The 57,671-nt window shown below is 60.0% G+C and carries 43 protein-coding genes (1 of these 43 running past the window's edge); 24 read left to right on the plus strand and 19 right to left on the minus strand.

Features of this window, described 5'->3' with window-relative positions; genetic code table 11:
* Nucleotides 1-149 precede the first annotated feature (149 nt).
* From LB565_RS16895 to LB565_RS16910, 4 genes are all read left to right on the plus strand, one after another.
* Nucleotides 150-1,622 (plus strand): PLP-dependent aminotransferase family protein, encoded by a 1,473-nt coding sequence (locus tag LB565_RS16895; protein WP_224585898.1) that lies wholly within the window; start codon nucleotides 150-152, stop codon nucleotides 1,620-1,622.
* 235 nt (nucleotides 1,623-1,857) lie between these two features.
* Nucleotides 1,858-6,231 (plus strand): hypothetical protein, encoded by a 4,374-nt coding sequence (locus LB565_RS16900; RefSeq protein ID WP_224585900.1) that lies wholly within the window; start codon nucleotides 1,858-1,860, stop codon nucleotides 6,229-6,231.
* A 458-nt stretch (nucleotides 6,232-6,689) separates the two neighbouring features.
* Nucleotides 6,690-8,045, plus strand: a complete 1,356-nt coding sequence (locus LB565_RS16905) for an RWP-RK domain-containing protein (RefSeq protein WP_224585902.1) — start codon at nucleotides 6,690-6,692, stop codon at nucleotides 8,043-8,045.
* A 285-nt stretch (nucleotides 8,046-8,330) separates the two neighbouring features.
* Nucleotides 8,331-8,528, plus strand: a complete 198-nt coding sequence (locus LB565_RS16910; RefSeq protein ID WP_224585904.1) for a hypothetical protein — start codon at nucleotides 8,331-8,333, stop codon at nucleotides 8,526-8,528.
* Between the two features lie 28 nt (nucleotides 8,529-8,556).
* Here the strand turns inward: LB565_RS16910 and LB565_RS16915 are convergent, their stop codons facing one another.
* The 7 genes from LB565_RS16915 to LB565_RS16945 all read right to left on the minus strand — a co-directional run bounded on the left by LB565_RS16915 (nucleotide 8,557) and on the right by LB565_RS16945 (nucleotide 24,873).
* The gene (locus LB565_RS16915; RefSeq protein WP_224585905.1) at nucleotides 8,557-8,985 is read right to left on the minus strand and encodes a type II toxin-antitoxin system VapC family toxin; all 429 of its coding nucleotides are present in this window, start codon (nucleotides 8,983-8,985) and stop codon (nucleotides 8,557-8,559) included.
* A complete protein-coding gene (locus LB565_RS16920; protein ID WP_224585907.1) occupies nucleotides 8,969-9,601 on the minus strand; it encodes a DUF433 domain-containing protein in 633 nt (210 codons plus the stop codon). The genes LB565_RS16915 and LB565_RS16920 overlap by 17 nt, the downstream gene beginning before the upstream one ends.
* A 202-nt stretch (nucleotides 9,602-9,803) precedes the next feature.
* On the minus strand, nucleotides 9,804-10,559 hold the full coding sequence (locus LB565_RS16925) for an HNH endonuclease (protein ID WP_224585915.1): 756 nt from the start codon (nucleotides 10,557-10,559) through the stop codon (nucleotides 9,804-9,806).
* Nucleotides 10,560-10,566: 7 nt separating this feature from the next.
* Complete coding sequence (locus tag LB565_RS16930; RefSeq protein WP_224585918.1) at nucleotides 10,567-12,546, minus strand: chromosome segregation protein SMC; 1,980 nt, start codon at nucleotides 12,544-12,546, stop codon at nucleotides 10,567-10,569.
* Nucleotides 12,530-16,927, minus strand: a complete 4,398-nt coding sequence (locus LB565_RS16935; RefSeq protein WP_224585919.1) for an Eco57I restriction-modification methylase domain-containing protein — start codon at nucleotides 16,925-16,927, stop codon at nucleotides 12,530-12,532. Before LB565_RS16935 ends, LB565_RS16930 begins: the two co-directional genes overlap by 17 nt.
* A 3-nt stretch (nucleotides 16,928-16,930) precedes the next feature.
* Entirely contained in the window at nucleotides 16,931-19,696 is a 2,766-nt protein-coding gene (locus LB565_RS16940; protein ID WP_224585921.1) for a DEAD/DEAH box helicase, read from the minus strand.
* Entirely contained in the window at nucleotides 19,693-24,873 is a 5,181-nt protein-coding gene (locus LB565_RS16945) for a DEAD/DEAH box helicase (protein WP_224585923.1), read from the minus strand. The genes LB565_RS16940 and LB565_RS16945 overlap by 4 nt, the downstream gene beginning before the upstream one ends.
* A 471-nt stretch (nucleotides 24,874-25,344) precedes the next feature.
* Here LB565_RS16945 and LB565_RS16950 point away from each other — a divergent pair, with 471 nt between their 5' ends.
* The 6 genes from LB565_RS16950 to LB565_RS16975 all read left to right on the plus strand — a co-directional run bounded on the left by LB565_RS16950 (nucleotide 25,345) and on the right by LB565_RS16975 (nucleotide 31,636).
* Nucleotides 25,345-25,722 (plus strand): transposase, encoded by a 378-nt coding sequence (locus LB565_RS16950; protein WP_224585925.1) that lies wholly within the window; start codon nucleotides 25,345-25,347, stop codon nucleotides 25,720-25,722.
* A 1,146-nt stretch (nucleotides 25,723-26,868) separates the two neighbouring features.
* A complete protein-coding gene (locus tag LB565_RS16955; protein WP_224585927.1) occupies nucleotides 26,869-27,546 on the plus strand; it encodes a dTMP kinase in 678 nt (225 codons plus the stop codon).
* A 74-nt stretch (nucleotides 27,547-27,620) separates the two neighbouring features.
* Complete coding sequence (locus LB565_RS16960) at nucleotides 27,621-28,661, plus strand: DNA glycosylase AlkZ-like family protein (protein WP_224586094.1); 1,041 nt, start codon at nucleotides 27,621-27,623, stop codon at nucleotides 28,659-28,661.
* Between the two features lie 37 nt (nucleotides 28,662-28,698).
* On the plus strand, nucleotides 28,699-30,111 hold the full coding sequence (locus LB565_RS16965; RefSeq protein WP_224585929.1) for a B12-binding domain-containing radical SAM protein: 1,413 nt from the start codon (nucleotides 28,699-28,701) through the stop codon (nucleotides 30,109-30,111).
* Between the two features lie 45 nt (nucleotides 30,112-30,156).
* Nucleotides 30,157-30,546 carry a hypothetical protein gene (locus LB565_RS16970; RefSeq protein ID WP_224585931.1) on the plus strand — a complete coding sequence of 130 codons (390 nt, stop codon included), beginning with the start codon at nucleotides 30,157-30,159 and terminating at the stop codon, nucleotides 30,544-30,546.
* 4 nt (nucleotides 30,547-30,550) lie between these two features.
* Nucleotides 30,551-31,636: a nucleotidyltransferase family protein gene (locus tag LB565_RS16975; protein ID WP_224585933.1), complete on the plus strand. Its 1,086-nt coding sequence runs from the start codon at nucleotides 30,551-30,553 to the stop codon at nucleotides 31,634-31,636.
* A 290-nt stretch (nucleotides 31,637-31,926) separates the two neighbouring features.
* Here the strand turns inward: LB565_RS16975 and LB565_RS16980 are convergent, their stop codons facing one another.
* Nucleotides 31,927-32,139 (minus strand): helix-turn-helix domain-containing protein, encoded by a 213-nt coding sequence (locus tag LB565_RS16980; RefSeq protein ID WP_224585935.1) that lies wholly within the window; start codon nucleotides 32,137-32,139, stop codon nucleotides 31,927-31,929.
* Between the two features lie 246 nt (nucleotides 32,140-32,385).
* On the opposite strand from LB565_RS16980, the gene LB565_RS16985 reads away from it, so the two are divergent.
* The 3 genes from LB565_RS16985 (at nucleotide 32,386) to LB565_RS16995 (ending at nucleotide 36,412) form a co-directional block, all read left to right on the plus strand.
* Entirely contained in the window at nucleotides 32,386-32,841 is a 456-nt protein-coding gene (locus LB565_RS16985) for a hypothetical protein (RefSeq protein WP_224585937.1), read from the plus strand.
* Between the two features lie 366 nt (nucleotides 32,842-33,207).
* Nucleotides 33,208-34,878 (plus strand): recombinase family protein, encoded by a 1,671-nt coding sequence (locus LB565_RS16990; protein ID WP_224585940.1) that lies wholly within the window; start codon nucleotides 33,208-33,210, stop codon nucleotides 34,876-34,878.
* A gap of 199 nt (nucleotides 34,879-35,077) precedes the next feature.
* On the plus strand, nucleotides 35,078-36,412 hold the full coding sequence (locus LB565_RS16995; protein WP_224525824.1) for a tyrosine-type recombinase/integrase: 1,335 nt from the start codon (nucleotides 35,078-35,080) through the stop codon (nucleotides 36,410-36,412).
* 441 nt (nucleotides 36,413-36,853) lie between these two features.
* Here the strand turns inward: LB565_RS16995 and LB565_RS17000 are convergent, their stop codons facing one another.
* Nucleotides 36,854-38,248 carry a Do family serine endopeptidase gene (locus tag LB565_RS17000; RefSeq protein ID WP_224525820.1) on the minus strand — a complete coding sequence of 465 codons (1,395 nt, stop codon included), beginning with the start codon at nucleotides 38,246-38,248 and terminating at the stop codon, nucleotides 36,854-36,856.
* 238 nt (nucleotides 38,249-38,486) lie between these two features.
* Between LB565_RS17000 and LB565_RS17005 the strand changes: the two genes are divergently transcribed.
* The 6 genes from LB565_RS17005 to LB565_RS17030 all read left to right on the plus strand — a co-directional run bounded on the left by LB565_RS17005 (nucleotide 38,487) and on the right by LB565_RS17030 (nucleotide 41,658).
* Nucleotides 38,487-38,849, plus strand: a complete 363-nt coding sequence (locus LB565_RS17005) for a hypothetical protein (RefSeq protein WP_224585942.1) — start codon at nucleotides 38,487-38,489, stop codon at nucleotides 38,847-38,849.
* A gap of 228 nt (nucleotides 38,850-39,077) precedes the next feature.
* Nucleotides 39,078-39,548, plus strand: coding sequence for an Hsp20 family protein (locus LB565_RS17010; RefSeq protein ID WP_224585944.1), 471 nt, complete (start codon nucleotides 39,078-39,080; stop codon nucleotides 39,546-39,548).
* Nucleotides 39,549-39,623: 75 nt separating this feature from the next.
* Nucleotides 39,624-40,121, plus strand: coding sequence for an Hsp20/alpha crystallin family protein (locus LB565_RS17015; RefSeq protein WP_140715330.1), 498 nt, complete (start codon nucleotides 39,624-39,626; stop codon nucleotides 40,119-40,121).
* A gap of 73 nt (nucleotides 40,122-40,194) precedes the next feature.
* On the plus strand, nucleotides 40,195-40,941 hold the full coding sequence (locus LB565_RS17020; protein ID WP_224585946.1) for an NADH dehydrogenase ubiquinone Fe-S protein 4: 747 nt from the start codon (nucleotides 40,195-40,197) through the stop codon (nucleotides 40,939-40,941).
* 8 nt (nucleotides 40,942-40,949) lie between these two features.
* Nucleotides 40,950-41,315, plus strand: coding sequence for a DNA-directed RNA polymerase subunit omega (locus tag LB565_RS17025; RefSeq protein WP_224585948.1), 366 nt, complete (start codon nucleotides 40,950-40,952; stop codon nucleotides 41,313-41,315).
* Nucleotides 41,293-41,658: an SPW repeat protein gene (locus LB565_RS17030; RefSeq protein ID WP_140715336.1), complete on the plus strand. Its 366-nt coding sequence runs from the start codon at nucleotides 41,293-41,295 to the stop codon at nucleotides 41,656-41,658. The genes LB565_RS17025 and LB565_RS17030 overlap by 23 nt, the downstream gene beginning before the upstream one ends.
* 119 nt (nucleotides 41,659-41,777) lie before the next feature.
* On the opposite strand, the gene LB565_RS17035 is transcribed toward LB565_RS17030, so the two are convergent.
* From LB565_RS17035 to LB565_RS17045, 3 genes are read right to left on the minus strand one after another with little or no spacing between them, the layout of a single operon-like run.
* A complete protein-coding gene (locus LB565_RS17035) occupies nucleotides 41,778-42,920 on the minus strand; it encodes a two-component system sensor histidine kinase NtrB (RefSeq protein ID WP_224585950.1) in 1,143 nt (380 codons plus the stop codon).
* 1 nt (nucleotide 42,921) lies between these two features.
* Entirely contained in the window at nucleotides 42,922-44,418 is a 1,497-nt protein-coding gene (gene kaiC, locus LB565_RS17040; RefSeq protein WP_224585952.1) for a circadian clock protein KaiC, read from the minus strand.
* Nucleotides 44,405-44,725, minus strand: a complete 321-nt coding sequence (locus LB565_RS17045; RefSeq protein ID WP_140715509.1) for a circadian clock KaiB family protein — start codon at nucleotides 44,723-44,725, stop codon at nucleotides 44,405-44,407. Before LB565_RS17045 ends, kaiC begins: the two co-directional genes overlap by 14 nt.
* 253 nt (nucleotides 44,726-44,978) lie before the next feature.
* Between LB565_RS17045 and LB565_RS17050 the strand changes: the two genes are divergently transcribed.
* Together LB565_RS17050 and ftsH are read left to right on the plus strand one after the other, a co-directional pair.
* Nucleotides 44,979-45,761 carry a Crp/Fnr family transcriptional regulator gene (locus LB565_RS17050; RefSeq protein WP_140715342.1) on the plus strand — a complete coding sequence of 261 codons (783 nt, stop codon included), beginning with the start codon at nucleotides 44,979-44,981 and terminating at the stop codon, nucleotides 45,759-45,761.
* A 114-nt stretch (nucleotides 45,762-45,875) separates the two neighbouring features.
* Entirely contained in the window at nucleotides 45,876-47,807 is a 1,932-nt protein-coding gene (ftsH, locus tag LB565_RS17055) for an ATP-dependent zinc metalloprotease FtsH (protein WP_224546551.1), read from the plus strand.
* A 401-nt stretch (nucleotides 47,808-48,208) separates the two neighbouring features.
* Here ftsH and LB565_RS17060 read toward each other — a convergent pair whose 3' ends face one another.
* The 3 genes from LB565_RS17060 to LB565_RS17070 all read right to left on the minus strand — a co-directional run bounded on the left by LB565_RS17060 (nucleotide 48,209) and on the right by LB565_RS17070 (nucleotide 49,628).
* The gene (locus LB565_RS17060) at nucleotides 48,209-48,484 is read right to left on the minus strand and encodes an rRNA adenine N-6-methyltransferase family protein (protein WP_224546553.1); all 276 of its coding nucleotides are present in this window, start codon (nucleotides 48,482-48,484) and stop codon (nucleotides 48,209-48,211) included.
* Between the two features lie 597 nt (nucleotides 48,485-49,081).
* Nucleotides 49,082-49,300, minus strand: coding sequence for a conjugal transfer protein TraD (locus LB565_RS17065; protein WP_224546555.1), 219 nt, complete (start codon nucleotides 49,298-49,300; stop codon nucleotides 49,082-49,084).
* Between the two features lies 1 nt (nucleotide 49,301).
* Nucleotides 49,302-49,628, minus strand: a complete 327-nt coding sequence (locus tag LB565_RS17070) for a conjugal transfer protein TraD (protein WP_224546657.1) — start codon at nucleotides 49,626-49,628, stop codon at nucleotides 49,302-49,304.
* A 172-nt stretch (nucleotides 49,629-49,800) separates the two neighbouring features.
* Between LB565_RS17070 and traA the strand changes: the two genes are divergently transcribed.
* Entirely contained in the window at nucleotides 49,801-52,848 is a 3,048-nt protein-coding gene (traA, locus tag LB565_RS17075; RefSeq protein WP_224585954.1) for a Ti-type conjugative transfer relaxase TraA, read from the plus strand.
* A 127-nt stretch (nucleotides 52,849-52,975) separates the two neighbouring features.
* Nucleotides 52,976-53,176: a helix-turn-helix transcriptional regulator gene (locus tag LB565_RS17080; protein ID WP_224525796.1), complete on the plus strand. Its 201-nt coding sequence runs from the start codon at nucleotides 52,976-52,978 to the stop codon at nucleotides 53,174-53,176.
* On the opposite strand, the gene LB565_RS17085 is transcribed toward LB565_RS17080, so the two are convergent.
* Nucleotides 53,170-53,406 carry a helix-turn-helix domain-containing protein gene (locus tag LB565_RS17085; RefSeq protein ID WP_224525795.1) on the minus strand — a complete coding sequence of 79 codons (237 nt, stop codon included), beginning with the start codon at nucleotides 53,404-53,406 and terminating at the stop codon, nucleotides 53,170-53,172. The genes LB565_RS17080 and LB565_RS17085 overlap by 7 nt on opposite strands.
* Before the next feature lie 119 nt (nucleotides 53,407-53,525).
* Here LB565_RS17085 and LB565_RS17090 point away from each other — a divergent pair, with 119 nt between their 5' ends.
* A complete protein-coding gene (locus tag LB565_RS17090) occupies nucleotides 53,526-54,155 on the plus strand; it encodes a hypothetical protein (RefSeq protein WP_224546559.1) in 630 nt (209 codons plus the stop codon).
* Here the strand turns inward: LB565_RS17090 and LB565_RS17095 are convergent.
* The 3 genes from LB565_RS17095 to LB565_RS17105 all read right to left on the minus strand — a co-directional run.
* A complete protein-coding gene (locus LB565_RS17095; RefSeq protein ID WP_224585957.1) occupies nucleotides 54,121-56,223 on the minus strand; it encodes a nuclease-related domain-containing protein in 2,103 nt (700 codons plus the stop codon). The genes LB565_RS17090 and LB565_RS17095 overlap by 35 nt on opposite strands.
* A 53-nt stretch (nucleotides 56,224-56,276) precedes the next feature.
* Nucleotides 56,277-57,410 carry a hypothetical protein gene (locus LB565_RS17100; RefSeq protein WP_224546574.1) on the minus strand — a complete coding sequence of 378 codons (1,134 nt, stop codon included), beginning with the start codon at nucleotides 57,408-57,410 and terminating at the stop codon, nucleotides 56,277-56,279.
* 90 nt (nucleotides 57,411-57,500) lie between these two features.
* Nucleotides 57,501-57,671, minus strand: partial view of a Fic family protein gene (locus LB565_RS17105; RefSeq protein WP_224546577.1) — the end only. It continues 945 nt past the right edge of the window; the window shows 171 of its 1,116 coding nt (coding positions 946-1,116); its start codon lies beyond the right edge, outside the window — the gene reads right to left on this strand; it ends in the stop codon at nucleotides 57,501-57,503.

Genomic DNA, 57,671 nt, shown 5'->3' on the forward strand with positions numbered 1-57,671 from the left:
AGTTTGGGTTCCTCGCCCCCACAAAGTGGGGGAGAGGTGGCTCGGCGAAGCCGAGACGGAGAGGGGGAGCGCCCTACGCGATTATTCCCTGCCACGAGTCAAAAGCGCATCGTCACCCGCACCTCCCCTCCAACGCGAGGGCGTAACCCATGCGTCCCCACCCCAAACCCCAGGCCTTCCCGCTCGACATGCTGGCCGTCAACCGCTCGAGCCCCGAGCATCTCTCGCGCCAGCTCTATCACGGCCTTGTCGCCATCATCCGCAGCCGCGCGCTTCCCCCCGGCTCGGAGCTTCCTTCCACCCGCGCCTTGGCCGCCGAGCTCGGCCTTGGCCGCAACACCATCGTGGCCGCCTATGACCAGCTGATCACCGAAGGCTATCTCGCCAATCGCCAGGGCGCGCGCCCGGTCATCGTCGACCTGCCCGAAGGCCCGCGCGAAACACCGGCCGAGGCGCCGGCCGTGCCGCTGCGCGCACCCTCGCTGCGCGGCCAGCAATTGCTCAGCCAGCCCTATCACCACGGCCGGCCGGGGCACGTCGCCTTCCACCCCGGAATGCCCGATGCGCAGAGCTTTCCCTTCGGCGTCTGGGGCCGGCTGGTCGCGCGCCGCGCCAGCCATGGCGGCGAGACGCTGTTCGGCACCTATGACGTCACCGGCCACCCGGCGCTGAAGGAGGCGATCGCCGGCTATCTCTATTCCGCGCGCGGCGTGCGCTGCCGGCCCGAGCAGATCGTCATCACCACCGGCGCGCAGGCCGCCTTCGACCTTCTGGCGCGCCTGCTGCTAGACCCCGACGACACGGTGTGGATGGAGGAGCCCGGCTATTACGGCGCCAAGGCCGCTTTCACCGTGGCGGGCGCAAGGATCCTGCCGATTGCGGTCGACCAGGAGCGCGGCTGGCGGCTCGACCCGCCGGACCCGTTGCCCCGCCTCATCTATGTGACGCCGGCCTGCCAGCATCCGCTCGGCATCACCATGCGCATGGAGGAGCGGCTGCGCCTGCTCGACATCGCCGAGACCGCCAATGCCTGGGTGATCGAGGACGATTTCGACGGCGAATACCGCTTTCAAGGCCGCCCCGTGCCGGCGATCCAGAGCATGGACCGCTCCGGCCGCGTCATCTATGTCGGCACCTTCGCCAAGCTCCTGTTTCCGGCGCTGCGCCTCGGCTTCATGGTGCTGCCGCAAGAGCTCGCCAGCCGCATCGTCAACGCGCTCTCGACCACCGGCCAGTTCGCGCCGCTGCTGCTGCAGGCAGCGCTCGCCGATTTCATCACCGAAGGCCATATGAGCCGGCATCTCAAACGCATGCGCCGCATCTACGCCCAGCGCCGCCAGCTCTTCCGCGACATCGTCACCGAGCGCCTGCGCGACGAGATCACGCTCTCCCCCGCCGAGGCCGGCATCCAGGTGGTGGGCTATCTGAGGGCGGGCATCGACGACATCAAGGTCAGCCAGGCGGCGGCGAAGCGGGCCATCAACGTCTCGCCGCTGTCGAAATATTTCCAGAACACGGCGCCGACGCAAGGGCTGGTGCTGGGCTATGTGGCGTGCGATGCGGCGCAGATGAGGGACGGGGTGGAGCGGCTGGCGGCGGCGATAGGCGAGGTGCTGGGGTGAGTGATCCAGTCGCTGATGTGGTTGGGAAATGGCGCACCAGAAGACATTCGAACTACTGCTCCCTCAGCATTGCTAGGCAATCCTCACTCTATCGGGTCATTTTCATTTGCTGAACATTTGCGATTGTAGGCATCGGCAACTAACGCCTCCGTTCTTCGGATTCGCAGACTCAACCGGCGGAATGCTAAAGTAGGATGATGCTGCACCGATTCCTTTTGAAGCTTGAGCGTTAGCAATGAACGCTCTTCCACCCAATCAACTGCAAGATGGCTATGTCGATCTTGATAGGCATTTTTCGCCGCTCCCGGAGTCTGTGGAGTTGGGAGATGACTACGAGAACCGCATTGCTTATGGTCTGTCCCCGCCGTCACGCTGGGCGGATCTCTTAAAAGAATACCGCGTGATTATCCTTGCCGAAGCTGGCGCCGGGAAAACGGAGGAAATCCGCCATACAGCGATAAAGCTCCGCGACGAGGGTAAGGACGCTTTCTTTATCCGCCTTGAGTACCTACCCGACGGAATCGAAGATGCGTTTGAAGGCGGGCAGACTGGAAACTTCGATGAATTCCAGCAATGGAAATCGTCCCAGGGCGAGGGCTGGATATTTCTCGATTCCGTCGATGAGGCCCGATTGGTCAGCCCGCAACGCTTCGAACTCGCCATTCGTGTCCTCTCGAAGGCTTTGGGAGACGCCGTCTTTCGTGCGCGTTTCTACATCACGAGTCGGGTATCGGAATGGCGGCCCAAAGCTGACCTGACGCTGGTAAACGCCAAGCTGCCTTTCGTGCCGGCTCCAAAGAAGACCGCGACCGCCGAGGTCGATAATATCGAGGAAGCCGCCGTCGACCAGATAGTAGCTGGGAGCGCGGCGAGGATATCAAGCACAAAAAAGGAACCGCAATCCGCGAAGATCTTTTCGCTGGCCCGGCTTACAGAAAAGCAAGTCAGGATATTCGCCGCAGCGCGCGGCCTGACGGATCTCAACGCATTTATCGATGCCATTAATCGGAATGCCGTCGATCTTTTCGCTTCGCGGCCTCGCGACCTCGAAGACCTGATCGATTTCTGGCAGAAGCACGGCCGCATTGGCTCACGGCTGGAGTTGATCAAGGCCAGCGTCGAAGAGAAGCTAAAGGAAGCCGACCGCAATCGCGCCGCATCGCAACCGCTTTCTTTCGATATGGCTTTGGAAGGAGCGATGCTACTCGCGGCCGCTGTTACCTTCCAGAAGGAACAGCGGATATCCGTTCCCGACAGCTATCACCGAAACGATGGCATCGTGGTTTCGGACGCTCTACGCGGATGGACGGATGCACAATGCAGGGCGCTTCTCGCCCGGCCGATCTTCGACGAGGCGATATACGGATCTGTGCGATTTCATCATCGCTCGGTGCGCGAGTACCTGACTGCGGCATGGCTTAGTCGGCTGCTTATGGAAGGCAACTCGCGCCGCCGCATTGAAAATTTGTTTTTCAGACGGCAATACGGGATGGATGTCATCATTCCGTCGATGCGCGGTATCCTGCCGTGGCTGGCGCTTCTCGATGAGCGGGTTCGCGAGCGTGCTTATTCTGTCGCCCCCGAACTCCTAATCGAGGGCGGCGACCCGTCGCAATTTCCGCCGGAGTTTCGAAACCGGATCGTGAAGGTGATTTGCGAGCGGCAGGCAGGCAAGGAGGCTGCCGACTATTCGTTTGATATTGGGGCCCTGCAACGCTTTGCCAATGCCGATATAGGCGGGACGGTAAAGGCATTACTCGCCACTTACGCCGACCATTCCGAAAACCGGAATTTGCTTATGCGGATGGTCTGGCAAGGCCAGATCAAGGAATGTTTCGACGAAGTCTATGCCGCGACTGTAGATGAAAGTGCCGGCATTTACACCCGCCTGGCCGCGATGCGGGCCATGGCTGTGATCGCCGACCCGGCGAATATTCGGCGCATGATTGATCAGATGTTGCCGTCGCTGAAAACGGCTGATCACCGGATTATTGGCGGGTTGATCGAAGAGTTCGGAAACAGCGTCGTCACCGTTGACGATGTTCTGAAGATTCTGAAGCAGGTTGATGCGCCGGAGCGCTTTTCCCATCCCGGTTTTGTTGGCGCGCTCGCTGCCTTCATCGATAGAAACTCAGTCGAGCAAAACGCTGCCCTTATTCACGGAGTTGGCGAATTGCTGCGGCAACCGCCCTACGAACCGGGACGGCACTTCAAAATTTCCGCTCGGTACGCATGGCTTGTGGAACATGCAGGGCATGCCTGCGAGAAACTGATCGTTGAGCGCAGCGATCACTGTCTGAGCGAAGAAGCCCTCACTGTTCTGCGTCTCTATGCGTTTGAAAGCACCTACCATGGCAGCTTTACCTTTGGGAAAGACCTAGGCGCCATCGTTCCGAGATGGGCCGCGCTGAATGACGCGCTTTTCTGGCACGAAATTGCAGTAGGCCGTCGCGACGCCGAAGCCAAAGGCGAGCGTTTGATTGATTGGTGGCGCGCGGCAATGCTTCGAGAGTTCGTCGCTTTTCGCGCAGAAGATTTCACACGCATTGTCGGCTACATCAACGAACGGCCTCTCTGCGATGATAAACTCGTCGCGTTGTCGCTGGCATTCACCCTTTATCGGGACAACAAGCGGCCGAGACCCTGGCTCGGAAAGTTGAAGAAAACGATACAAGGGAACGCTGAGCTCGAAGCTCGCCTGCACACGTTCCTGCATCCGCACCCGGATCCGGATGGAAGCCGATGGAAGAAGCAGGATCGGGAATTTAAGCAGCGGCGCAAAAGGCGTGAGGCTACCGAAGCCAAGCGGCATGCAGGCTGGAAGCAATGGCTAAATGATCATCTTGTCACTCTGCGCGACGTCTCCGTTGCCAAGAATGGCACTATCTGGCAGGCGCAAGCCTATCTTCTCGACCGCCTGCGTCATTCGGGAAAGGAAAATCTAAGCCGCTGGGCTTACAGCAACTGGCGCGATCTGATTCCATCTTACGGCGATCACGTCGCCAAGGCTTTCCGCGACGGCCTATTAGCGTATTGGCGCGAATTCACGCCCAAGCTGCGCTCGGAAGGGATCGAGAATCCTGCCAGCGTCCCGTATGCCGTAGTTCTGGGACTATGCGGTATCGAAATCGAGGCAGAGGAAGTTCCGGATTGGCCCGCCAACCTCACGGCGGATGACGCGCTTCGCGCCGCACGCTACGGGGTTTGGGAACTCAATGGCTTTCCGACTTGGATGGAAAAACTCTTTCGCGCGTTCGAGCCGCAGGTTCGGTCGGTGCTCGCCAGCGAAATCGCCTGGGAGTTGGATCAGCCGGTGACGGAACAACGGAACAGCTATGTGCTTTCCGATGTCGTCTGGCACGGCACCTGGGCCAAGGCGGCCTTGGGCAGAACGGTCTATGATCTGTTGAAGCAGAAATGCCCCGCGAGTGTGGACGTCCTGCGCGAATGCCTGCAAATCATCTCGGAGAGCACAGATATCCCCAACATTGAAATTGCCATGCTGGCAGAGCATTGGACATCCGATTTGGGTGATATCGAACTGCGCGCAACCTGGTTCGCTGCGTGGGTCTCAGTTTCCGGAGTTGACGGGCTTACGGCCTTCACCAAAGCGATCGACGGTATGGAGAATCAGAATGAGGCCCTGGCATTCTGCATGCGGTTCGCGGTGACGCTCACTGGAAACCGGCGCTATAATATGGGCGCCCGTCAGAGCTATATGAATCCGTCGGTGCTGAAGGATCTCTACCTAGTTCTGCATCGCTACATCCGGGTCGACGAGGACATTGAGCGCGCAGGGAAAGGCGTTTATTCGCCCACGATCCGCGACGAAGCACAGAATGTGCGCAACCATGTCTTTTCGCTCTTGCAAGAGATGCCCGGCAAGCTTTCCTTTCTCGCGCTCAAAGAAGTCGCCGAGAGCCACCCGCTCGGGGAGTCGCGGCCGTGGATGTGGCGACATGTGCGAAAGCGCGCCGAACTGGATGCCGACAGCCCCGCATGGACATCGACCGATGTGGTGTCATTCGCACACACGATCGAGCGCCGGCCGCAGAACCATCGCGAATTGTTCGAGCTCGCGACGCTGCGCCTTCTCGACCTTAAGGACGAGATAGAGGAAGCAGACGACAGCATCGCGTCAGTTTTGCTTAAAGTCGAGAAAGAGACCGAGCATAGGAACTTCGTAGGTAAATGGCTTAGGGACAAAGCTGATGGAAAGTATTCTGTCCCACAAGAAGAAGAGTTAGCGGATACGAAGAAGCCTGATATCCGCGTTCATGGTGTAGGATTTGATGCGCCGCTGCCGATTGAGGCGAAGATTGTGGATAATGACTGGACCGGCCCACAGCTTTTCGAGCGCTTGGAGAACCAACTCTGCAACGACTATCTTCGTGATGTTAGGTCTAATTCTGGCATTTTTCTGTTGATCTATCGCGGAACCAAAACCACCTGGGAACATCCAACAAGCAAGCAAAAGCTTTCCTTTGCGGAGCTTGTCCCGGCCCTTCAGGGCTTCGCGGATGGCCTTATAGCCAGTCGAGCCGACATTGAGGCTATAACTGTGATCGGCATTGACCTCACTAGGCGAGCCGCGCCGAAGCGATTTTGATGATTACGAAATCTCTGAGTTTGGCTCCGCCTTTGCACAGCGGCAACCGCATTCTGGCGCGCCGCGCCGGGTGATGATGAGAACTACGTCTACGCTATAGCCCTCCTTTAAGCCGGTTCGAATACCGCGTTCAAATCCTGTCCCCGCAACCAATTTTATCATAAATCAATTACCGTCCCGGTCTAACCGGGGCGGTTTTTGCGTTTTGAGAGGAATGCGGACTTCTCATCCCCCGGCCGTCGCATTCCGGCAGTCACATGCTGGGAAGGCAGTAATCTTCGGTCGTGTGGAGAGCAGCTAGCCAGGGGCCGCAATGAAAGCACTAGGGTCCTCTGTCGAACTCTCTCGTGTCTCGCCCCATCGATCCTCCTGCACGCTCAATGGCGCGGTCGCGCCATCGCTTTTTTGAAAGCGATCCCCATGAGTGACATATGGGAGGACCGGCAAGAGGCACATGTATGACACGACGAGAATTCTCCCGCGAAGAACTCTTCGCGATGGTCTGGGAAAGGCCGACCAGCGAGATCGCAAAGGAACTCGGCATCTCCGATGTGGCACTCGCCAAGCTTTGCAGGCGCCTGCAGGTCCCTAAGCCACCCAGAGGCTATTGGGCGAAGGTTCAGGCAGGAGGTGGTTCCCGGCGCCCACCCTTGGGTGCCTTCCGCGAAGAAATCGATCGGCGCCGGCGTGAAACCGCGCGCATCCAAGCAGCCGGAGCGCTCTCTGATCTTCAACGGCAATTCTACAACGCCGCGATAGCTGACCTGAAGGCGCAAGGCGTCGACGCTGCTGCGGTTACCGGAAACAGGCTCCCGAACCTCGCTCCGGACCTCGCGGCACAGCTTCTGCTGCTGATCCAGAACCGCGCTCACGAGTGGATCAAGCAGGCAAAGATCGATGCCCGCTGGAGTCACTCGCTGCAGGGAAGCGCTGCCAGTCTCGTCGGAAAGCTGCTTCCATTCGCCCGGCCCCAGCTTCTCATGTTTGAGAGCGAGCAAAGAAACCGGTGGTCGAGCGGGAATGGTCCCGCCGTTCTTGTCCGCCTCACCGCTCCCTTACAGGAACGGATTGCCTCCCTGGTACGCATGGTCCGAGAACACCAGCTCCACCATGTGGTGATGCCGCTGACGTCAGCTGACCATTCCTGGTCTGCCCGCTACATCCACACTCCGGATTCGCGCACGTTTCTGGATAGCACCCTCTGCATCTCCGCCTCAGAGATTTGGGTGCAAAGCACGCGACGTGCCTGGAGAGAGGAAGATCGGCCTGAGCGCATCGGTACCGCAAGATTGGCGCTGCGCGAAATCATGCCGATCGACTACATGCCCACTCGTGAAGTACCCCTGCCTCCTTCCATCACGAGAGCGACCGTTGCGCCGTACCGGGGGCGGCTCCAAGCACTGATGGACGCGGAGCAGGTTTGCGAAATGCTTTCTGGAGCGGCGCGCGCGATGGAGCGAAACGTGCCCAACGATACCCTCGCGCTAGCCGACAGGATCTGGTTCGGCGCCCACCGTCCGTTTCGGTCGGCCCGCGATGCCTGGTCGCGAATCGAAGAAGAGCTGGATCAATGGGAGACGGAGCTCGAGGTCGAACGCTCGGCAGTGGCAAAATCAATCCTAGGGATCGATATCGGTGATATCGTAACCGGGCAGGTTCAAGGCCGCATTGTCCGCATTTGTGTAACGAGCACGGCGGTCTACTCTAGTGAGAAAGGCATCGTCTTTGCGGTCGACGGAACTCGCTTCCGGAAGGACGGCACGCTCGGCAAGCAACAGGACGCGATCAGGCTGTACTTTGCAAACGACGTGTAGACCAGCCTTGCATATCCGGGACGGCAACCCGCTGTCGTGCTGCGCCAGCTGCTGTTATGATTAAGCCTTGATGCTTCTTCGTAGTTGAAGCTACGTCTCCGATGCCTGTTGACTGGTCGGACGAACAGAATGACGCAATCGTCGCGGACTATTTCGGTTCTACAGCGATCTCAACGGGTGAAGCCCTGGCACTGACGGGTGCGATGCTGGGGCATTCAAAACTCACACTCGACAGCTATCTATGCTCACGTGCAAAACGATCCCTCGAGGCGTGCCGCTAATCGAGTGGCCAAGAAAATCGCCGCTGCATTGGCGGGTAAGGCAGACCCTAGCAGTCGCCGGAGCGTCAAGTCGAATGCGCGGCTGACCGAGCTCGGTGGGTTTGTTGCAAGCCTTGCCGATCGGCTGAAGGCCGAAGGCATCGACAGCGCGCGGGCGCGGCCCATTATGGCCGACGCGATGGCCGGCATAAGTGAAGGCTGAGCACCCCGCATGACTTCCCTATTAAGGCTTACGCGCCCGACCGGCGTAACGCCTTGAAGGGATCGAGTAATGTCACACCACGCCCGTCAAAATCCTTGACGTTGCGGGTGACTACCACAAGGCCATGTTCTCGCGCGGTCGCAGCGAGCCCCGCGTCGTCAATATGCTTTTCGCTTACAGCCAGCATCTCGCCCCAGGCTGTGGCTACAGGCCGGTCAATCGGCAGAATTCGACCCTCGAACGCATCGAAGATCAACGAGATAGCGGCTTCAAGCTCATCCGCCGCCTTGGGCTTCGTCTTCCGCAGGTTGGCGACACCTTTGACGATCTCACGCACTGTCAGGGCGCTAATCGCCAAATCGGCGTCATCGACGCTTTTCAGCCACGTAGCCACATTCTTGTGCGGGACGGTCTTGCCGAGTTCGCGCAGGACATTGGTATCAAGAAGATATTTCATTAAATACGCCGTTATCAGGCATATCGAGCGCCTCCAACCCAGCTCCCCGCAAGGCTCGTTTGACGCTGGTGCGCGGAAAAGGCCGCCCGACCTTGGGATAGGCTTCCGCGTACGCTTTGGCTGTTTCGACATCTTCGCGCGCGAGTGATGGATACTCCTCGAGTACCTGTTCGACCGATGCCCCTCCATCAAGTAGTGCGGAAATCCTATAGACTTCGACCTGTTTGCCTTTCAGTAACGGCTCGCCATCGGCCCGGAAGTCAACCGCTCCGGCCAATGCAGCGAGATCGGAAGTACGCTGCTTAACCTCTCGAACTAGGTCGCGAACGGACACGCGGAATCTGCCAAATCGCACTTCGTCGCGCAGTTCGAACGGTGTTTGCTGGAGCGCCTCATAAAACTCGCCGCGTGCCTTGGGCGTGAGTTCATCACGTAAAGCGCGCACGGCATAAAGATAAAAGAGATCGCGCCATTCGATTGTACGCACAGAACCGCTGGCGCCTGGCACCAGTATTGGGCGAACGGGCCCAACATCAAGAGATTTCTTTATCGAACGCACTGGTTCGCGCAGGATAAACGCTGCTTCGGCGGCGGTGAACTGCGAGATTTGAGCCATCTTGATCCCCTAACATGACCCCAAAGATAGGGTCACATTGGTAAGCCGTCAAGGATGACCTGCCGACGCGCTGATCGTCGAAGCGTATTGCCGGTTTTCAGTAGCGGATCCTCCGGCCGCCACACATCTCCAATGTTAGGCTGGTGAGAAATTGCTCCCCTAAGACCCAGCTATAGGTCGCCGTGCCCAATCGGGACGCACGTTATGGCAAGGCCCTCGCCCGCTCACGATGACGGGCAAGCCGCCGGCGATGCTCGTCAGTCAGCGAAATCGGTGAATTCCAGCGGAGCTCGCCCCGCGCCTGCTCGCTGAGACTCGGCGAGAACTCGGGCCTGCCCTGGTCGTCGAAGGATACCAGCGCGCGGTCGAATGCGGCGTCCCACAAGGCCGAGAGGAGGAGCCCGTTATGCACGTCGAGCCTTTCCGCGTCGGTCCCGCATTCCGCCCAGGGGATGATGTGAGAGGCACGAAGTAGGGCTACGTCGGCGATGCCGGTAAGCGGACAGCGGCCCTGCCAGTAGTCCATCAGACGGGCCCGGAAAATGTCCTGGCCGATCCGCTGTACGACAAGACGCTCAGTCTCGGTAGTCCGCGGCAGATTGGCGACGCGGGTTTCAAATTCGCGTAGCGGCGCGTCAGGGAGGCTGATGCCAAGCGCGTAGACTCGATCGAGCGCAGTGTAGAGTTCGCGCAAAGTCGCGAAAGCGTAACGGGCTTTGCCGGGGCCTTGCACATCAGCCGAGGTCAGTTCGAGCTCAGCGACTACGCCAGCATGGTCTACAGCGAGAAACCATCGCCCGTTGGCGCTCTCCGCGGCCAGATAGATGACGCCGTGGGCCGTAGTGGACGCAAATGCTCGCCATCCTGCTTCCTCGCCCAGAACACGACGAAAGCCGTTCTGCGAGGCGGCCTTCTCGCATTCCTCGCGGACCACAAAGGACTGGGGCGTCTCAATCATCGCCCACCTACAGATCGCGCGCCATCAGACGTTCCGGCCCAGGCGCTCCCTTCAGGGTCAGTCTCAGGCAAGGATCGCAGCGGAGGTCATCGGGGGGACGAGTGGTGGTCGTCACGATGTACTGAAAAGCCGTTGTTCCTGTCATCTCCTCAAGTTCGCGCATCAGGCGGAACAGCTCGTCATAGATGCTCAGGCCGAGATCGGCCTCACGGGGGCTGTCGTGGACGAGGAATGCGGGCAGGCGCGTCGCGCCCTCAATGCTCAAACAGAGGCAGGCGAGGTCGAAAGCCAATACCTTCAGGGACTCGATGGCGGCTGTACGGCGATCACCATCGATATCGACGGTCAATTGCAGCCTATCGCCGCTCAGCGTCACGGCTCCCTTCGCATTCTCGTTGACCAGGCGACGAATGATAGCTGAGAATTTCTCCGTTATTCGACCGAAGGTCAGGCCCTGCTTATCGCGAAAGGCCGCAAGCCGCTCCCGTTCCTTAGTCAATCTGTCCTCAAGGTTGCGCAACCGCTTTTGCACCTCATCTCGCTCGGTCGATAGCTCGGAAAAGCGCTCGACCCCTTCCCTGAGTCGTGTCGCGGCCTGCCAGGCCGACGCACGCGTGTCGCGCGCGCTTTCGATTGCTTTAACGCGCTTCTCGGCCTGCTCGACCCGCTGGCGCGCGATAGCGGCGGCAGGCTGAAGGGCCTTCAGCCTGGCTTCCAAACCATCGATCTTTTGGTTCTGATCGCCAATCTCCTGACGCTTCGCGGCGAGCCTGGCTCTGCATTCCGTCTCATTGTGCAGCTTGTGGGACAAACCGCATTCCTCCGCGAGCGCCTTGTCAATCGGCACCTCACAGATCGGGCACACCTGACTGGCCGCATTCTCCGCCGCCGCTGACAGACTCGGAATTTCGCTGGAGAGCAGAGTCAGGACGTGCTTCTCCGCCGGTATCTGCGCCTCCAGGCGGATGCGCTCTTCGTCGGTGCGCCACAGTTCTTCGCGGGCTTCCTGCGATCCCTTTCGGGCTTGCCCAAGTTCCGCGGTGTCGCCTATCGGAAGCTGAGCGGCCGCTGCGAGCCGCTCATCGGCTGCCTTGCGAAACAGCTCCAGCAGCAAGGGCATCTCCGGCACGGTTTGTCCGGCAAAGCCAAGTTGATCAATCAATCGATCGTGACGTCTGCCGCGATCCCAATCGAGGTACGACGCTTCCCGCTCCGTCGTGGCGACTTCGGTTCGCAGCGCTTCCTCCTGCCGCCGCGTTTGCTGCTCCTCTTCGGTGATCGCCAGAAGGAATGCCCGAAGCGCTTCACGCCGAGGCCCGGTTTCACGCCCGCTTGCCGGGAGCGGTGCATCGGAGCCGGATGCCGGCGAACGCCAGTCGAGAACGTCGTCGAAGCGGCATTCCTGATCGCGGGTAAGCCAGGCGAGAGCGATCGGCCATGCCTTTTGGTCCGGCTGGAGGCGAGCCAGCGCCGCAACGCCAGGCGTCACGATGGCCTCCTCGATGGCCTCGACCAGCGGGTCGATGCTTGTCGTCGCGCCATCGCCAGCGGCGATCTCATCAAGGTTGCCGTCGGCGATCGCCACATGCCGGCGCCGGATGCCCAGTGGCCGCACGACAGCCCAGCACACGTTGTCAAGCACCACCTCCGCGCCGACGATGCCATTGGGAAAGGCGAGCGCGATGCGTTCCCGTTGGGTTTCGTCGGCGAAACGCTGCTCGCCGAGGCAGTAGCGCAGCAGGCGGCAAAAAAGGGTTTTGCCGCTTCCGTGACCTATGGCGCGCACGCCGCCAGCGCTGATGTCATCGAAGCCGTCTGGAGACCAGACGATGTTGAGTCCCTGGCGAAGCTCGACGTCGCGGATCTTCTGCCCCCCTGGCGCTTCCCAAATCGCCAGACGGCGCACCCAGAGGCGTGGCCCATTCAGGCCTGCCGGGACGGTTAGGCTGAGCTTCGGGGGAGCGAAGATCTCATGCTGCTGAGGCATGCGCGATCCAATCCCGAACCTCGTCCGGCATTGATGTGACGGTCGCATTCAGGTCGAGCGCAGCCAGTGCTTCCAGTACGAATCCTGCCCGGCCGTCCGGCCAACCGGCGGTGTCGAAGGCATCAAGGCCAGGCCCTGGCACCCATGTTCCCGCCGATAGGTTTTCAATCAGGCGCCCATTGCCGCGATGGTTGGAGACGGCGGCACCCCAGCCTTGATTGGTGCGCGCTGCGAAGCCGACCACATTGCCGGTGCGTGGATGTGACTCCTGCCCGACCAGGCGCCGCCACTCCCTTGCCCGTGCTTCCGGGAGCAATGGCGTCAGAAGGTGCGGTTCCAGCATCATTGCAGCGGCGAGACGGATGGTCCGGCTCGATGTCGGCCCGTCGATCGCCTTCAGGATCGCAGTCAGGGCAGCGCCGGCATCATTCGGCTGCTGCGCTGCGCGCATCCAGGCTTCGTCGGGGAAAGTAACGAGAGCCGGCTGTTGGACGGTTGGCACTGCAGCCGCGATCTGGCCCGCACCCAGTCCCAGATTAACGAATGTCCCGTCGGCCTCCATCCGGTCCCAAGCTTCGAGCACAAGGCGGCGGGTGCGGTATTCGCCGAAATGGCGCACTTCCTTCTCCTTGAGCACACGGAAAGTCTCGGACGGGTAGTCCGGCCCTTTCACATCAGCGGGATCAAGGATGTAGCGCAGTTCGTCGCGATCGAGCCGATAGGCGCGGGCGTAGAAGGCGTCGAGTTCCGCGCGAAGGCCCGCGCGGCGATCTTCTTCCCAGACGAAAGGTCGGCCTTCATAGCCCAAATCCCGGGCGAAGGGAGCCAGTGCGTCGGAAGTGAAGGTGAGCTCAAGCACACGCGGCGTGATAAAATCACTTGTATCTGAATCGAAGAAGCTTGGTGCAAGAAATGGGAATTGATCAACCATAAATGTGTTAACATTCATGGCAGGTACCTTTTGACGAACCGCATAGTCGAAAACAAGAGAGTTGGCGTTCGATATCATGCAAGCAATCTTATCTATCGCATGATCTCCAATCGTCAGAACTGTTGCGCTATTTCCAACGCCAGATCGAGGGATGATGGAAGAAACATACGTTCTCTCGTTGCGCGAGTCCGAAACGTTTCGGTAAACGTATAGCCAATCACGATTCCAGTTCCGGTTTTTCAGCCGCTCGCTAACCTCTTGTCTGTCTACGTAGAAGCGCGGAGACGGCTCGAACAAATTGTTCTTTTTCGAATGATCAGTCGAATCCTCATTCGATTCAGCAGCGCTTGCCCAGCGATGGTCAAAATGCCAAATCATCTTCGCCTCGTACAATGGAAGCGCTTCTTTGCAGGGTTCGGAAGAGAAAAGCCCACTGTCTAACGTCATATCGAACATTCTCAGATAGCTTGCCTCCCATGGGTTTTCGCTCGTCGACCTAATCACAAGCGGGCGGCCAACTTCATAAATTTTCCGCAGCAACACCAGATCATGACGCGCCCTGAGCACTGGTAGAGTCTTGGTGTTTGGATTAAATATCTCGATATCCGAGGCGCTCAACACCAACTCCTTCTCAGGATTATGGATGTCATCTACTGAGAGCGCGAAAAAGCACAGCGAAATTTCATCCGTCGGCTGACGTGATACACAGAGTATTGCAAATTTATGCTTTGTGTGTAGGCCTCGAAAGAATCCGCCCCTATTTTCGAAATCGAAGAACGCCTTTACCAAGCCATTCTCGCTCAAATCGCCGAAAAATTCAGACGTGGCACTCTCTGTGGCGATCCCGCTTGGAACAATCATGCCTAAAAGGCCGCGCCGACTCAGAGCTCGGAAAGCGAATTCTGTGAAGAGGGCGTATGTATTCAAATCTCCCCGCCCAGAGAGCGGATATCTATCCGCCTCTCTGAAAAACATAATAGATGCCTCCGAGGTTCTCTTTGCAAAAATATAGTCATTGTACAAACTGCGCTCTGGTGAACCCACCGGCGCCTGCACAAGGGCGGCAATTAAAGCTTTGCGCTTAGCGGCGGTCGGAGCACCTGCTATTTCTGTGCTTCGGCTGGCGAAGAATTCAATGTCTTGCAGCTTTGCGCGTTCCCAGGGCGGGTTCCCCAGCACCGCATCGAACCCTCCCCTTAGAACGACGTTCGGGAACTCCAGTGGCCAGTGGAAGGCACGCGCTTCGCGAGCAGTATCAGCCGCTGCACCAGCCAGTGGTCCGAAGGGTTGCGTGCCTCGCAACCATTCCCAAAGAGTGCCCGATGTCGGGACCATCTCCGCCCCTCGGCGCGGCATTCCGTCTGGTCCTGCATGGGGGCCGCCTCTCTGCTTTGGAAGGAGAAAGGCCGAAACGTAGAGGTCGCAGGCAGCCTCGAGTTCCCACGCCGCCGCCCCTTTTGCGGTTAGTGACTGCAGTCGGCTGGCTTTGGCCTCAATTCCTTCGACGGTGTCCTCTGGCATCGCGCGCAGCGCTTCGAAATCGTTCAGCAGGTCGCGGGCACGGTTGAAGCCGAAGCCCTCTGCAACTCGGGCTTTTTCCGCTTGTTCACGCTTGTTCTTTTGCCCGTAGTGTTTCGCTACTTCCTTGTCGTCGCCGGTAAGCGGCTTGTAGGCAGCGTCCGGAATACCCGCATCCAGCACCTTCAGGTCGAACACGCCAAGCAGCGCGTCACCGCAACGAATCTGCGCGTCAAAGAAGCCGAGTGGCAAGCCGGGGTCCACCGTCTCGATCCACAGCGCGACCTTGGTCAGTTCCACTGCCATCGGGTTACGATCAACGCCGTGGATGCAGTTGCGCGCTACATCGCGCAGGGCGTGCCGGAAGTCCGCGAGAGATGGGGTGCCCTCCGCGCGGATACGCGCGACACGCGTTGCGATACGGCGCGCCGCCGCCAGGAGGAAGTGACCCGAGCCGCACGCTGGATCGATGACGGAAAGCTTCAGCAGCGCGGCGGCCGGATCCGCAGCCTCCGTCTCGGTCTTGTCCAGCACGGGATCAAGCGCAGTGTCCAGCAGCGCCTGAACCAGACTGTCCGGCGTGTAGTAGGAGCCGGTTGTCTTGCGCTGATTTCCCTTCTGCTCAGCGGCTTCCGAGGCAAAGTGCAGCGTCTTCCCGTCTTCGCCGAGTTGCGGTTGCAGCTCCAGCAGCGATTCATAGACCGAGCCCAGTTCCTCGGTTTCCATCGCCCGCCAATTTACCGGCACTACGCCGGACTTGTCTGAAAGCCAGGAAAGCCGGTAGAGCGCCTCCATGAAAGCGCGGTTGCGCAGCCGCACCGTTTCCAGATGTGGCAGCATATCGGCAGCGAACAAGCCGCCCAGCGCCGGCAATCCCAGCGCTGGCTGGCCGTGAGCCAGGGCGCGGAAAACGATCTTGATGGCCTCGAAACGGTCGTGGTGCTTGTCCCACGAGGCCGCTCGGATGCATTGCGCGCGCAACGCCGCGAGGCTGTAGCCTTCGACGTAGAGCTTACGCGCTTCCGGTTTGGCGATGTCCGGGTGGAGCAGATTCCGGTCTTCGGCCACCATGAGGAAGATAAGGCGATAGACGAGGCGCAGAAGCTCGTTGAACCATTCGGTCAGGTTGACCTCACCGGAACGCAGCCGGGCCGCGAGATCAGGGTTGGCTTCCAGGAAACCTGAACCGAGAACTTTCAGCGCCACTTCGACCTGGCTGGCCAGCCGGTCGCGCGCCGCCTCGCCCTCACGCGCTCCGGCGTCGCGCCAGCGCTCCAGCACACAATCCGTCGCTGGCGTGCCAGCGGCGCCGAAACGGGTCCGATGGATCAGCGACCAAAGGACCGCGAAGGAGGCCGCGTCCTCGTTGGTGAAGATCGCTGCAAGGTCAGCTTCGATATAGGCGGGGCGCGTCAATGACGCGTTGTCCCGCATCAGGCGGATGACCGCGCCGTTTGTCACCAAGCCCCAAAGTGCGGCGTCACTGTCGTTGAGATAATCCTGAAGCGCAAAGGCTGGCGACCGCGAACGATCCGTCGAGAGCGTCGGGCTGCGCCGGTCGAGCTTCTCTTCGGCCGGCGGCACCACAACGACGGGCACGCGCCCGCCGGCCAGGAATGCGACAGCGCCATCGGCCGGGGCGAGATCGTCGAAGCCGAAGGTTTCGGCCAGGAAGGCGCGCGCGAACCGCCGCGTCGCCTCGGCCGAAGGGTTGTGTAGCTTCGCGAAAGCATCGAAGTGGGACTGGCCAACACGGAAGGCAGTCGAAATTTCCTCGCGGATCGTCAGCCCCTTGCGGATACGGTAGTCCGCTTCGGTCTGCTCGGGGGCCTGCCGGCGATCGATGCCGGCGATCATGGCTGGCGCGATCAGGTTTCCCTCGAGCGTGAGCGACGGCCAGGCCGACATATCGGTGACGGGCTTGCGCGCCATAGCTCAGGCCTCCCCTGGCATCAGCGCAAACAATCCGATCACGTCCGGCGGCTGCACAGCCTCCACGCTGACGCGGGATGCAGAGCCGGAAGCAGCGCGGAGGCGGGCGTGATCCGCCATCAGTTCTTGCGCGCGCGAGCGGACGAAGCTGGCGATCGGTCCTGCGAGCAAGACGGGTAAGTCCTCTTTCGCCTTGGCGATAAACCTGTCGCGCGCGACGGGCGCGAGATCGGCTGTCGCCGGGGCGTTGAGCAGGTCTCGAGCGGCCTCGCCGGCTGCCACAATACGATCGCCCTGGATCGCCATGAGGGCAGCTTCTTCGGCCAGCAGCAATCGCTCCTTGCGAGCGTGAACGGTCAGCTTGAAGCGCACGCGCAGTAGAGCGACGCGCGTCAGTTGCTGAACGGCCGCGCTCGGCCATGCGCCCACCCGGCCGATCCCGAGACCGGACAATGATTCAGGATCAAGCGACGCCTCGACAAGCGCCTCGGCGAGCGTGGCGGTCAGCGGATGCGTCCTTGTCAGGAGTGCCGTACCGGACGGCGCGGGTTCGGCGGTCGCCAGGCGCACGGATCCGGCTAGGTCCAGCCCAGCCAGACGGTCTCGCAAACCAGCATCCAGTGCCCCGAGATGGGCAAGAAGGACCGTCTTGCGTACTTCGAGCGGAACGCCGAAGCGCGCCATCGCGCGTTCGACGAACATCCGCGCGTCCGCCGGAGAGCCAAGAAGCGCCCGTACCTTCTCCCATTCCGGCGCGACTTCCTGCGGCTTCATCGCATTCTGCGCGAACCGGGCACGGGATCGCTTCTCATTTTCCTCAGCGTCGCGCCAACGCGCCTCCATCGCGCTCGTGCCGTTATCGAGGCGCAGATCGAGTGTCATCTGGCGGGGCACGCCCCGGCGCAGCATCATCGACGCCATCAAAGCGTCGGTCACCGGGCCACGTTCATCGGGTAGTGGAACGGTCACGCCCGTCGCTTTGCGGATCTCCTCCGCCTTGCGGAGGATCACATCCAGGACGGCGCCGTCGATCGCGCTGTCGGGCGAGAACATCATGATCGACCTCACCACTTCCGCCGGTTGGCCGAAGCGATCGACGCGTCCTTCGCGCTGCTGATGTCGGGTCGGGTTCCACGACAGATCGTAGTGGACGACGGCGTCGAAAAGCTGCTGCAGATTAATCCCTTCGGACAGGCAGTCCGTGGCGACGAGAAGGCGCTGCACTTGCTTGCTGTCGTCGGCCATCGCCATGTCGGCCACTCGGTCACGCCGCTCGTCCGGCGTCAGCACTCCCGTCACGGAATCGATGGTCAGCTTCGGGAACACCTTTCGCAGGCCATCGCGGACATGCTCGGCCGTCGCGAGGTATCGGCAGAAGACGACGGGATTGGCCCCGTTCTTGATCAGAGGCGTCAGCGCATCCACCAAAGCGGCGAGTTTCGGATCGGGCTCCGCCGCCAAGGCCTCGGCGCGGCGCACTAAGGCGAGCAGTTCCGGATCGGCGTCGAAGGCAGTGGCGGGCTCAAGATCGACGGCGTCCTCGTCGTCGCCGTCTTCGTCATAGATCTGCGGTTCGAGGCGATCGGTCTCGCTGGCGATACGGTTCCGTAGGGCGCTAAGACCGGCGGCCGGCGAAGAGCCGACACAACGCATCAGCGCCAGTGTTCCCCAGAATGCCAGGCGCCGTTCCCGTTGCCCACCTGCCGCGCGCGATACGATGCCGAGGCAGTAATCCAGGACTGCTTCCTGGAATTCGAGATGCGCCCTCGACAGCCGGTACGGAAACTCGGTCGTCTCATGCTTCGGGAACGCGCGACTTTCGTGCCATTCCCCGGAGACGAGGTCGATACGGCGACGCTGCACGAAATGCCGCGCTAGGCGCTCGCGATACCGGGCATCCTCGAAACTCATGGACGCAAACGAGGGCTCGATCAGCGAAAGCAGCCGGGCGAACGCTTCTTCGTCACCCGAATGCGGTGTCGCTGTCAGAAGAACCATCCGCCGATCCGGATCACGCGCCAGTCCGGACAGAAGCTCAAACCGCTGTTGCCGGCCCTGATGCGTGCCGACGCAAGCGTGCGCCTCGTCGACAATGACGAAATCCGGACATGCGCGCGCAAAGCCTTCTCGACGCTTTTCCGCCTTGATGTAATCGAGGCTGACGACAGTGTATGGGTAGGCGTTGAAGAGAGTCTGGGCGAGTGGCAGACCTCTTTCCAACCTGCTTGCGGTGCCGGACGTGACTGCAACGGCATTGATCCCGAACCGGGACTTCAGCTCCCCCACCCATTGCTCGACAAGATGCGGCGGGCAGAGCACGGAGAAGGCATCGACCTCGCCTCGATCCATCAGCTCGCGCAGGATCAGGCCGGCCTCGATCGTCTTGCCGATGCCGACGTCGTCCGCGATGAGCAGGCGCGGGACCGACAGGCGAAGAGCCATCAGCAAGGGTACGAGTTGATAGGTGCGGGGTTCGAAGGCGAGTTGCGCGGCGGACCGGAAGGGGCCCGCACCGCGGCGCAATGTCAGACGCATCGCATCCGCGAGTAGTGACGCTTTCGCCTGAACTGTTGTGGTGGCGTCGGTCGGCAGATCGAAACGGGCAGGCTCGACCGGGAGAATTTCAAGCGTCGGGTCGAGGATCACCGTATCGCTCTCGCTGCCCGAGAGCGGGCGGAGCGCCAGAATGCCGTCCTGAGGCGACGGCAATGCGACCCATTCGCGCCCACGGGCGCGGACCAGATCTCCGGGGGTAAAGTTCACCGTCATCGGGACGTCCCCCCGAAGATCGAGAGCATTGCGTCGGGCACGCCTGCCGCAGCCGTTCCCGGCAACTCGAACAGCGTCCAGCCCTTTGATTCAGCTTCCTGTCGCGTTGCCTCGGTTAGTGGAGAGACGCAGGCGGCGATGAAGTGACTGCGCCAGGCGAAGCTCATCTCCTGCTGGGAAAAGCAGACAGGCGAGCTATCAGGGGGCGGAAGCCCGGCGTCCTTGAAGGCATTCGCCCATCCTCCGCGCTCGGCCGAATCACCCGGCGCTGCCGCAGGTACCACCTGTCCGCGCGCCAGATCGACGAGCATCTGTTTCGCTTCTTCGCTCGTCCGGTCGATCAGCTCATGATCCGGCTGGTTGAAGTAGGAGAGCAAGCACCGATAGCACCCGCGCACACAGGCCTCTCCGTCGTGGCTGGTAAGCAGTTTGGCGTCGCCTGCCGCGATCGCTTCATCGACCTTCTCGAAATGCATCAGGCTCAGCGCTTCACGGGCCACCTTACCGAGCGCCTGCGGATCCTCGATCAGGCGACTCAAAACGCCGGCGCCGCCCTCCGTAGCTTCATAGGCCAGGACGGCGCGCCGGTTGTCGCGGGCGGGCAGCGGCTCGCCGAGGACCTCGCCCTCCTCGAGCTGGAAGACGACCTCAATGCCTCTCATCAAGGCGTGCTGAACGGTGACGATCGTCTCGGGCGCATAAGCCGTCGGCTCGTTGAACCGGAAGAGCAGTGCGTTCTTGTGATCCCGAACGATGGGAACGATCCGAACCGGCCTCACGACGTCCGGCGGCACATCGACATCGGGATCTTCGTCGTCCGATTTCGCCCAATAACCACTGCGCGGATCGATATAAAAGCCGAAGACTGTCTGGTTGGCCCGTCGCTTTAGCCCCTTGTTGATCCGGCTGATCTCGGCGCTATTGGCGTATTGCAGATTGAGGATCGACGCGTCCTCGCAGCGGAAATCGGCTTCGGTGATCTGCACTCGGCCGTCGCGCTTCGGCCACGAAAACACGGTCTGAATATCGAAGCCTTGCCGGACGCGCTCTTCGTCATTCGCCGTGATCCGCTCGGCCGGTGCGGCCTCGACGTTGTCGATCCTGAGCGTCCGTTGCACGGGCGTCTCACCGGCCATCGGGCCGTTGCAGGCGTGGCAGCGCTCGACCTCGCCGTCGTGGCACCCGCCACAGTTCGAGCAGATGAAAATATCCCTGGTGGCGAGTTCCGACCCGTCACCGGTTCGCACTTCCGGCGGCAGCTTCGCTTTCATGACCCGGTAAGCGCGGCCTTCGTGATAGATCAGGCTACGCGGGCCGAATTCCGAAATTGCCAGGAAACGCGCGCGCTGGAGGAAGGAGCCGGTTTTCCCCTCGCCGGGAATGAAGGCGTAGAGCGGCAACCGGGGAAAATTGTAGCCCGGCAGGAAGCCTTCGGTCGCGAGATAGCGGTAGGAGTAGAAATCCGAGCCGTTCGAGGCCTTGCCCTGTTCGAGAATGGCGATCTGGTCGCTCGCCTGCATCTGCGAGGCCTTGATGCGACGACGGTCCGCAGCCGAGAGGCCTGTGATCTCGGAGCGGGCATTGGCCTCGATCAGCTGTGTTCGGGCGGAGTTGTAAAGCTCCCGCCATCGATCGAAGGCGCGATCGAAATCCTGCGGCGCACGCTGGGCGACCGAGGAAACAAAGTCATCCGGGTCACTCATCCAGGCAGGCTTGCGGCGATCCACCGAAGCAAGGATCTGATCGAGAACGCGCTTCATCGGCGCGCGCGTCGCAGCCGCCAGTTCAGGCCGGTCGATCACCTCATGGATCGCCGCCTTCAGCGGGTATCCCGTCTCAGTCAGGTCGAGGACTTCCGGGATGTCCGGAGACAACGCGAGCTTCGCCTCGGCAAGCCAGACGGCGTGCAGGTGCGAGCGGACGAGCTCTTCATTGGTGATGTCGAGGGCAGGAGGGCGAACGACGCCGGCCACCATTTCGTTGCGCCGTTCAAAGAAGTACTGGTCGTGAGGCGATTGGGCCGCGCAATAGGTCACGATAACGGCGGCCTGTCCGGAGCGACCCGCACGGCCGGCGCGTTGAGCGTAATTGGCCGGCGTCGGCGGCACATTTCGCAGATAGACGGCGTTGAGCGCCGAAATATCGACGCCGAGTTCCATGGTCGGCGAACAGAACAGGGCCGGCAAAAACTGCTCCGACTCGCCTGCCGCCCTAAGGTCAGCGGCGTTTCTTGCGAGATTCTCCCGGTCCTCCTTCTCGTGTCGGAAGCGCCACTCGCGCCATTCGCGTTGTCTCTGGGACACCTGAGCCGTGTGTTCACGGCCTTCGAGACCCCAAAAGCTGCTCTGACCAGCTTTCAGATCGGCGGCGATTTCGTTGTAGAGATCGTGAAAGTAGCGGTTGCCTTGGGCTGCTCGGCTCCGAATGGCTTCACCGGGCACGACACGGACAGCTGACGGCGACAAGCGCCACCCTTGCAGATCCTTCTCCAGATCGACGCGCGAGACCAATCCCTCCCGCGCGAGGAGGTCCATCAGGCCGGTCATGACCGTCAGGTAGTCATTCTTCCCGAGCTTGATCCCGATGACGCTCTTTCGATTGATGAGGCGTCCGATACGGGAATTATGGCCGGCGCGGACGATCGTCTGTTCCTCCCGCAGGCCCACCTGATCCTTGCCCGGGGCCTGCAGGAACAGCGTGGTTCGGCTTCGGGGCGTCTCCTTGATGTCGATACTCCACGGGGCACGCAGCAGGTTGCGGGACTTCTGTGCGACGCCTTCGAGAACGGTCGGGTCGAGCGCTTCCGTCCCGACGGCCAGGCCGTCGAGCATCGCGCCAAGGAGTTTCTTCAGCATCACCTTTCGCGCGGGCGCATCGAGTGCCCCAAATTCCGGCCGGATGGCGGTCAGGCGTTCGGTATCTTCCACGATGTCATCGAGGCCGATGAACTCGACATCTATGAGCTTGAGAACGGAGAGGCTCGGATTGGTGTAGCGCCATCCCCTACGCAGGTCCGTCCAAAGCCGATGTGCGAGAACCTTTTGAAGGGAGCGTTGAGCGTCCTCGCGGATCACGGCTCCTGCCTCGGGGTCCTGCATCCAGTGGATTCGCGCATCCCGGTTAGCGGCAGTGAAGCCGAGCGCTCTCACGATCCGTAGACCGAACTCGTCCTCGGTCAAACCGTCGCAGCCTGCGTCCAGGACAGCCCGCAGGATCGCGCCGCGCAGGAGGCTGACAAAAAGAAAATCGTTAAAGTGCCCCGCCTGAAGGGCGGCGTCCTGACGATTATCCGTAAAGCCGAGCAGCTTGCGCTTGTCCGTGGGAACGCCGCTGTTGCGCCTGTTCATCCATTCGAGAGCGGTCGCTACGAGGAGCGTCGTGGCAGAGCTTCGGCCCTCGCCGGACAGGCCCGCCAGTTTTGTGCGCTCGCGCATGCTGGGATGCGGTTGGTCGAGACAGCACGGGCAGAAGCCGAACTTGCCGGGTATGAACCAGAAATTCTTCCCCGATGAGCCGTAGCGCCCGTCCGGGGCGACCGTGACAATCTGAGGCGTTCGCCGCTTCCGATTTGCGCGGAGCCGTTCGACGCCATTGCGCTGCTCTCGCCAATCCTCGGGATAGGATTCGATCTCCCCGGTGAAGGCGTAATCGGGGTCGCCGTCGCCCGTCGGGGTTAGATAACCCGCGGCGTCTCCCTCCTGATCATCAAGCGGTGCGTCATCGATGTTCCTTGGCAGGAATAGGGCGCCTGCGGCGTCCTCAGTCTTGGCGACAACATGAACCTCATGTCCGCATTCCCGACAAAAGCGGGTTGGATAGAGGCGATGGCCCGGCGCGCTGGGATCTTCGAGCTGGCCTTCCAACAGAACATTTCTGGGCTTCTCGGTCAGCGTGGTGAAAACCTCTCCGGCGCCGGAAATGAACTGATGGAGCTTGAATGCCAGAAATGCACCTGTCCCCAAACCGCCACGTTCTGTTTCCGGGAGGCTGATGCGGGTCAAAAAAGTCTCAAGACCAGTTCGGCAAACTTCGAACTCCACGCCGCTGTCCTTTGACAGCAGCGCCACCGCCTTTCCAAAATCAATCGGCTTCTTGCGCTTGAGTTCCTGTGCGTCCTCCAGCCCAATCGCCAGCTCGGCCCACACCGCTAGAGGGTGCTCTTTCAGCACTTCGTCCGTCAGATTATCTGGAAGTGCAGATGTCAGCACAGGCGCGAGCTTTGGCAGTATGTCGTCGAGTTTCAGCCGATCATCCGTCGCCCGTCGAAGCGACTCGCCGACGACCGATTCCGGCCCAATGGACGTGCCGAAAAGGCGGGACGCAACGTCCGCCACCGCCTGCGCGCGGTTGGCATCGGATCCTTCGCTCGCCATAGTGGCCGAGGTTCCGATGCAGATTGGCGCCTTGTCCGGCGTGCAGCGATTGCGAAGGCGACGAACGAGGATCGCGACGTCGGCGCCCTGGCGACCGCGATAGGTATGCAGCTCATCGAGGACGATGAAGTCCAGTCCGCTTGCGTTCTCTATGACCTTGGTGTCAAGGCTGTCCTGCCGCGTCAGAAGCAGCTCAGCCATCATGAAGTTGGTCAGCAGAATATCAGGCGGGTCATTTGCAATCCGCTGCCGGTCCTCCTGGCTTTCCTGGCCCGTGTAGCGGCGCACGATCGGCTTTATTTCATTGGGCAGGCCGGACTGTGAGATAAATCTTTCGATCTCCTTGATCTGGCTGTTGGCCAGTGCGTTCATTGGATAAACAATGATCGCGCTGGTTCTGCGTGGCTTCCCAGCTTTCCGTGCACGGACAATTGCGTCTACCACTGGCACGAAGAAACACAGGGACTTTCCCGATCCCGTTCCGGTCGTGACAACGTAACTGTGCCCAGCCCTGGCTTTGGCGATCGACTGCGCCTGGTGACGATGAAACCGAAGGGCTGTTTCGCCAAAGCGAAATATCTTGCCCGTCGCCTCATCGAGATCGCCCGAAGCGACTAGATCATTGGCGGTCGGGCCCTGGAGATAGTGCGGGTTCAACGACAACAGAGCATCTGGCCAAAATCGTCCCGCGTCGTACTGACAATCGATCTCTGATTTCAGGTCATCAGCTCGAATGGTGCTGAACGATCGCGAGAAGCGAGCGTAGGAATCTACGAGACGATGGCCAAATTTGAACGCCTTCATTGCCACCCCATGACCAGCTTGGCCGCCCCCGCTTTACAATGCTTCTATTGAAGGGCCGCGGATCCATTTTCAACAAATCGAAGAAAGCATCTACATCTTTTCGTGAAGTTTGCACTATGGTCCCAGCCAATTTCTACCAGCCAGACCGCGCTCACGTAGTCGACCACGTCTGCGTCGGAGCGATACAAAACTGACGCGGTTCTTTCGGTTCGCGAGGCCATCGTCAACTGCTTCGCCGGCATCGCCCATGGTGTCCAACGCACATTTTGTGCTGCCCGTAAGTGGGGCGCTCGTTGTCGCCTGGTCGGCCTCAACCGCAAAGGAACGGTTGTGTTGCATCCGCGCGGATGCAGCAACTCGTTCACGACGTGGTCGACGACCTGTGCTCACTCGATCGCCCGGATCAAGCAACTGGATCAGGAGTTCGAGGTGCTCGCCAAAAAGCGATGAACGAGCCCGTCTCCTGCCAGCGTGCCAGGCATTGGCGCGCTCAACGCAACGGGGCTTGCAGCAGTGGTCGGTGAAGTGTCGGCGTTTGCTGAGGGACGTGACTTCGCTGCCTGGCTGGGGCTTGTTCCACGTCAGATCACGACCGGCGGCAAGCCGCGGCCGACCGGGATAAGCAACCGCGCGAGCACCTACATGCGCGTTCTGTTGGTCCATGGCGCCCGAGCGGCACTGCCATATCTGGCTCGAATGGACACTCAACTCGGCGCCTGGCTGCAGGCACTGCTGCTGCGCGCCAAGCACAACGTGGTGGTCGTTGCGCTCGCCAACAAGCTATCCGGATGGCCTGGCCGTGATGTCAAGCCTGCGCCCCTAGGAAGCCGTGATGGCCTCCAAAGGTAGCGAGTTGGTCGAGCGGACGCGTCGCGGCAACTGCTTGGCCGCGTGAAGTCTGCGGGAGGATTTACATAGAGATGGCCCGATGATTGATCGGCGTTCGGCAAACCTGTCGACAAGCAGCGGCTCTTTCGAGGTTGGGTATCTTGCTGGGGCCAAGCGCGCGAATCTCCATCTTGGCAGGGCGTCAAAGCGCTGCGGCCGGATACATTGGTGCAGACCGGGTGCTCCCTCTTGAACATTCCGCTTGCAGACGGGGCGGGCCATACATGGCCTGCGGCCGCGCCAATCGCGAGACGGCCGGGCCGCGCTGGATTACGCGGGACTATGCTCCGTCAGTCCGATTCGACAAGCGCGCCACGACGGTTCTAGTGCGGCCTTCATGCAGGCGGTGGACCCGTCGCAGTGCGCGGAAGACTGCACGGCACATCGGAACTCGACGCTAGGGAACGGAATCGTGGCTGAGAGCATAGAATAGTATATTGTCGTAGTTTTGAAAAGGATCGACGATGGAAATAAAGTCTCGAAAGGCACAAACGACTAAGATGGCAAGATAAAAGGGCGCACATTGTGCGGCGATCGGTTGGCTGTTTTTGCTGGCGTTTTCGCCATTTCTCACACATTGCTCGCCTTCGCTGCAATGTGCGATTTTATAATATATTATTGATCTGGTGTGAGAATCTCCAAGGTGCGGAGCACATCCGCTGGCCAACCGGGGTTGCCCCTTATCCTTCAAACGTCTGCACTGGGCCGGAACCGGAAAGGCAGATTTCGATTGGTTGCGCGACAAGCTGACATTCGAGAATGTCGAGTCATGGCAACAGGTCTCGACCAATTCAAGCCTTCAGCGGCAGAGAGGTGACCCGTTCTTTCTACAGAAGGTGTCATTCATCCATGAGTGCACGTCGATACGACACGCCGAAAGCTGGCTACTAATTCTTGATCGATGCTTTCAGTTACGACGACGGCGCTATGATACTGTGCAAGTGTGCGATGCCGGTAGCCGCGCGTATGGACGAGGCTCCGATAGCCGCGCTAGAACTCCCACACATTTCTTAACCCGCAACACCGTGGTTCTCGATCCGATGACGTTATTGTGTAGAAAGATGGCGACTTGGGCGCCGGTGAAAAGCCGGCTCGGGAGTTGGTCTGTTGCCACAAATTGACGTCATGCAGAGTGGAGTCTTCGTTACGATTGAGGGAATCGACGGATCGGGTAAGAGCATGCTCGCAGACGAGGTCGCGCAGCTCGGCGTTGTCGCCGGTAGACCGGTTCACCTTGTCCGTAAAAGTTCCCAAATCGGCGATGGCTACGTAGCCCGTCATGCGGAGGGTCTGAGGGAGATCCTCTGGCGCGAACACTCTGAGCAGCAGCGCAGTAGTATCTCTGACACGCATTGGCTTTGGCTCGCGGCCTCCTGGTTCGCGCTCGTCGAGCAGGTGGAGATCAGGCCGCGGCTTCAGGAGGGCTTCATCGTCGTAAGCGACAGCTGGTTCGACAAAATCCTGGCGCGCTTTTCGCTCAAACCGAGCCCAATCGCCGGTCACGCGACCGCGATCAGCGCGATGCTGCGGCGACCGGACTTCACAGTGCTGTTGGACGTGCCGCCGGAGATGGCCGCTGACCGCAAGCGTGAGTTCGGCTATTCTGAATGCGGCAACTTCGACGGTTTCGACGGTCGGTGCCGCGAGAACTTCGTGAGATACCAGGGACTCGTGCGCTGGGAATACCTCCGGCTGGCCCGAGCCGGAGGTTGGACGACGCTAGAAGGAACGGTGACAGCTGCCGATTTTGCCCTCCACCTCGAAAGGCTTCTGAATTGGCGGTAAACGACGCCCGCCCCGCGCTCACGGCCGAGGATGTTCGCCGACTCGTGCTTAGTAAGCAGCACTTATTATCGCGCGTGGACGCAGGCGAATGGCGCCGGATTCCTCGGAGCTTGGCTGGCCTTCACGCGGCCCGCTTTAAGTCGCCGGTCCACTCTCTCGCGGCTCGGGTCGAGCTGCGATCGAAGCAGGCCGGGGCCCGGGAGCTCTACGGCGCAAAGGACATGATTAAGATCCGCTGTATGCGGGGTACGCTCCACGTGGTCCCACTAGACCAGGCACACTTCTTCCATTCCGCCACTTGGCGTCAGCGGCGGGGTGTCTGCGAGCGTTTAATTAGAGATTGTGGGGTCGCATCCCATGAGCTGAGAGCCGCGCTCGCCCTCATATCTCGCCTGCTGAAGGGCAGGCAGTTGACGCCGATCGAGATCGAGAACGAGGCCGCTAACCAGGGCTTGACGGCCAAGCCTTTGGTTCGCTCCGCGCTGAAGCTGCTATGGGAGCGGGGGGACCTCTGCTATCTCAACCGATCAGACAGATGGGCGTTTGAGGAGCGCCGCTACGGGACGACCCAGGAGTGTTACGGCACCGGGGGACTCGACTTAGTCGGAGAGGAAGCGGCGGAAGCCAGCCTGGTGCGTGCTTACTTCGCCGCCTATGGGCCGGCGATGGTCTCCGATGCGGCCTGGTGGTCTGGGCTAGGCAGAAGCCGGGTCGAGCGGGCCGTAAGCTCGATGGACGACCTCATCAAAGTGGACGTCGTTGGCGAGCCCGGACCGCACTTGATGATGATCGCGGACTTGGAAGTAATCAAACCCGTGTCGGATCAGTTCAGACCGACGGTGCGGCTACTCGCCTACGAGGACAACTTGCTCAAGGGGTACATGCCGTCCCGCGTGCGCTTCGCCGATCCCGTTCACTTCCCAAGGATATTCAACGCGATTGGGGAGGCACGGGCGACAGTAATGTCGTCCGGGATAGTGATCGGAACTTGGATTTGGAATTCTAAAACGTCCAGGCCAGAACTAGAATTATTCCGTCAACTTTCTCACGACGAGAGTGAACTATTGACGATCGAAATGGATAGGTTAGTGTATATCGCTGCTGCGGACGACTAAATAAACAAACGCGGACGCCGCTGGCCGGGAGGGCTTGATGCGTGTGGCGATCGTTTTCCCCGAAGTTTTGGATATGGCGAGATACAGGGAGCGCCGTAAAGAATTCCCGCCATTTGGTGCCCTTTACATCGCCGCTTCACTCGAGCAGGCGGGACACGACGTCAAGATTGTAAAGATAAATCCCTTTGAGTTAGTCCACGACTTCAGAGGTTTTGATGCAGTCGGCTTCAGCATTTCCGCATCAGCGACATTCAACCTTTTCCTAGAGTGTCGAAAAGTAAGCACGTTCGAGCCCGACACGCTGCTCATGGCAGGCGGTGTCCACGTCAATCTTTTCCCTGAACAGACGCTCATTGATCTCAGGCCGGACGTCATCTGCGTCGGTGAAGGGGAGGACGTAATTTGCGAGATACTGGAGCACGCTGGAGACCGCGACTTTTCCTCCGTCCCGGGCGTCGCCTTCTTAGACGGAGAGAGATATGTCCGCGTACCAGGTCGACGCCTTGAGAAGAACATTGATCGCTTCCCGTTGCCTGCCCGCCATCTCCTGAATGTTGACGACTTCGTAATGAGCAACCGGATGTCCAACACCGATGTTCGAATGACCCACATAATGCCAGGCAGGGGATGCCCATTCCCCTGCCGGTATTGTGCGTCAGCACAGACGCGCGTCCAGTATCGAAGCGGCGACGACGTCAGACACGAGTTGGAGCACCTCGTCGACCGCTACGGCATCGAGGGTTTTGCCGTAGTCGGGAATGACTTCATCCTCAGCAAAACGAACGTATTTGATATCTGCAATCGGATCGCGGACCTAGACCTCAGTTGGGCCACCCTATCTCGTGTCGACCGCGTTGACCCAGACGTGCTGGCAGCGATGCGCCGAGCGGGCTGCCACGAACTCGAGTTCGGCGTTGAATCAGGAAGCCAGCGCATCTTGGACGCCATGGACAAAAGAGCCACCGTTGACCAGGTGAGGTACGCCCTGCGTGCCTCCCACGAAGCCGGCATCAAGAACAAGGTATTTCTGGTTCATGGCTTTCCGGGAGAGGATATGGCCTCGACCGAGGAAACCATCCGCCTCCTCGACGAAGTCGCGCCCTATATTGAGCGGACATCGCTGTTCCGCTTTGTCCCTCTTCCTGGCACCTACGTTTATAACAACGCTGTGAGCTATGGGATCAGAGGGACTGACGCCGATCCTTCCTGGGACGGCGACTGGGCAAAGTATCATATCCACCACAACCACCATCACTGGTGGGGGACCGATCGACAGTTTGCGGAACTCACTGATGCGTTTTGGCGACTATGGGCGTTTGTCGAGGAGAGGTGGCCCTCGAAGATCCGACTGGAAGATCTGCCGGCTGACCAATGGCTCCAGCAGAGCAGGTCATTTGCCAAGTCAGGATGGCGGCGGCAGAACGCTGCTTTGGAGACAGTGTCGATATAATGAGGAAGACGGAAAGGAACGACAATGAGTATAGATTCCCCAGCCATGGACGAAATTGCGGACGCAGTCCTAGCAAAGCTAAAGCGTGCCGGATTAGTGTCCGGGCAGCTTGGTGACTTCAGCACCCTCGGTGGAACCAATGCGGTCGCGAGCGCCATCGCAGCAAGGCTGGCCCACGGCATCTACCCTAACAAATCACCCCGCGGCCGCACTGTTTCGGAAGGTATGATGCGATTGGCGTCCGCTGTCTCGTACAAGCTCGGCAAGGCGAACGATCCAAAGACGATCTCCTTTAACAAGGTCGCGAGCGAGGTGGCCAAGGCCCTGTACGAGGCGAGGGGTGGCAAAACGGGCTACGAAGGGCATCCCGGGCCAGGCGAACCTATCGGTGTTCACTCAGAGATCAACGCGAGACGGGGTAAGGTCGGCGACTGACGACGTGGTGGCGTTCTCGGAGGCAGTTGCCTTCGCCGCGCTGCTGACGGAGTGTCCCGCCTTAGAGTCGCGGCCAAGCGACGCGATCCAGGCAGGCTTCCACGCTCACTTCGCCGAGATGAGCTGGCAGGTGATGCCGTCGTACATCACACGCCTAGTCGACTGGATTGGCCCGAGCGGCAGTTCGGACGGACCGCTGCTGGCAGCGCGTGCGGAGGCGTTCCGCATCTTTTTTGGCATCCAGGAGAGGGTGCTCGTCGAGGTCGCAGAGGGCCTTCGCGGCGCAAGGCTGGAGCACTGCCTCCTTAAGGGAACGGCGAGCCGCCTCAACCTGTACCCCTCGCCGGATCTTCGCGGCGGGATTGACCTTGACTTTGCCATACCGGCCAACGCCGCACACGAAGGCCGCCGAATAGCCCGTGAAATGGGCTTCGAGCAGAGCGCGTGGGATGAGCGTGCCCGCACCTTCGTGAAGGCGACGCCCGAGCAGAGGGAGTGGATCGACGCAAATCATTACGAACTCGGTTTTTTAATCCGGCGTCACACCGTAGACGGCTTATCCGCGGACCAGGCAGCGGCAATTCGTCGGCAGTTGCACCTTCAGCCCAACCCTTGGCACGAAATGCCCGACCAAGGACTGGGCGTCTGGATCAACCTCGACCTGCACACCGGGCTATCCCACGACATCCCCGTCGAACCGCTCCTTAGGGATGCGCGTATCCATCGCCACTGCGGCGTTGACCTTCCCGTCCCACCGCCGGCTTGGCAGCTATTTCACACTATTTACAAGCTCTACTGGGAGGGCGTGTTCAGCTATGGAAAAGGCATCTACCAGTACGCTGACATTTGTCGGCTCGCGCCAAGGATGGACGCCGACGATGTCGACGAGTTCGTTCACCTCCTAGGCTACTGGCGGCTTGAGGCCGCGGCGCGCCACGTGCTATGCCACTTGCCTACCGCCTTTGGCGTCGTCCTCCCGAGCGGGCTCGACGAGTTCATGGCTTTCTCGGATCGTCCCGCCCCCGGCATTAAGCCGCAAGAAGAGAACAACTTCGGAAGTGTCTGGAGGAAGCTTTGGGGCTACCGCTAAGCAGAAAGCGGAACCACCGCGAAGCGGAGCGCCTTTGGGCGGTCACCGGGCTGTCGGACAGCCTAACGGCCTACGTCTATTTCTGACAAAAGCGCCGAACGTCCCGACGATGAGAACGGCTCCAAAGTCCCACAACCGTTTAACCAAACCTGCGGGAAGCCCGCGAACGAACGACAGCTTTTGGAGTTCCAATCAGCAAAAGCTGTGACCGACTTGAGCGCAAAGCCGCCGCCCGCTCGCTACAGCACTGTTGAGGGCGCGCTCGCGGGCGGCGCAACGGTCGCGGGTGGCTATCTGTTCAGCCGCACCAGCATCTGCGGCTCGACACCCAGCGCGTCTGCGATGCGCCCGAGCACGGTGACACTTGCCGAAACGTCTGCTCGCTCGATTGAGCCGATGTATCTAGCGCTAAGCCCTGCGCGCTCTGCCAACTCTTCCTGCGTCAGCCCACTGCTGGTTCTGATCTGACGCAAGTTGATCGCAAAAACTTCCTTGAGGTCCATTCCCAGAGATAGCTCAGGAATGGAACGATCATTCCAGGAACGATAGTTCCTATTCGGCATTCACTATGGTATGGAGGAGATGCCTTCCTGCAAACGAAAAGGCTCACCCGCATGGACAGATTCGATAGACAACCCGCATTGGAAAGCCGGTTCGATGACCGAGCACTGTACCTTTGGTCCCACCAGCAGCGAGCCCATCACGTCGCTCTCCTACTGTGCCGAATACAGCAACGGCTGGAGAGCCGAATGTTGGTCAATACCGGAATTCCGGTATCGACGGATTTGGCGGCACCGGGCTCCGGGAATGGCGTCCATGCGGCGCAGATCGCGGCCTGGCAGACGGTCGATGGTAGCCCAGAGTTTGCAGTTGCACGTGAAGCGGAAGTGCTCGCCGTGACGGAGGAGTTGAAGCATCTCGACGCAATCCCCGATGTCGCGGCGACTTCGCTTGCTGGCGTGGTCGCCAAGCTGGAGATGATCGTTGGAGCAGACAGGGAGATCGACGATCCGTCTGACTTCCCCTGGCCCCATATCGCGTCGGTGCTTCGGGACATGAAGGCGATCGTTGGAGACATAGGTATGGATCGGCCGGAGAGGGCGATTGTCCGGGCTGACATCGCCAGACATTGGGAGGCGGCAGCCAAGCTGGTCGCAGCCCTGGAGGAGCAAGATGCCTTGGAGCGATGCGGCCAAACCGATTGAGCGAAAGCTGATCCGTCAGCGTGCGAATGGTGGTTCTGGCGAATACATAGGTCGTTCCGCTTTGACGGGTTGCTGGGGCATATTTGGGCCATGTCCCACCCGGATCGCAAAGCGACCTCTGCGGAACTGTCACGGGTCCGCCTCGGTATATTGCCGATCGACCTGTATGACTACGTACACGTTGAGTCGCGTCCACGCGTTGGCCGACCGGTTCAACACGATCCACGCGAGTGGCGCGTTACCGACAATCTGCCAAAGCCCGTCCCTGTCACTTCCCCAGAAATCGACGCGTTCGAGGCGTGGTTTGGCGACATCTTCGATCAGCTTTTCGGAGATCGCCCATGAAATGACAGGGAGACAGTGCTTATGAAGACGGCGTCACAACAGCAGCAGTCTGCAAAGGGATCGCGGGCAGCCCTGTACCTTCGCGTGTCGACTGCCCGCCAGGCCGAGCACGATGTCTCCATTCCCGACCAGAGGCGCCAAGGTGAGGCTTACTGCGCCTCTCGTGGCTATGAGCTGGTCGAGACCTTTGTCGAGGCAGGCGCATCAGCCACCAATGACAAGCGTCCAGAGTTCCAGCGCATGATCGAGGAAGGCACATCAAAGCCCTCCCCTTTCGATGTCGTGGTCGTTCATTCCTTCAGCCGATTCTTCCGCGATCACTTCGAGCTTGAGTTCCATGTCAGGCGGCTCGCCAAAAACGGCGTAAGACTTGTGTCGATTACCCAGGAGATGGGTGACGATCCAATGCATGTCATGATGCGCCAGATCATGGCTCTCTTCGATGAGTACCAATCGAAAGAGAACGCCAAGCATGTGCTCCGCGCCATGAACGAGAATGCCAGGCAGGGCTTCTGGAATGGGGCATTGCCTCCGATCGGCTACCGGATCGTTGCGGCAGAGCAGCGCGGATCGAAGACCAAGAAGAAGCTGGAGGTCGATCCGCTGCACGCCGACACCGTCCGACTGATCTACCGCCTCTTTCTTCAGGGCAATGGAATCTCAGGACCAATGGGCGTCAAATCGATCGCCTGTCATCTGAATGAGAACCGGTTGTTCACACGAGACGGCGGTCTCTGGGGACTGGCGCAAATCCACGCCGTCCTAACCCGAACCACCTATATTGGCGAACACCGCTTCAATACCCGCAGCTTCAAGGGCAGGGCAAAGAAGCCCGACGACGAGGTTGTCGTTATGGCGGTGCCGGCAATCATCGAGCGCAAGACCTTCGATGCCGTGCAGGCGCGTCTCAAATCTCGCCATCCAATGGTGACTCCACCCAGGGTCACCACCAGTCCCGTCCTCCTTACCGGGATCTGCTTTTGCGCAAAGTGCGGAGGAGCCATGACGCTCAGGACCGGCAAAGGCTGCGCTGGCACTATGTACCGTTACTACACCTGCTCGACACGCGCCCGCCAGGGCAAAGCTGGTTGCCAAGGCAAATCAATCCCCATGGCCTTTCTGGACGACCTAGTTGCCAATCATCTGGAGAAGCGGCTTCTCAAGCCAGAACGGCTCACCGCCATTCTTGAGGCTGTCCTGGGCCGGAGGCAGGAACGCACCGAGCGCCGCCGCGAGCACTTGGGCGAACTGAAGCGGAAGATCACCGAGACCGATCAGCGCCTCAATCGGCTCTATGACGCGATTGAGGCCGGCGTCACAGACGTCAACGATCCGGCTCTCAAGGACCGCATGGCAGGCCTCAAGGGCATCAAGGATCAGGCAACTATCGATGCCGAGCGCATCGAGGCATCGCTCGACAGCACCGGCAACCAGCCCATTACTTCCGAAATGGTCATCACATTCGCCCGCGCCGCCCGCGAGCGCATGCACGATCCGCGTGGCGGCTACCGTCGCGATCACCTGCGAGCGTTGGCGCAGCGGATCGAAGTGGCCGAGAAGGAAGTCAGAATCATCGGATCAAAGTCCGAATTGCTCCAAACCCTGGTCGCGGCGTCAGGCGAAGAAACGGCAGTGTCGGGAGTTCGCAGTTCTGTACTGAAGTGGCGCACCCGACAAGATTCGAACTTGTGACCTCTGCCTTCGGAGGCCGATTTAGCCAGTCTTTTCAATAGCTTCTGTTTCTACGATATCGTTCGCTAAGCTACTACGACGACTGACTTTTTGTCGACCCAAAAACCGAAGCCAGTATCCTACCGCAGGCCGGAGTTTCCGTCCGGGTGCTTCCGTGGTGCTTCCGCGGGATCACTTCGACAGAACCCTGAGGTGTGCGATGGCTAAGCTGAACAAACGAACCGTGGATCAAGCGGGACCGGGAAAGTCGGACTACTTCCTTTGGGATGATGAGTTGCCTGGCTTTGGGCTGCGCGTGTTTTCATCCGGTAAGCGCAGCTACCTCGTGCAATATCGAGCTAAAGGTCGGACCCGCCGATTCACCATCGGTCCCCACGGGGTCTGGGCACCAGATGCGGCCCGAAAGGAGGCCCGCATATTGATCGGTCGGATCGCGCAAGGCGACAATCCTGCGGAAACGAAACTTCTCGACGCCAAAACGATTACCGTCAGAGAGCTTTGCACCCGATATTTGGCTGATTGTGAAGCCGGACTTGTACCTGGCAAAGGCGGTCGCCCCAAGAAGCCGTCGACTATGGAGATCGACCGTAGCCGTATAAAGCGCCACATCCTTCCGCTCCTCGGGAACCGGAGAGTGACCGAGATCACCATGGCAGACATTGCCAAATTTCTGCGCGACGTTGCCAACGGCAAGACCCGAACCGACATCAAAACGAAGAAGCGTGGCCGAGCGATCGTTCGCGGAGGCATTGGCACCGGCTCGCGCGGCGTCGGTCTTCTCGGCAGCATCTTCTCCTATGCAGTTAGAGAAGGGATCATCGAAAAGAATCCGGTTCACGGCTTTCGTAAGCCAAAAGATCGCGTCCGTGACCGTCGCCTGACCGAGCGTGAGTATAGAGCGTTAGGCAAGATTCTCGCGGACGCCGCTCTCGACCCGCAGTTTTCAACGGCCACGAAAATGGTTCGAGCCCTCGCTATGACAGGATGTCGACGAGGCGAGATCATCAATCTTCGAATGGGCGAGATCGATGTTCAGCGCAGTTGCATCAGGCTTGAGGACTCCAAGGAAGGTGCGTCGACTCGGGCTATCGGCCTGCCTGTGGTCGAGTTGCTCAAGCCACTATTGTCCGGCGATGAGGCTGATTTTGTTTTTCCTGGCACGGAGGAAGGGAAGCCATTGGTCGGCTTCCCCAAGCTATGGCAAAAGCTCGTCAAAGACACACCGCTTGAAAGCGTGACACCCCACGTGCTTCGTCACAGCTTCGCGAGCGTGGCAAACGATCTCGGCTTTACCGAGTCGACCATAGCTGCATTGGTGGGACATTCTCGCGGAACGATCACAAGCCGCTACATCCACACGGTAGACACTGCGCTCGTAATGGCAGGTGACACAGTCGCTAGCTACATTCAGGCTCTGCTCGATGGAGCGAAGTTCGAGCGCGCAAATTATGCGCTCGATCACAGTGCGCGCAAGGATGCCATGCGGAAGTTCTTGACGACGGCTGTAGGGTCCACCGGTACTAAGATGTCGTGACGGTGCAATTGCGCAACATCTTACGAGTTGGTTGTCGCTTTGCGTACATGCACTTCGTGACAGGGACCCAGAGGTCGCCTCCCGAGGCATTATCTTTGCTCGATTCGACCTCACTTTCTTCGTCGCGATTCGAGCGTTGGAAAGAACGCCGTGACGATGCCTCAACATTTGAAATGTCTTGCTGGATGGGCACGGGGAGCCGCGACCCGAAGACGTAATTGACAAGGACGGCGAGGTCGTAGGGACTTGGTCACGTGTCGAAGACGTCTTCTACAGTTTCACCTCAAAGGGAGCAGCGGAACACCTCCTCTCTCGCCGTTCACTAAGCCGGGATTGTCGGAATTTGGTCAGCCTCTAACCGCGACCTTGCCTTGAGCAGCCGTGAGGGCGGCCATCAAGGCCACTTCTTCGTCACCGTGGCTGGCCTGACGCAGCGCCGCGTCAGGAAACGGCCACTGCAACGAAAAGCGATTGTCCTTGCCTTTCGATGCGGAACAAGATGGGCTTTTTCTGCTGGCGGGATTTGGTCCACTCTTGCTGGATATCAGAAGGCTGCGTCACGTTGCGGTTGTTGGCCGAGATGATGACGTCCCCAGGCCGAAGGCCGTTCTCCGCGGCGAGGCTATTTGGCGCCACTTCCTGGATGAAGACTCCGGTCGTACCCGGCTGGAGACCGAGTTGTTGACGCGCTTCGTCAGGAATGGGGCTGAGCGACAATCCGAGCGGTTGGTCCGCCGCTTCCGGACTCGGAACTGCACCGGTCTGCACCTCCTCGTTCTTGCGTTGACCCACAGTGAGCTCCACCTCCTGCTGGGAGCCGCCGCGGTTCCTTGTCAACGTCGCTTTCGACCCTGGCTTTTCGTTCGCTGCCGCCAATGTCAAGTCATGGACGCCCTGGATATCTTTGCCGTTGAACCGGGTGATCACGTCCCCCGATTGCAAGCCGGCCTTCTCCGCCGGACTGCCGGGCTCGACCGAGGCGACCAGCGCTCCCTTGGTGCTTGATATGCCAAGTGACTGGGCAAGCGGCGGCGTCACCTCCTGGAGGCGCACTCCGATGAACCCGCGCTCGATGCGGCCGGTGCGGATCAGCTGATCAGCAACGCTTCGTGCAGTTCGGGAGGGCACGGCGAACCCGATGCCTATGCTGCCGCCGGACGGAGAGACGATGGCCGTGTTGACCCCGATCACTTCGCCGCGCGCGTTAAACAGAGGGCCGCCGGAATTGCCTCTATTAATCGAGGCGTCTGTCTGAAGGAAATCGTCGTAAGGGCCGGCTTGGATGTCGCGCGAGCGGGCGGAAAGAACGCCGACGGTAACGGTTCCCCCGAGCCCGAAGGGACTGCCAATCGCGATCGTCCAGGCCCCCGGCTGCATTGCGTCAGAGTCACCCCAGGCGGTGGCCGTCATGTTGGGGCGTGGATCGACCTTCAGCACCGCAATGTCGGTCGCTGGATCGCGGCCCACAAGTCGCGCGGGCGAAGTCTCCCTATCGGAGAATACGACGTGGATTTCGGTGGAGTCGGCCACGACATGATTGTTGGTGACGATGTAGCCCTCGGGACTGACCACAAAGCCAGAGCCAAGAGCTTCTCGCACCTGCGGCTGGGCAGGCCCGCGGCTGTCGAAGGGGTTGAGAAAGTCGTCGAGCATCGTTTGGTCCTGGATGATCTGCCTCGTCGTGATCGCGACCACGGCCGGCAGTTTCTGACGCACGATTGCGCTGAAGTCGTTCGGAATTTCCTGTGCTGAAACTGGAGCAAAGCCGGCAGCCGTGAGCATCAAAATTCCTGCGACGAAGCCAATGCAAAGTCGCTTCCCGGAAATGTAAGACATGATTGGTTCTCCTGCCCGACCGCCCTGGCGCTGCTGCGCGAACCCAAGAACTGACATTCACGCCGATTGTTTCACCGGTTTGAAAAAATGTTTATGGTAGGCTGAACGGCGGGGATGTGGCCTTGCGGGGCCATTGAAATTTGCTCGAAACTCTCCAAAATTTCAGCTGGTGGAAATCGCGAGAGAGCCACCAAACATGACGTCAACAGAGGAGACTGTTCAAAGCGGAGAACTATCGATGGAAGGAGCCATTTCGACGAGTTTTCCCCCGATCGGGCCCGTGGGCTCTGATGCTTTTCTTGACCGGTTACTCCATCCGGCACGGCATTTCGAGCGACCCCAGGACGTGCTGACCGACGTGACGCTGGACGTCCAGGAGAAGCGTGCAATCCTTTCGTCATGGGCATCGGATGCATGTGCAGTGGAATCGGTGCCGGCGCTGCGCATGCCGCCGGGAGCAACCGAACCGGTCAGCTTCGATGCCATCATGGATGCGTTGCGCCAATTGGATCAGTTGGAGAAGCTTCCCGGCACCGGTCGCGGTCGTGAGATCGACAGCATTGCGGTCACCGGTCTTGCAGCATCCGTCGATCGACTTTGAGTGGAGCGCAGCCACGCTCTTCATCCGAGGCATCCGCCCGCCGGCGAGGATTCGCTGGCGGGGCAGACGTGTTCTCTGGCTGAAAATTTTCCTATAGGCCCCTTGAACGTGTAAATCACTGTTATAAATGTTGATCGCCGGCCGCCACATGGGGCCGGCACAAGTCCAGGAGGCGCCAAGGCTCTTGGCGTCTCCTTGTATCCATGTTGCTCGAAGGAGGATGTGGCTATGAGGACAAACCTCGATTTCACCCCTCTGTTCCGGTCCAGCATCGGCTTCGACCGGATTTTGAACATGCTGGAAAATGCGAGCCGTGTCACTGCGATAGACAATTGGCCGCCCTATGACATCGCCAAGGCTGGTGAGGACGCCTATCGCATCACCATGGCGGTTGCCGGCTTCTCGCAGGAACAGCTGACTATCACTCATCAACCTAACCTGCTGGTTGTGAGCGGGTCGCAATCTGGCGATGATGACGGCCAGTATCTCTATCGCGGCATTGCCGGGCGCGCCTTCGAGCGTCGGTTCGAACTGGCCGACCATGTGAAAGTCGTCGGCGCCAGCTTGGACAAGGGGCTGCTGAACATCGATCTCAAGCGCGAGCTTCCCGAAGAGATGAAACCGCGCCGGATCGCCTTCGCAGGCAGTCCGGCAAAGGCAGCGCCGCGGCAGATCGACGCCGAAAAGAACGCTGCCTGAAGTCAGAGTGAATCAGAAGCGACAGGCACCGGTAATCGCCCGGTGCCGCGCGGTTGAACGTGGAGGTGAATAACCATGAACGTGCGTGACCTTATTCCGTGGGGCCGCAACAGCAACAACCAGGCCCCCAGCATCTATAGCGGTGGCGACCCGTTCCTGTCGCTTCACCGCGAGGTAAACAGGCTCTTTGATGATATGTTGAGGAGCTTCGAGACGCGCTTGCCTGCTGTGGGACAGCTTTCGCCCTTCGATGGGGGCTGGCCGAAGGTGGAGATTTCGGAGTCGGACAACGAGCTTCGCGTCACCGCCGAGGTTCCCGGCATGGAAGAGAAGGACATCGAAGTCCTGCTCGACGAAGATGTGCTGACCCTGCGTGGCGAAAAGCGGTCGGAAACCGAGGAGAAGGATTACTCCGAGCGCTTCTACGGTCGCTTCGAGCGGCGCATACCCCTCGGCTACGAGGTCGAGGACGACAAGGTCAAGGCGTCCTTTGCCAATGGCGTCCTGATCCTGACGCTGCCGAAGAACCCGAACGCGCAGTCGAAGGTGAAGCGCATCCCGATCACCCACTGACGCATGGACCAAGTCGGAGGCGGCAGCCCGCTGCCTCCGGCGCATCCTTCGCCAAAAATGGGAGGGATGAGTGATGCAGAAGCAAGAAAGAAAAGTCACACCAGTCGTAGAAAATCTCGGACCGGCAAACGAGAAACGCGGGCGAGCGCCGTCGCTCGGGCGATCCGAGTTCCCGCGTGATGCCGTCGCGCGGATCTACAAGCCTTGCCGCTCAGTCATGACCTCAAGCCGTGCGCGGCCGAAAGGGTGGCGGCTGTTGTTCGAGCGGCGTACTGCGCCGGTCATTGAACCGCTGATGGGCTACACCGCAAGTGGTGACACGCTGACCCAGGTGGAGCTCGAATTTCCAACGGCTCAGGCGGCCATCGACTATGCCGAACGGCAGGGGCTTGCCTACGCTGTTCAAGGAAGCCCGGCGGCCGAAAAGTCCAGTGTCGAATCGTCTGACGCGGACAACCCGCTGCAGGCCGGCGCAGACGTTGTCTGGAACCGCCTCCAGTTGGCTTTGCTGCAAAGCAGCCACGGCGCAGTTTCGCAGGCGCCGCATTATGGACCGGCGCTGACGGACCCGGAGGCGCTTTATGCATCGCCGATGGACGTGGTCGTCGATCCTCTTCTGACAGCCGACGAGAAACGCGCAATCCTGCGAAACTGGGCGTGGAACGAGTATCTGGTCGATCTCGCCACGGCCGAGGGGATGCCGGAAAACGCGCGTCCGACGCGGCTGGACGAAGTGGAATTGGCCCTGCTCGCGCTGGAGCCAGTTACGGCAGCGAACCTGGCCGTTTCTATTCCTGAACAGAAGCAGAAGGCAATGTGAGGGTCGTCATGGATCGGCTGACTGTGCTCGATTGTGAAAATACGCTGCCGAACCGTTTCGCACTGGCCGTCGCCGTGGCGGGGCGCGCTCGTGCGCTCAGCCGGGGTGCTGAGCGCCTGACCGACGAAGCGACGGCGCCCGTCGAACTCGCCCTGCGCGAGATCGCCGGCAACCGCTTCCAGCCCGACGAGATCAAGTCCTTTGTTCTGGCCGGTTCGGTTCCGCGCGATGGCCGGGGACGGCCCGGCCGACGAAGAAAGCTTCGCGGTGGCAAAGGTCAATCCCTGGCTGCCGCACCCGCCGTCGCTCAGAGGGCGGCGCACTCACCATGTCAGGAAAGGAGGATGAGCAATGGAGAAATGGCTGAAAACTGAAAGTCGTCCGGCGATCGATATCGTCAATGTGATCGCCGGCATAGCGCTGGTACTGTCGCCTTGGTATTTTGGATTTGCGGCTGAAACCTATGCGGCCTGGAACGCCTGGATCGCCGGTGCGGTGATTGCCCTGATCGCCGTGGGTGCGCTGGTTGCGTTCCATGCCTATGAGGAATGGGCAAACCTGGTGGTTGGGCTGTGGACGCTGATCTCGCCCTGGGCCCTCGGTTTCTCGGCCCTGACAACGGCCATGTGGGTACATGTGGTCGTGGGAGTGATCGTAGCGGCCTTGGCTGCCGGAAGCCTCTGGTTCTTCGGCGACCGTCCGCTTTCAACGGCCTGACCAGCATCTCTGGCGGGCCCGGATCTCCGGGCCCGCTTTTTTCAACCGCTACGGGTGCGGTCTGCCGTTGTAGGCGTTGCGGCCAGGTACATCGGCAGCCGAAACACAGGCCGCTTTTTTCACCGACGTGTGTTGAGCCTGATCTCGCCCTGCATTTGCAGTTCCTCATTTCCTGTGCTTGGCGCGCGGGGAAGAAAGAGATGAACGCTTGTTCCCTCGCCGACCGCACTCTCGATCCTAACATGCCCCCCGGACTGCTTGATGAAGCCGTAAACCTGGCTAAGCCCAAGTCCGGTTCCCCGGCCATCGGCCTTGGTCGTAAAGAACGGCTCAAACACGTGGGCCAGGACCTCCTTGCTCATCCCGCAACCCGTATCGCTGACCGTGACCCGAACAAAAGAGGCAGCCGGAGCGGGCACGTCTTCGATGTTGCCGGGAGTACCGCTGGTCTCGATCGCCAGCGTGCCCCGGCCGGCCATCGCGTCCTTGGCATTCACAGCCAGGTTCAGGATGGCGACGTCTAGCTGATTGGCATCGACAACGACGGGGCCAAGTGCCGGATCCAGCTCAAGCCTGATGCTGATCCCGTTCCCCAGCGTCCGCTCCAGCAGCATCGTGACGGCTTCGATACGTCCATTCAGGTCGATTGTCTCCGGATACAGCGACTGTGCGCGAGAGAACGCGAGCAATTGCTGCGTCAGCGCACTGCCGTTTTGCGTTCGTTTGAGCAACTCTTCAATCAGCATCGCCGCGTTCGGATTCGCAGGATCCTCGCGCAGCTGCTTCTGAAGCAGTCGCAGCCCCGATTCGAACACCGCGAGCAGATTGTTGATGTCGTGAACGATGCCGGCAGCGAGCCGGCCGATCGCTTCGAGCTTTTGCGATTGACGTCGACGCTCCTGCTGCGCGCGTTGCGCGGAGACGTCGCGAAGACTGGCAAGCAGCGCCGGCCTACCGTCCCAGCTAAGTTCAACCGTCCGTATTTCCACTTCGGCTGGTGCTTGATTGGGTCTGTGGACGGTGATTTCCGTGGTTTCACCCGATATGACCGGCCGGCCGAGGGGGATGTGGACGAGATCGGCAGCCGGATAACCGAAGATCGCGGCGGCCGCCGGATTTGCATAAAGCACCGTTCCCGACAGATCGACAACCAGAACCCCGTCGGCCGTGGTTTCGATCAGCCGTCGAAAGTCGAGTTGGCTGATGCCCGTCAGATTTGCGTCGCCGTGTTGGTCGGAGATTTCGGCTGCGCCGCACGCCATCTCAACGCTCCTCACGCCAAGACGCGGCGGAGTCGCCGAACACGTCGGGTGCGCCGTCGAAGGGCTGACCGAGATGCATGCCGGTGCCGTCGATTGTGAAGCGCCGAATCTGCTTGTCATGCTCGCTGCCGCGCATTTTCAGCACCATGATCCCCCGATGCATGAAATCCCCTTCCTGGATGTACCGCAATAGGATGATCGAGTCCGTGAGGGTTGAAATATGCTGTTCGCTAGCACTCTGGCCGCCGACGAGCGATTTGTTGGTGGCCGTGCAAAGGCCAGCGATCTCGTGTTTCTTGATGAAGGAAGTGAGGCTGATTAGGAATTCCCGGAAACCGGTCTCTGGTGCGATCCGTTCCAATGCCGACAGGCTGTCGATAGCGATCCGGTCAGGCTTGAACTCTTCAATTAGCTCGCGGATCATCAACAGGTGGTCCGGCAAGTTCTGCGCTTCCGGGTAAATGCAAACGACCTTCAGCCGGCCATCCGCCTCCATGGCCTCGAAGTCGACGCCCCAGCCGCGCGCATTGCGGAATATCTGGCCGCGGCTCTCTTCGTAGCCGACCAGCAAGGCACGTTCGCCAGCCGCCGCGCCGCCTGCCAGAAAGTTTGTCACCAGCAGGGTCTTTCCGGTGCCCGTCGCACCGCTGACGAGGGTGATGCTGTCGCGGAAAAATCCACCGCCACACATCCTGTCGAGTTCCGGATTGCCGCTCGTCACCCGCTTGGTGCTGGATTGCTGCTCGAGCCGCAGTGAAGACAGTGGCACTGCCACTATGCCTTGCTTCACCACAAGCGTGATCGGCACCTCGCCCTCCACGTGGCGGCTGCCCCGCATCTTGAGAACTTCGATCGTACGCCTGCGTCGCTCGCGGTCGAGCGCGTTGCGCAGGATTACGACGTTGTCGGCAACAAACTCCTCGATCCGGTGGCGGGAGATCTCGCCATACTCGCTGTTGCGTTCGGCGGTCATTAGCACCGTCAAACCATCCCTCTTTAGCGCTGTCGCAATGCGAAGGAGTTCCCGACGGACCGATGTCTGCTCCGCGACGAAGTGGTCGAAGAGCTGGGTGACGGAATCCAGCACGATGCGCTTCGCCGCGGCGTTTCGCGCAGCGTGCAGGACACGCGTCAGCAAGCCTGACAGATCGAAATTGCCGACAACCATCTGGTCGTGGTCACGCGGGCTGGCGTCGACGAAGACCAGCTTGTTCATCTCGCGCCAGCGACGGATGTCCCAGCCGAAGCTAGCCATGTTGACCTCGATCTCGACCGGCGATTCCTCGAACGTGACGAAGACGCCGGGCTCGTCGAGCACGGTGATGCCGTGGGCCAGAAACTGCGTCGCAAATACAGTCTTGCCACTGCCGGGCGTGCCTCCGACGATGGTGGTGCGCCCGCGCGGCAGGCCGCCCATCACAAGATCGTCGAAAGCCTCGATACCGGTCCTGACGCGTTCGAGCGCGGGATCGATGAGGATCTCTTCAGCTGTGGTCATAGCCACTGTCCTTCTTGCGATAACCGAAATAGTCGAGAACCTGAGCGATGTTGCTGATGTCGCCAATCAGCCGTCGTGGAGGGATGGTTGACTCATCCGAGAGCGTCGGCGTCGCTAGAATGCCGGCCCTTTCCGCCTCGTCAGGATCCGCGACGACGTCGACGACCTGGATTTCGATACCGCCGGCCAACTCCTCCACTATCCTCAGACGGCTTGCCAGCGCCCGACGGGCGCCCGGCCCATCGCCGGCGACATACAGGCGAAGCAGGCCGTTGGCCTCTGGATTGGACCGATGACTGACGCTCATGTTCACGCCTTGCCGCAGGGAGTTGCAGTTTTCGACGTGCACGAGGCGCCACGCCGCGGAATCCAGCCGCCGTTCTTCCCTCAGCAGCCGTCGGTCTGCCTGGAAGCCGATGCACCACGGCTTGCGCTCGGTGAGGCCTGGATCAGCGCCCCCGTGCAATTTGTAGATAGCCGCGCCCGCCGCGTCTGCGCACTTGTGAACATTTCTTCGCGCCGGTCGTTGTAAACGCCGCCATTTGAAACGGAGGAGTGCGATGGAGAACCCTCGAAAGCGATCAGACCCGATCGGAAACAACCTGCTTCGGGCCCTCAGAGCCGACGACTGGGAGATCCTGCAACCGAGGCTCGAACAATGGTCGGCGCCTGCCGGGACTTTGCTGCACGAGCCAGGCGATGCAGTCCGTTACGCCTATTTCCCTTGCGGATCGGCCCTGGTCTCCTACCGCGTCGTGTTGAGCGACGGGCGAGCGATCGAGACTGCGCTCATCGGACGTGAAGGAGCGGTCGGCGGCATCGTCAGCCAAGGCAGACTTCCAGCGTATGCGCGGGCCGAAGTTCAACTTGGCGATTCATTCTTCAGGATCGACCTGCAACATCTCGAAGAAGCCAAATTGCGTTCCTTGACATTGCGTCACCTGTTTGCCCGCTACGCTGATTGCCTGATGGCGCAGGTATTCCAATCCGTCGCCTGCAGCGCAGCGCATTCGATCGAACAGCGCGCGGCAAGATGGCTGTTGGCCGTGACAGAACGGACGGGAGCCGAAAACCTTGCGGTGACGCAGGAACAGCTTGCTACAATGCTGGGGGTCGGCCGCTCCTATCTGAGCCGGGTCATTCGAGACCTGAGGCAGCGCGGCGTCATCGAAACCCGGCGCTCCCGGCTTGCTGTACGCAGTCCAGAAGGGCTGCGCTCGCTTGCCTGCGAGTGCAATGCGGCCGTCAGCCATCATTTCAACGACGTTTTGAAGGGGGTCTATCCGGCGGAGGAAAACGGCATGACAGGTGCGCTGGGCATGCCGCATAGGAAAGGACAGTGACAGACCCATTGTCGCCGGCCGGTCTGGGGCCTCCCACTTTTTTGCCCCGGACCTGGCCTACACCGATGCCGCGCGGACTGGGCGACCTATATCCGTTCCCCTGTGGAGGCCGCCATGGACATGAGCAACAGAAAGACGCAGTTCAATATCTGGTACTGGATTGCGGCGTTCGTGGGCGTGATGGTCGTCCAGTACATCTATGCCACGACGCAACACGTCGCCCAGATACCGTACAGCCAGTTCGAGACCCTTCTGAATGCCGGCAAGATCGCTGAGGTGCAGGTTTCGGACCGCTTTATCCAGGGCCGCTTCAAGGAGCCGCAAAACGGCAGGCCGCTGTTTATCACTACACGCGTCGAGCCGGACCTCGCCCGTGACCTGCAGGAACACGGTGTCACTGTGACTGGCCAGGTCGAAAGCACCTTCCTGAGCGACCTGCTTTCCTGGGTTGTGCCGGTGCTCGTCTTCTTTGGCCTGTGGATGCTGCTTCTAAGACGCATGGACGGCGGCGTCGGCGGTTTGATGCAAATTGGCAGGAGCAAGGCCAGAATCTATGTCGAAGCCAATACCGGCGTGACGTTCGACGATGTGGCGGGGGTCGACGAGGCCAAGGCCGAGTTGCAAGAGATTGTGGATTTTCTGAAGAACCCGGGCGAATACGGCCGCCTCGGAGGACGCATGCCCAAAGGCGTGCTGCTGGTCGGACCGCCAGGCACCGGCAAGACTCTCCTCGCCAAGGCCGTCGCGGGCGAGGCCAAGGTGCCGTTCTTCTCGATCTCCGGTTCGGAGTTCGTCGAGATGTTCGTAGGGGTCGGGGCCGCGCGCGTGCGCGATCTTTTCGAACAGGCGCGATCCAAGGCTCCCGCCATCATATTCATCGACGAGCTCGACGCTCTTGGCCGCGCCCGCGGGACCGCGGTCGGCGGCCACGACGAAAAGGAGCAGACGCTCAACCAGCTTCTGGTCGAACTCGACGGTTTTGATCCGCAGATCGGCGTCGTGCTGCTGGCCGCGACGAACCGTCCTGAAATCCTTGACCCGGCACTTCTGCGCGCCGGCCGTTTCGACCGCCAGGTATTGGTCGACCGGCCCGACAAGAAGGGTCGCATAAAGATCCTGCAGGTTCACATGAGCAAGGCCAAGCTGGCGAGGGATGTCGATGCGGAAAAAGTGGCGGCGCTGACGCCCGGGTTCACCGGTGCTGACCTGGCCAATCTTGTGAACGAGGCGACGTTGCTCGCCACGCGCCGCAAGGCGGATGCGGTAACGATGGACGATTTCAACAATGCGGTGGAACGCATCGTCGCGGGACTGGAGAAACGCAATCGGCTCCTGAACCCGAAGGAGCGCGAGATCGTCGCCTATCATGAAATGGGTCATGCGCTGGTAGCCATGGCGCTGCCTGGCGTCGACCCGGTGCACAAGGTGTCGATCATACCACGCGGCGTCGGCGCGCTCGGCTATACTATCCAGCGTCCGACCGAGGACCGCTTCCTGATGACGCGTGAGGAGCTGGACAACAAGATGGCGGTGCTGCTCGGCGGCAGGGCGGCCGAATGGATCGTATTCGGCCATTTGTCCACCGGAGCCGCCGATGACCTTGCCAAGGTAACCGACATAGCGCGCGCCATGGTGACGCGTTACGGCATGTCGGCAAAACTCGGGCACGTGGCGCTGGAAAAGGACCCGCGCTCCTTCCTGAGCCCTAACCCGCTCGCCGGCGGACCGCGCGAGCACGATTACGGCGAAGCCGCCGCCGACGCCATCGACACGGAAGTACGCGACATTGTGGCGGCCGCGTTCGAACGAACCGTCGGCCTCCTCACCGAGCGGCGCGACGTGCTGGAAAGGGCGGCACGCAGGCTGCTCGAGACCGAGACGCTCGACGAGACCGAACTTGCGTCGCTGGTCGGAGACGTCTCGGCGGATGGTGCTGTACGGGACGGGTCTGGTCAGTCGTCGGACAAGAGGCAGCCTACGCTGCAGCCGGCCAGGACCGCGGCCGCAATCCCCACGCCCGGATCGGGGAAATTCAGGACGCAATAGTGATGCTTCGGACTGCTCCCGACGGCATAGATCGCTCGTCGAAAGCCGTGTCGCACGCTGCAACGGCGACACGCGAGATTGATATCGATCGCTAGGCTTTCGAAACCAGTATATGTCGGTCACCAGCCAAGCGTTCTCGATGCCATTTGCTGGTCGCCCTAGGTGATATTACGCGAGACGGGTGACCTTGCCTCGCGCAGCCTTGAGCGCGACCTTTTCTTCCTCACTGCGCCCGGCTCCGCTGCAGGGGTAAAACCCGCATGGCACAAGTGATCGTACAGGGAACTTATCGCCAGCCCTTTCCAGAAGCATCATGAAACCTCCTTGGTTTTGACCCGTGAACGGCAGCGCCATCCGGCCAGCGTCGGACAAGTTCGAAAGTCACCGTTCCGGCACGTGCGTTACTCCGGCAAAGGCGATAACGACATCGAGGTCCGGCAGATCAACCGCCTGCGGTGCATCACCGGATACCACTTCGACCTGGGCATAATGAGCAAGATTGCTTGCGCGCGCCGCGCGAATTCTTCGTCGATCTCATAGGCGATCACGCGTCCTCCAGAATCCGTCAGCTCAGCGAGGATGGCGGTGAAATAGCCGGCACCGGCGCCCACCTGAAGCACGGTCTGGCCAGGAGCGGTGTTCAGATGGTCGAAAACCAAGGCCCAAAGCGACGGCAAGCCGCTGTTAGTCCGCGTCTTTCGTCAAGCGAGACCAGAACGTCATGGTAAATCTCATGAAGTGCGGCTGAAGGGCTGGTATGGCTCGCTCCGATTTGCAATCGCGAATGGATACGCCATGCCCGTTGCCAAGGTAATGTTCGCGCGGAACCTTTGCGAAGGCCTCGATGACCGCAGGATTGTGCAAGACAGGTGACGAGACACGCAGGTCTTCGGCAAACCACCGGCGCGCTTCACTAGCATCGATTCTTGTCGGCATGGATATCGGGTCCCGTGTTGCGCGTACTGATGGCCCAACTGGTAGGCGCCAGCTTTGCCGGCCCAGCGAGGGAGTCGCACGACTTTCACGGGGTTGTCATGGAAGCTGTGCGTCAGCTGAACGGCGAGGGCCTGAGCAAGCTTTAGGCAGACGGGCAACGCGAAACGCTGATCCAGAGTTATTGTTGGACATTGGTGGACGAGTACCAAGACATCGGTATCTGCCGTTGCGGGTCGCTCAATGGTCGATAAGGAGCCCCACGTCTGTTCGAGGACCTTGCGCCCGCCTGTCTCAATGGCGGCCAAACGGGCCCTGTCATTTGGCGATGCTGATGTACTTCATTCATTCTCGAACGCCTGCTTTCCCTTTGCTGCCCAGAGCGCCCGCGCCTGTGCCCCTTGATGGCTTTTGAGCTTGTCGGCCATCCAGAGCAGCGCGCCATAGATGGTGGCACGATCATCGCCGGTCAGGTCGACGATCCCGGCCTTGATGACGAGACCGCCGAGTTCGATCAGATGGCGCGTGCGCTTGCGGCGCTCGACCTGCCATATGCGCATGTCATGCCGCGCCCGCGCCGCCTGATGGCGACTGCGCGCCGCCCGGTTGCCTTTGAGCGCTGCCGTTGTCGCGGTTAAGCGCTGACCCAGATCGCCGCGCCCGCCCTTGAAAGAAAGCGGCCCCGCGCTTCGCCCATGCCTCCCTTTTTCCGGCATCCTTCGCCTCGGCGATGGCGACCAATGCGCCCGCCAGTTCATCGGCGGTGAGCGCATCGGCTCCGGTCGAGATGACCAGTTCGCCGAGTTGCTGCACTTTTCGCGTTTTGAGTTCCCGCGCCTTTTCTTCCAGTGCCTTCAGTTCCGCGTCGAAATCCCGTGGTTTACGCATGGCCGTCTCCATCTGACGTCAATGCGGCGATGATAGACGAGCACTTGCCTGAAGGCTTCAGGGTTGCCGAGACAGCCCGGGACGGGCTGGTCGCTCCCGAGATTTTTTCGAGGGAGGGCGCGCTTATACGTCGTGCCGACGTTCGCTTTGCCGTGCAAATGATCTGGTCGCGATGGCGATCTATCATCTTCACGTCAAGGTCATTGGCCGCAAAGCTGGCTCAAGTGCCGTGGCGTCGGCCGCCTACCGCTCGGCCTCGCGGCTGCGCGACGAGCGCATCGAACGCAGCCATGACTTTTCGGCTAAGCGCGGTGTCGTCCATTCCGAGGTGATCTTGCCAGAGAATGCACTGGGCGCCTGGAGCGACCGCGAACGGCTGTGGAACGACGTCGAGGCTTTCGAGGTGAGGAAGGATGCGCAGCTTGCCCGCGAGGTGGAGTTTGCCCTTCCACGCGAACTAAGCCACGCGCAAGGCATCGGACTGGCGCGCGACTTCGTGCAGGCCGAGTTTGTCAGCCGGGGCATGGTCGCCGATCTCAATGTGCATTGGGACAGGGCAGAGGATGGCAGTCCAAAACCTCATGCTCATGTCATGCTGACCATGCGGTCGGTGGACGAGAACGGCTTTGGTCCGAAAGTCCGCGACTGGAACAGCACTGAGCTGGTCGAGCGCTGGCGCGAGCGATGGGCCGAGCTTGCCAATGAGCGGCTTGCCGAACTCGACATAGACGCCCGCATCGACCATCGCAGTCTGGAAGCCCAGGGCATTGCCCTTGAGCCGCAAACCCAGATTGGTGCACCGGCGCAACGCATCGAGGGCGGTGGCCTTGACGCTGCCGGCATTGAAGCGGATCGCGCCGAACTGCACCGCCAGATCGCGCGCAACAATGGCGATCGCATTATTGCCGATCCATCCGTGGCGCTGGATGCCATCACGCATCAGCAATCGACCTTCACCCGAAAAGACATTGCGAAGTTCTCGCACCGACACAGCGACGGGATGGAGCAGTTCAACACGGTGGCGGCAGCCATCGGCAACGCACCCGATCTGGTCGAACTCGGCAAGGACGGACGCGGTGCCGATCGCTTCACCACCCGGCAAATGATCGAAACGGAACAGCGCCTGCATCGCGCGGCAGAACGCATGGCCGGCGAGCGGCAGCATGCTGTGAGTGACCGGGATCGTGCGACGGCGTTGGCGGATGCCAAGCATCGTAGCCTTGTTCTCTCTGACGAGCAGACCGATGCACTGGATCACATCACAGATGACCGCGGTCTTGGTATCGTTGTCGGTTTTGCCGGTACCGGCAAGAGCGCCATGCTGGGTGTTGCGCGCCAGGCATGGGCAGCCGCCGGCTATGAGGTCCGAGGCGCGGCACTTTCCGGCATTGCGGCCGAGAATCTCACAAGCGGTTCGGGCATCTCGTCGAGAACCATCGCCAGCATGGAACACAGCTGGGGACAGGGCCGCGATCTGCTCAAAGCGCGTGATATCCTGGTGATCGACGAGGCAGGCATGGTCGGCACGCGCCAGTTGGAGCGCGTGCTCTCCCACGCCTCGGACGTTGGCGCAAAAGTCGTGCTGGTCGGCGATCCGCGGCAGTTGCAGGCGATCGAGGCGGGCGCCGCATTCCGTTCGATTCATGAGCGCCATGGCGGCGTCGAAATCGGTCAAGTGCGCCGGCAGCGCGAGGAGTGGCAGCGTGACGCCACGCGCGATCTGGCGACCGGCAGGATCGGCGCTGCGATCGGCGCTTATGACGACAGAGGAATGGTGCACCGGGCTGCCTCGCGCGATGAGGCCCGCAGTGATCTGGTCGAACGCTGGGATCGCGACAGGCAGGCAGACCCAGAGGCAAGCCGCATCATCCTCACTCACACAAACGACGAAGTGCGCGCGCTCAACAAGGCAGCGCGCGAGCGCATGCGCGTTGCTGGAGATCTCGGCGACGATGTTCACGTGGGTGTGGAACGCGGCGCGAGAAACTTTGCCAGTGGCGACCGGGTGATGTTCTTGCGGAACGAGCGGTCGCTCGGCGTCAAGAACGGCACGCTCGGTGTGATCGAAGAGGTCAGCACGCAGAGCATGACGGCTCGCACTGACGACGGCAGGTCGGTGCGCTTCGACCTGAAAGACTATGCCCACATCGACCACGGCTATGCCGCGACCATCCACAAGGCTCAGGGCATGACCGTCGACCGGACCCATGTGCTGGCAACGCCGGGCATGGATGCCCATGGCAGCTACGTTGCCCTGTCGCGGCATCGCGACGGGATGGAACTGCACTACGGCAGCGACGACTTCGCGACACGAGACCGGCTCGTCCGCACGCTCTCACGCGATCGCGCCAAGGACATGGCGTCGGATTACGACCAGGTCGACCCGGCGCAGACCTATGCCGAGCGACGCGGGATCACCTTTCGACAGCGTGTGGTCGAAATCGTGCGCCGGATCGTTCCGGAGAAGCTGCGTGACAGGATTGGCGGGCTGCTGGACGGGTTGCGCTCTCCCGAAGACGGCGAGCCGATGCAGGAACGTGGACCTGGGCCGGCAAGGCAAAGTGTTGGCGCGCGGATCGGAGATGCAGGCCGGACGCCCGGCGGAGGAAATCTCGCCACAGGCGTGCCGCCCGACGTGAATGTGCCGGTGGACGCGGAAGCGGCATTGCGCAGCGCTCGCACGAAGGCGCTTGTTCGGCACGCGCGTGCGCTCGACGCGATCCTCAGTACTGGAAATGCAGACGGGCAGGGCAGTCCCGAGCAGATGCGCGAATTGAGAGATGCGCGTAGCGCTTTCGAGAAGGTGCGGCCGCATGGCTGGCGCGATGCCGAAGCGGCATATGTGAAAAATCCCGAACTTGTCCGCGAGGCGGGTGCCGGCCGCGTCAACCGCATCGTGCTTGCTCTCCAGCTTGAGACGGAAATCCGCACCGGGATGGACATCAATCCCGGCCGCCGCGCCGACCTGTTCATGGAACGTTGGCAAAGACTCGATCGGACGGCACAGCAGCAATATCAGGCCGGCGACATGTCCGGCTACAAGTCAACGCGTGCGGCCATGTCCGATATGGCCAAGAGCCTTGAACGCGATCCCCAACTGGAATCGCTACTCGCCAATCACAAGAAGGTGCTCGGCATCCAAGTCGAATCCGGCCGCCGTCTGGGTGTGGAACTCGCGTTCAACCACGGCATTGGCAGCGGGCGTGGCATAGGAATCTAAACATCCGATTTGCCGCCGTTCCGACGCCCCAAATCGATCAGATGACAAATCTGATTGCCTGCGAGCCTTGGGTTGTCCTGTTTGGTTCCAACAGGTGCCAAATGCTCTCAGCGAAGGCAACGCAGTCATGCCTGAACCGGATCGTATCATTCGCCTTAGAACCGTCCTGGCGCGGACCGGCCTGTCCCGCTCAACGATGTACCGCAAAATCGCCGAAGGCACATTCCCGGCTCAGATCAAGATCAGCGTCAACGGTGCGGGTTGGCGGGAATCAGACGTAAATCAATGGATCGAAAATCCCGTCGCATGGCGAACAGAAGATCAGTGATTGCGTGACAAGCGCACGCCCGGGCCGCCACCATTCTCTGGAATGAATTCTATTCCGGCAGCTTCGAGTGACAGCTTCAGCGCTTGGAGGATTGATTCAGATGCGGGTTTCGAACCACGTTCGAATTGCACGATCGTCCTCAAACTCACCTTGGATAAATCCGCCAGTTCCTGCTGAGAAATGTCGAGGAGCCCACGGGCCGCGCGAACTTGGGCCGCACTTACCTTCATTGTTCAAATGCCCTGTTGCGCAAAAAGCGCAAATATGCTTGTTTTAGGAAACGACAGTTGGAAGTGGTGCGTCCGCCTCCAACGGTCTGACCACGCCTAGGCTTTGCGGAGCTCGGATCATGGCTGATTCCGACCATAGCACGACTATGCCTCCCGTCACGAATGGCAAGACTGCCAACGCGTTGGACCGGTTGCCGGATGCAGACCCTGCAATTCAACTGCTGCGAGATTGGGCGCGGGCGCAGCATGTCTCGCATGTCCTTTGCCGACTTCAACAGCGCCTAGAGAGGCGCGTTCTCGGCGCTGCAGACCCAAAAGCGATCGATGAGAAAGTCGGCTATTCGATCGCTTGCCAAGCGGAGGTCGAGGCCACAACGGCGGTTTTAAAGCTTCAGGACAAACTTCCCCACATACAGGCGCGGTCGCTTCTTGGCATCGTCGCCAAGCTCGAAATCATCGCTGGCGCAGATCGCGATATCGATGATCCAACAGACTTTCCCTGGCCGCATATTGCTTCGATCCTCGACGACTTGAAGAAAATCGCCGGCAGCCTACCGCTTGGGCGGCCTGAGCGATCCGTCGTTCAGGCGAACTGCAGGCAATATCAAGCGATCGCGGCCAACCTCATCGGTCTGGAAAACCGGGCCGCCAACCTTCAATTGGGGTTCTCCGTGCACCCCTCCCGTGTCATTCAATCCCCAAATGAATGCCAAGTCATGTCAACTTCGGCCCATTCTTCTGATGCCTAGGGAGAATGGCACGTGGCTGCCATTTGGTCTTGAATAGTTCGTCTACCTTGCGGGAGTTTTCGGCTAGATCAGCATCCTCATGCCACTTCTCCACCAGCGGGAGGGCCGCATCGACAGGCGCTGATGTGCTGATGTCGTCCACGATGACGTACCATCGATCTCGCTTCGAATCGTACTTGTGTTTTTGGCCGATTGCCTCAGCGGCCAGCCATATTTTGTCGTTCAGAGTCCGGCAAGCCAAGTAGGTAAGACCGCCTGTTTCTGTTAGAATCGAGAACGATTTCATCTCCTTGCCCGCCGCAACTTCTTCTCGGATTGCCAGCACGGTTTTAGATAAGTCCGTCAGCGAGCCATAGGAAAAATCGTAGAGGTCGATGACTACCGATGCCAGTTCGGGGGGTGCCGTCTTCAGGCTCTTGAACAATTCGGAGATAACCGGAATGTCCAACCGCTCAAGGATGCTAACTGGGCGAACCGTCTTCACCCCGACGTCCCGCGGCATCATAAAATCCTCGACGATTTCGGCAAAATCCTTCTCAAGATGCATGAAGTCATATTCAGGATCCATCGCCAGTTTGTATTTCAAATGATAGCCGAGAAAATTGTATTCACTATCCGAATGCATCTTATCAAAAACGTCCGAGCGGCACTTAAGGTAGTAAAGAAACTCGATGGGCGTTGGCAGCATGCGCGCCACACAATCGAGAACGCCTAGGTCCCAAATGACGGGCGCGATCCTGTCGCTTCTCTTCAGCATGATGTTTGAGAGAAACGTCGCAGCAGGAAAAGCGTCGCTCAATATGACGGCAGGGAACACCCGCACCGTTGGTGGGAACGTCAGTGCTTTGCCGTCTTTCGTTTTGCATTCCGCTCCGGCCTGGACTAGCTCGGCAAACTCGTAGGCTTGGCGGTATGGGGCTTGAATGGCGCCTTCGAAATCCTTGTTTAATGCCTCTTCATCACCCGCTCTTGCCGTTAACGTCACACGCTTGGATTTCGCCTGCACGACGATCACGAACTCGCCGTAAACTATGAGCGCGTCGGCTTCGCCGGCTGTCTTCTTTTTGCTTGGCTGGATCGTGACGTTCTCATACACATTCGCCGTGCCGAATACCGATCGAAAGAGGTCAGCAGCTGCTTTCTCCAGAAAGGCACCTCGATGCTTGGCTGCTATGTCGACATATGTCTTGTCGGCTATCATCCAATAGGTCGGGCTCTCGTAGACGCTCTCAGCCAGCCTGTATGCGTTTGGTGCATAGAGATGCTCCCCAATATCGATCAGCGGCGCAAGATTGGCTTGATTCACAACAAACGCAGACGTGAAGTTGGCATTTGCGTTTGTGACAGGGGTTGCGAACTTGGCCATGAAGGCCTTCGCCTTGCTGGCACCGAATTTCTTGATCAGCTCGGCTTTGGCGATCAAGAGGCTGTCCGTTAAATCTGCCTTGGTCGGAACCGTTCCATCCTCCTTCCTCGCGTTGATCGCTGACATCTGCCGCGATGTATGCTCCATGATGAACCGTGCAATTTCGACCATTGGACGCGCTGAAAGCCCAGCATTGCGGATCAGCCATTCAAAATCATCGCGATATCGGTCTCGGGCAAAACGCTCTAGCTGATGGAGAAAGAAGCTGTCAGCACCGTAATAAATGGCTTCCCGAGCCGCGGCGCCCAGAGCCCTTTCGATCTTTCCAGGATCACTGAAATCCGGCATCGAATCCAATGTGAGCCGGTCGTGGAATTCCCTGAGAAGTCTGTCAGCTTTGTCTGCAAAATCGATGTCAGTATTGACGATGGAGTAAGTGCAATCCGACGCGGACTGAACCATCAGCCCGAGCAAGAGCATGAACTCATTGCTGTTTAGCTTGGTGGTAGACCAGCGCTTTTCTGGATCGTCGGCAACTTTAGCTTCTCGCAAATCAATAGCAACGATCCAGTCGCGATACATGATGGCGGAAATATCATGCAATGTCCCGGGGCTCTGCGCGAGAACACGCAAGTCGTCGAATATATTTTCGAGAGAACGCGCCTTTGGTCGCCCTGGGTTTCCCAATTCCATGTTTGTCATGTCGCGCCAATTCTTATGTGGGCTAGAGCTATTGGGCCAAAGAATCGACTCACTCACCACTTAACAACGAGGTCGTCGTCGTAGAGCACACTTGGCAACATACCCATCATCACATGGTCGGGCAGGATGCGAGTAGCCCGCTTCTTATGGACTTCGAACCCGGGGTATGCATCCCCAATGACTTGCTTGAAGAACGTCTGCGTGCGAGGCTTCAGGCATTCCGTAATTTCCCACAGAAATGCGTGGACGGCTTCGTAATCGGACACGATCTCTTCGGGTCGATGAATCGCTTCGAGATGCTCGAAGAACCTTTCGACATGGTTTCCTGGCATATTGAAGAGCGGGCGTCTGCCGTCGAAATAGACCACCTCGATCTGCTCGCGGATAGGATCGACATTACCGTGCAATGCGAAATTTCTCTTATCGATGACTCGCATGAAATGCGCATAGGCATTGGTGCTCTTGTCGATATCGCGTGCAAAGCCATCGCAATGCTGGCTGAGCAGCGCGAGGCGGTCGGGAATCTTAGCCCGGATGAAGGCCTGATAGGCTTCAGGGGCATTCCGGATTTCATCGCGGGTGAACATGAGGATCACCATATTGATGAAGGCCTCGGCCATAACCGGCATCAGAAGGTGAAGCTTTAGACAGTTCCCGAAGAGGTCGTTCGCACGTGTGGATACTCCTTGCATGGCTTTTTCCAAAGTTTTCAGCCGCGATTTGGCACCTGGCGATCTTTCTGGAAAAGCCGTCTTTGCCGGGGCATCGATAATAGCTGCGTGCAAGTCGGCGCACAGGCCCGCGATACTGACAAACTTATTCTGAAAGACGACGAATTTTTCCAGGCTCTGCAGTACGGCAGATTTCTGCGGACCGATCCTCGCATAGTCCGTTCTAATACCGACAATCAGGTCCCGCCACTGCTGGTGCGTGAGCGCCTCGCCGACCATGATATGAATCTCGCGCGACATGCCCAAGATATACACGTCGGTCTCGCCGGCCTTGAGGCTGTAGTCCCAGTGTATCCAGTTATCGCTGTCATCCTTGCGCAGAAAGTTTTGAAAACCGTTCGGTTCGCCAAAGCGAGCTTTCAGATAACAGTAGATATCCACCGGCCTAAGCCGTGACCTGACCGCGAGAATGGCGCCGCCTTTCTTCTTCTTAGGTTTCCTGTCGCTGTTACCCATTCCACCACTTCCTGCCGGGTAGCTGCCCGCCATTCACTGATGTTGAGGCAAGCAGGCTCTTTGACAGCCTGCCTCTTCTTTCGATGGGATTTACGCACGATCGTCACAAATATTCAGCGTGTAACGTGTGTGTCGGAGTTCACCAGCTCTTATCAGCGCACTCTTGGCAACGAGATCCTGCAGGTCCCTCGTCGCCGTAGCGCGCGACGCCTGGGTGATGGCGATGTAATTCTCGGCGCTAAGACCGCCCTTGAAGCCGTC

Origin of the sequence: Mesorhizobium sp. CA14, from assembly GCF_020165195.1 — a bacterium.
GTDB lineage: Bacteria > Pseudomonadota > Alphaproteobacteria > Rhizobiales > Rhizobiaceae > Mesorhizobium.

Excerpts from the sequence above, each read along its gene's own strand:
- LB565_RS17095 (WP_224585957.1), bottom strand. The coding sequence starts at position 56,223 with ATGACAAACATGGAATTGGGAAACCCAGGGCGACCAAAGGCGCGTTCT.
- LB565_RS17070 (WP_224546657.1), bottom strand. The coding sequence starts at position 49,628 with ATGCGTAAACCACGGGATTTCGACGCGGAACTGAAGGCACTGGAAGAA.
- LB565_RS16930 (WP_224585918.1), bottom strand. The coding sequence starts at position 12,546 with ATGCCTCAGCAGCATGAGATCTTCGCTCCCCCGAAGCTCAGCCTAACC.
- LB565_RS16990 (WP_224585940.1), top strand. The coding sequence starts at position 33,208 with ATGAAGACGGCGTCACAACAGCAGCAGTCTGCAAAGGGATCGCGGGCA.
- LB565_RS17035 (WP_224585950.1), bottom strand. The coding sequence starts at position 42,920 with ATGGCGTGCGGCGCAGCCGAAATCTCCGACCAACACGGCGACGCAAAT.
- LB565_RS17085 (WP_224525795.1), bottom strand. The coding sequence starts at position 53,406 with ATGAAGGTAAGTGCGGCCCAAGTTCGCGCGGCCCGTGGGCTCCTCGAC.
- LB565_RS16980 (WP_224585935.1), bottom strand. The coding sequence starts at position 32,139 with ATGGACCTCAAGGAAGTTTTTGCGATCAACTTGCGTCAGATCAGAACC.
- ftsH (WP_224546551.1), top strand. The coding sequence starts at position 45,876 with ATGGACATGAGCAACAGAAAGACGCAGTTCAATATCTGGTACTGGATT.
- traA (WP_224585954.1), top strand. The coding sequence starts at position 49,801 with ATGGCGATCTATCATCTTCACGTCAAGGTCATTGGCCGCAAAGCTGGC.
- LB565_RS17045 (WP_140715509.1), bottom strand. The coding sequence starts at position 44,725 with ATGAGCGTCAGTCATCGGTCCAATCCAGAGGCCAACGGCCTGCTTCGC.
- LB565_RS16985 (WP_224585937.1), top strand. The coding sequence starts at position 32,386 with ATGTTGGTCAATACCGGAATTCCGGTATCGACGGATTTGGCGGCACCG.
- LB565_RS17025 (WP_224585948.1), top strand. The coding sequence starts at position 40,950 with ATGGATCGGCTGACTGTGCTCGATTGTGAAAATACGCTGCCGAACCGT.
- LB565_RS17020 (WP_224585946.1), top strand. The coding sequence starts at position 40,195 with ATGCAGAAGCAAGAAAGAAAAGTCACACCAGTCGTAGAAAATCTCGGA.
- LB565_RS16895 (WP_224585898.1), top strand. The coding sequence starts at position 150 with ATGCGTCCCCACCCCAAACCCCAGGCCTTCCCGCTCGACATGCTGGCC.
- LB565_RS17050 (WP_140715342.1), top strand. The coding sequence starts at position 44,979 with ATGGAGAACCCTCGAAAGCGATCAGACCCGATCGGAAACAACCTGCTT.
- LB565_RS17030 (WP_140715336.1), top strand. The coding sequence starts at position 41,293 with ATGGAGAAATGGCTGAAAACTGAAAGTCGTCCGGCGATCGATATCGTC.
- LB565_RS16945 (WP_224585923.1), bottom strand. The coding sequence starts at position 24,873 with ATGAAGGCGTTCAAATTTGGCCATCGTCTCGTAGATTCCTACGCTCGC.
- LB565_RS16905 (WP_224585902.1), top strand. The coding sequence starts at position 6,690 with ATGACACGACGAGAATTCTCCCGCGAAGAACTCTTCGCGATGGTCTGG.
- LB565_RS16965 (WP_224585929.1), top strand. The coding sequence starts at position 28,699 with ATGCGTGTGGCGATCGTTTTCCCCGAAGTTTTGGATATGGCGAGATAC.
- LB565_RS17010 (WP_224585944.1), top strand. The coding sequence starts at position 39,078 with ATGAGGACAAACCTCGATTTCACCCCTCTGTTCCGGTCCAGCATCGGC.
- LB565_RS16920 (WP_224585907.1), bottom strand. The coding sequence starts at position 9,601 with ATGGCTCAAATCTCGCAGTTCACCGCCGCCGAAGCAGCGTTTATCCTG.
- LB565_RS16900 (WP_224585900.1), top strand. The coding sequence starts at position 1,858 with ATGAACGCTCTTCCACCCAATCAACTGCAAGATGGCTATGTCGATCTT.
- LB565_RS17080 (WP_224525796.1), top strand. The coding sequence starts at position 52,976 with ATGCCTGAACCGGATCGTATCATTCGCCTTAGAACCGTCCTGGCGCGG.
- LB565_RS16995 (WP_224525824.1), top strand. The coding sequence starts at position 35,078 with ATGGCTAAGCTGAACAAACGAACCGTGGATCAAGCGGGACCGGGAAAG.
- LB565_RS16935 (WP_224585919.1), bottom strand. The coding sequence starts at position 16,927 with ATGGCGCGCAAGCCCGTCACCGATATGTCGGCCTGGCCGTCGCTCACG.
- LB565_RS17100 (WP_224546574.1), bottom strand. The coding sequence starts at position 57,410 with ATGGGTAACAGCGACAGGAAACCTAAGAAGAAGAAAGGCGGCGCCATT.
- LB565_RS17065 (WP_224546555.1), bottom strand. The coding sequence starts at position 49,300 with ATGCGCATATGGCAGGTCGAGCGCCGCAAGCGCACGCGCCATCTGATC.
- LB565_RS16915 (WP_224585905.1), bottom strand. The coding sequence starts at position 8,985 with ATGAAATATCTTCTTGATACCAATGTCCTGCGCGAACTCGGCAAGACC.
- LB565_RS17015 (WP_140715330.1), top strand. The coding sequence starts at position 39,624 with ATGAACGTGCGTGACCTTATTCCGTGGGGCCGCAACAGCAACAACCAG.
- LB565_RS16925 (WP_224585915.1), bottom strand. The coding sequence starts at position 10,559 with ATGATTGAGACGCCCCAGTCCTTTGTGGTCCGCGAGGAATGCGAGAAG.
- LB565_RS16940 (WP_224585921.1), bottom strand. The coding sequence starts at position 19,696 with ATGACGGTGAACTTTACCCCCGGAGATCTGGTCCGCGCCCGTGGGCGC.
- LB565_RS17005 (WP_224585942.1), top strand. The coding sequence starts at position 38,487 with ATGGAAGGAGCCATTTCGACGAGTTTTCCCCCGATCGGGCCCGTGGGC.
- LB565_RS16970 (WP_224585931.1), top strand. The coding sequence starts at position 30,157 with ATGGACGAAATTGCGGACGCAGTCCTAGCAAAGCTAAAGCGTGCCGGA.
- LB565_RS17090 (WP_224546559.1), top strand. The coding sequence starts at position 53,526 with ATGGCTGATTCCGACCATAGCACGACTATGCCTCCCGTCACGAATGGC.
- kaiC (WP_224585952.1), bottom strand. The coding sequence starts at position 44,418 with ATGACCACAGCTGAAGAGATCCTCATCGATCCCGCGCTCGAACGCGTC.
- LB565_RS17000 (WP_224525820.1), bottom strand. The coding sequence starts at position 38,248 with ATGTCTTACATTTCCGGGAAGCGACTTTGCATTGGCTTCGTCGCAGGA.